The organism is Streptomyces sp. NPDC029152 (assembly GCF_055564355.1).
This window is the reverse complement of record NZ_JBVHWR010000006.1, coordinates 56720-114390: the sequence shown is the minus strand read 5'-3', so window position 1 is coordinate 114390 and position 57671 is coordinate 56720. Positions and strand designations below refer to the sequence as shown.

The window sequence follows — 57671 nt, the reverse complement described above, 5'->3', positions numbered from 1 at the left end:
CGGCTGCGGATGCGACCTCCCTCAACCCTGACGAGCCGGAAACTCAGAAAAGAGACACAGACAGTGGCGAACCAGTCCCGCCCCAAGGTCAAGAAGTCGCGTGCCCTCGGCATCGCGCTGACGCCGAAGGCCGTCAAGTACTTCGAGGCCCGCCCCTACCCGCCGGGCGAGCACGGCCGCGGCCGCAAGCAGAACTCGGACTACAAGGTCCGTCTGCTCGAGAAGCAGCGTCTGCGCGCGCAGTACGACCTCAGCGAGCGCCAGCTCGTCCGCGCCTACGAGCGTGCCTCCAAGACCAACATGAAGACCGGCGAGGCCCTGGTCATCGAGCTCGAGCGCCGTCTCGACGCGCTGGTCCTGCGTTCGGGCATCGCCCGCACGATCTACCAGGCCCGCCAGATGGTCGTCCACGGCCACATCCAGGTCAACGGCCAGAAGGTCGACAAGCCGTCCTTCCGCGTCCGTCCGGACGACGTCGTCCAGGTGCGCGAGCGCTCCAAGGACAAGACGCTCTTCACGATCGCCCGTGAGGGCGGCTTCGCCCCCGAGGGCGAGACCCCGCGCTACCTCCAGGTGAACCTCAAGGCCCTGGCGTTCCGCCTGGACCGCGAGCCGAACCGCAAAGAGATCCCGGTGATCTGCGACGAGCAGCTCGTCGTCGAGTACTACGCCCGCTGATCCAGCCGGACGTCAGTACCCCCGCGGTACCTCAGCCCGTCGTCTCCCCGCCCCTCCGGGTGGGCGAGGCGGCGGGCTTCGCGCTGTGCGCGCCCACCGGCGCGGGCCGGCCCGCCCGGCGCGGCGCCGGCAGCGCCGCCGCTGCCGGCCGCCGCAGCGCCCGCGTCACCGCCTCCGCACGGCCGAGCCGTGCCCCGTGCCGCACGTGCTCCTCGTACCGCTCGTCGCCCAGCTGCTCCCGCGCCATCGCCTCGCACAGCTCGTGCGGCGCGTTGTAGTGCGCCGACCCGAACAGCGGCAGCCCCACCGACGGCCACATCCGTCCCGCCGCGCCCTGGAGCACCGCGGCCTCCGCCGCGTCGCCCTCCGTCACCGTGACCACGGCCAGCAACTCCAGTGCCAGCACCGAACCCAGCTGGTCCCGGAAGCGGTGGGCGCCGGCCAGACAGTCGGTCAGCAGCTCGCGGGCGCGCACCGGATCGCCCTCGCTCCAGGCCGCGTACGCCAGCACGTACAGGGCGTACCCGCGGGCCCAGCGCTCGCCGTGGTCCTCGCACACCTGGCGCACGTCCTCGCACAACCGCACCGCGTCCGGCAGATCGCCCTGGAACGCCCGCGCCATCGCCAGCTCGACCTGGCCCATCAGCACGTTGGTGTTGAGCTCGCCGATCTGCCGGTAACGGCGCAGCGCCGACCGCAGCAGCGCCTCCGCGCGCGGCATGTCGTCCGTGACCAGCGCCAGACAGCCGGTGCGGTGCTCCGCGTACGCCATCGCCGTGGGGTTCTGCGACCGCTCGGCCTCCTGGCGGCACTCGTGGAGCGCCGCCAGCGCGGACACCGTGTCGCCCTGCAGGATCGTCACGTGCCCGAGCACCCACAGCGCCTTCAGCCGGGACTGCCCGCCCGCCGACCCCTCCACGTCCAGCCGCACCGCCTGCTCCAGCCAGTGCCGCCCCTCCGAGAGCCGTCCGCAGCCGACCCAGTGGAACCACAGGGCGCCCGCGAGGTACTGGCCCAGGTGCGCCTCGTCCGGCTCGGCCAGGCAGTACTCCAGGGCGCCGCGCAGATTCGGCAGCTCCGCCTCCACCCGCGCGGCCACCTCACGCTGGCGCGGCGAGAACCACTCCAGCTCGCACCAGGTCGCCAGCCCCACGTACCAGTCCCGGTGGCGGCGCCGCAGCCGCGCCGCGTCACCCGTCGCCTCCAGCCAGTCGGCACCGTACGCCCGCACCGTGTCGAGCATCCGGTACCGGACGCCGGCCGGCGTCTCCTCGCGCGTCAGCACGGACTGCGCCAGCAGCGCGCAGACCACGTCCAGCACGTCGTCGGCGGGCAGCCCGCCGCCGCTGCACACGTACTCGGCGGCCTCCAGGTCGAACGACCCCGTGAACACCGACAGCCGGGCCCACAGCAGCCGCTCCTGCGGCGTGCACAGCTCGTGGCTCCAGCCGATCGCGGTGCGCAGCGTCCGGTGCCGGGGCGGCGCGGCGCGGTCCCCGCCGGTCAGCAGCCGGAAGCGGTCGTCCAGCCGCCGCAGCATCTGCCCCGGCGACAGCGCGTCCAGCCGCCCGGCGGCCAGCTCGATCGCCAGCGGGATCCCGTCCAGCCGCCGGCACAGCTCCCGCAGCACTCCCTCGACGTCGGCGTCCACGGCGTCCCCGCACACGAGACCGCGCTGCGCCGCCCGGACGGCCAGCAGCTCCACCGCCTCCTCCGCGCTCAGCGGCGCCAGCGGCACCAGCCGCTCCCCGGCCACGCCCAGCGGCCTGCGCCCCACCGCCAGCACCCGCAGCCCCGGTACGCGGCCCAGCAGGGCGGCCGCCAGCGCGCCGCAGGCGTCCACCAGGTGCTCGACCCCGTCCAGGACCAGCAGCAGCTCCCGCTCGGCCAGGTGCGCGAGCAGCGTCTCGCGGGGCAGGCGCGTGGTGTGGTCGGTCAGGCCGAGCGCCTCCACGACCGCGTAGTCGACGAACTCCGGATCGCGCACCGGCGCCAGGTCCACCCGCCAAGCCCCGTCCCGGGGCGCGCACCGTGCCGCCGCCCGCGCCGCCAGGCGGGACTTCCCGACCCCGCCCGCCCCGGTCACCGTCACCAGCCGGGCGGCGTCGAGGGCCCGGGCCAGCCCGGCGAGCTCCGCCGCGCGCCCGACGAAGACGTCGGGCTCCAGCGGGAGGTTGCCGTGGGAGGAGCTGCCGTCGCGCCGATGGTCTCGCATGGAACACGGAGCGTACTGGCCCGTATTCACTCCGTACAATCGCTTCCCCCGTCTTCGCCGTACGCCGACGGTAATCCGGTACGGAGCCCGCTGCCCGGCGCGATAGGCTCGGTGCACGACTTTCTCGATGTTCTCGATGTTCAGGCACGTTTCAGGGAGCGGGTGCGCAGTGTCCGGTGGTGAGGTGGCCGGGATCCTGGTGGCCGTCTTCTGGGCGATCCTGGTCTCCTTCCTCGCCGTCGCACTGGCGAGGCTGGCCCAGACGCTCAGGGCGACCACCAAGCTGGTGGCGGACGTGACCGACCAGGCCGTCCCGCTGCTGGCCGACGCCTCCTCGGCGGTGCGCTCCGCGCAGACCCAGATCGACCGGGTCGACGCGATCGCCTCCGACGTCCAGGAGGTCACGTCGAACGCCTCGGCGCTGTCGACCACCGTGGCCTCCACCTTCGGCGGTCCGCTGGTCAAGGTCGCGGCGTTCGGCTACGGCGTGCGCAGGGCACTCGGCGGTCGCAAGGAGGACGTGCCCGCGGGCCCGGCCAAGGAGCCGCGGCGCACCGTGATCGTCGGCCGTACGATCCCGGAAGCGCGGCGGACGAAGCGGAAGAAGGACTGATCCAGCGATGTTCCGCCGTACGTTCTGGTTCGGCACCGGCGTCGCCGCCGGTGTGTGGGCCACCACCAAGGTCAACCGGAAGCTCAAGCAGCTGACCCCCGACAGCCTCGCCGCGACCGCGGCGAACAAGGCGATCGACGCGGGCACCCGGATCAAGGACCGCGCGGTGGGCTTCGCCCTCGACGTCCGCGACAACATGGCCCAGCGGGAGGCCGAACTGGACGACGCGCTCGGGCTGAACGCCCCCGTCGACCGAGAACTGCCCGCGGCCAGGCGGTACACCGCCATCGAGAACGGCAACGACCTGAGGTACGTCGACAGGACGACGTACTCGTACAACCGGAATGAGGACCACTGATGGAGTCGGCCGAGATCCGCCGCCGCTGGTTGAGCTTCTTCGAGGAGCGCGGGCACACCGTCGTCCCTTCGGCGTCGCTCATCGCGGACGACCCGACTCTGCTGCTGGTCAACGCCGGCATGGTGCCCTTCAAGCCGTACTTCCTCGGCGAGGTCAAGCCGTCGTTCGACCGCGCCACCAGCGTCCAGAAGTGCGTGCGCACACCGGACATCGAAGAGGTCGGCAAGACCACCCGGCACGGCACGTTCTTCCAGATGTGCGGCAACTTCTCCTTCGGCGACTACTTCAAGGAAGGCGCCGTCAAGCTCGCCTGGGAGCTGCTCACCAGCCCCCAGGACAAGGGCGGTTACGGCCTCGACCCCGAGCGCCTGTGGATCACCGTCTACGAGGACGACGACGAGGCCGAGCAGATCTGGCGCGACGTCGTCGGCGTCCCCGCCGAGCGCATCCAGCGCCTGGGCAAGAAGGACAACTTCTGGTCCATGGGCGTGCCCGGCCCCTGCGGCCCCTGCTCCGAGATCAACTACGACCGCGGTCCCGAGTTCGGCGTCGAGGGCGGCCCCGCCGTCAACGACGAGCGGTACGTGGAGATCTGGAACCTCGTCTTCATGCAGTACGAGCGGGGCGAGGGCACCGGCAAGGAGGACTTCGAGATCCTCGGTGACCTGCCGAGCAAGAACATCGACACCGGGCTCGGCCTGGAACGCCTCGCCATGATTCTGCAGGGCGTGCAGAACATGTACGAGATCGACACCTCCATGGCCGTCATCGACAAGGCCACCGAGCTGACCGGCGTGGCCTACGGCGACGCCCACGCCTCGGACGTCTCCCTGCGCGTGGTCACCGACCACATCCGCACCGCCGTGATGCTCATCGGCGACGGCGTCACCCCCGGCAACGAGGGCCGCGGCTACGTGCTGCGCCGCATCATGCGCCGCGCCATCCGCAACATGCGCCTGCTCGGCGCCACCGGACCGGTCGTCAAGGACCTGATCGACGTCGTGATCGGCATGATGGGGCAGCAGTACCCCGAGCTGATCACCGACCGCGAGCGGATCGAGAAGGTCGCCCTCGCCGAGGAGAACGCCTTCCTCAAGACGCTGAAGGCCGGCACCAACATCCTCGACACCGCCGTGAGTGAGACCAAGGCCTCCGGCGGCACCGTGCTCGCCGGCGACAAGGCCTTCCTGCTCCACGACACCTGGGGCTTCCCGATCGACCTCACCCTGGAGATGGCCGCCGAGCAGGGGCTGTCCGTGGACGAGGACGGCTTCCGGCGCCTGATGAAGGAGCAGCGGGAGCGCGCCAAGGCCGACGCCCAGGCCAAGAAGACCGGCCACGCCGACCTCGGCGCCTACCGCGAGATCGCCGACCGCGCCGGTGCCACCGACTTCATCGGCTACACCGACACCGAGGGCGAGTCCACGATCGTCGGCATCCTCGTCGACGGCGTCTCCTCCCCGGCCGCCACCGAGGGCGACGAGGTCGAGATCGTCCTCGACCGCACCCCCTTCTACGCCGAGGGCGGCGGCCAGATCGGCGACACCGGCCGCATCAAGGCCGACTCCGGCGCCGTCATCGAGGTCCGCGACTGCCAGAAGCCGGTCCCGGGCGTCTACGTCCACAAGGGCGTCGTCCAGGTCGGCGAGATCACCGTCGGGGCCAAGGCCCACGCCTCCATCGACGACCGGCGCCGCAAGGCCATCGCCCGCGCCCACTCGGCCACCCACCTCACCCACCAGGCCCTGCGCGACGCCCTTGGCCCGACGGCCGCCCAGGCAGGCTCCGAGAACCAGCCCGGCCGCTTCCGCTTCGACTTCGGCTCCCCGTCCGCCGTGCCGACGGCCGTGATGACCGACGTCGAGCAGAAGATCAACGAGGTGCTCGCCCGCGACCTCGACGTCCGCGCCGACGTCATGGGCATCGACGAGGCCAAGAAGCAGGGTGCCATCGCCGAGTTCGGCGAGAAGTACGGCGAGCGCGTCCGCGTCGTGACCATCGGCGACTTCTCCAAGGAGCTGTGCGGCGGCACCCACGTGCACAACACCGCCCAGCTCGGCCTGGTCAAGCTGCTCGGCGAGTCGTCCATCGGCTCCGGGGTGCGCCGCATCGAGGCCCTGGTCGGCGTGGACGCCTACAACTTCCTCGCCCGTGAGCACACGGTCGTCGCCCAGCTCCAGGAGCTGATCAAGGGCCGTCCGGAGGAGCTCCCGGAGAAGGTCTCCGCCATGCTCGGCAAGCTCAAGGACGCCGAGAAGGAGATCGAGAAGTTCCGCGCCGAGAAGGTCCTCCAGGCCGCCGGCTCGCTCGCCGACTCCGCCAAGGACGTGCGCGGCGTCGCCCTGGTGACCGGTCAGGTCCCCGACGGCACCACCGCCGACGACCTGCGCAAGCTGGTCCTCGACGTGCGCGGCCGCATCCAGGGCGGCCGGGCCGCGGTGGTCGCCCTCTTCACGACGGCCAACGGCAAGCCGCTCACCGTGATCGCCACCAACGAGGCGGCCCGCGAGCGCGGCCTGAAGGCCGGCGACCTGGTGCGCACCGCCGCCAAGACCCTCGGCGGCGGCGGTGGCGGCAAGCCGGACGTCGCCCAGGGCGGCGGCCAGAACCCGGCCGCCATCGGTGACGCCGTCGACGCCGTCGAGCGCCTCGTCGCCGAGACCGCGAAGTAGGGCGGGCGATGCGCAGAGGCCGCCGTCTCGCGATCGACGTCGGGGACGCCCGTATCGGGGTCGCCTCGTGCGACCCCGACGGGATCCTCGCCACCCCGGTGGAGACCGTCCCCGGGCGCGACGTCCCGGCGGCACACCGCCGCCTGCGCCAACTGGTCGAGGAGTACGAGCCCATCGAGGTCGTCGTCGGTCTCCCTCGCTCCCTCAAGGGGGGCGAGGGCCCGGCCGCGGCCAAGGTCAGGGGCTTCGCCCAGGAACTGGCCGAGGGCATCGCGCCCGTCCCCGTACGGCTGGTCGACGAGCGGATGACGACCGTGACGGCGAGCCAGGGGCTGCGCGCCTCGGGCGTGAAGTCCAAGAAGGGGAGATCGGTCATCGACCAGGCCGCCGCCGTGATCATCCTCCAGCAGGCGCTGGAATCCGAACGGGTGTCAGGCAATGCACCCGGCGAGGGCGTCGAAGTGGTCATCTGATCGCGATACGGTAACGTTCCGCGCGATGCGGCGGCGTTCGAACAGCCCCCGCACAGCAAGAGGCGGAGCGGAAGCCGGCCCCCATGGCAGGCCGCGCGGACCGCCGCCTCGCGGCTCTAGGGGATCGATGACTGAGTATGGCCGGGGCCCAGGCTCCGAACCGTGGCATCCGGAGGACCCGTTGTACGGGGACGGCGGATGGGGCGGGCAGCAGGCCCAGGCGGGTCAGCAGCCCCCCTACGGCGGCCAGCTGCAGCATTATCCGCAGCAGCAGCAGCAGCCGCAGTACGGCGACTGGGGCGGTGACGGCGGCCAGGGCGCGTACGGTCAGCCGCAGTACGACCAGTACGGTCAGCAGCCTCCCGAGCCGCAGTACGACCAGTACGGTCAGCAGCCTCCCGAGCCGCAGTACGACCAGTACGGTCAGCAGCCCCCCGAGCCGCAGTACGACCAGTACGGTCAGCCGCAGTACGACCAGCAGTACGCGGCCCAGGCGCATTCTCAGCAGGGCCAGGGCCAGGGCCACGACGGCGGCGGCTGGGGGACCGGCGAGCACCCTCACGCGCAGTACCCGGGCGACCCGTCGGACCCCTACGGCCAGCAGAACGCCGTCTACGGCGCGGAGCAGCCCGACTTCTACGGCACCCCGGAGGCGTACCCGCCGCCGGAGCCGCCCGGCCGCCGGCGCACCGATCCCGAACCGCGGAGCACCGACCAGGACCCCGGTTCCGACGAGGGCGAGCAGGCACCCGTCGCCGACGGGGACGCCAGTGACCCCGACGGCGGCCGGGGTGGCCGCGGTGAGCGCAGGGGCCGGGGCGGCAAGCCCAAGAAGGGCCGCAGCGGCCTCGCCTGTCTCGTGGTCTGCCTGGTGCTCGGCGGCGGCGTCGCGGGCGTCGGCTACTTCGGCCTGCAGTTCTACCAGGATCGTTTCGGCGCGGCCCCGGACTACGCGGGCAACGGCAACGGCGAGAAGGTGACCGTCACCATCCCCAAGGGGGCGGGCGGAGCGACGATCGGCCAGGAGCTCAAGCGCCAGGGCGTGGTGAAGAGCGTCGACGCCTTCATCAGCGCCCAGCAGAGCAATCCCGAGGGCAAGAGCATCCAGGACGGCGTGTACACGCTGCAGAAGGAGATGTCGGCCGCGGCCGCGGTGGAACTCCTGCTCAGCCCCGCCAGCCGCAGCAACCTGATCATCGCCGAGGGCTGGCGCAACGTGCAGGTCTACGCGAAGGTCGACGAGCAGCTCGGGGTGAAGAAGGGCACCACGGCGAAGGTCGCCGAGGCCCAGTGGAAGAACCTCGGCCTGCCCGACTGGGCGTTGAACCACCGCAACACCAAGGACCCGCTGGAAGGGTTCCTCTTCCCGTCCAGCTACCCGGCGGCCAAGGGCCAGAAGCCCGAGGACGTGCTCAAGCAGATGGTGGCGCGGGCCAACGAGCGGTACACGGAGCTCGGCCTGGAGTCGAAGGCGGAGAGCCTCGGTCTGGACGGCCCCTGGGAACTGCTCACCGTGGCCAGCATGGTGCAGGCCGAGGGCAAGACCCACGAGGACTTCCGCAAGATGTCCGAGGTCATCTACAACCGGCTCAAGCCCGACAACACCGAGACCAACCGGCTGCTCCAGTTCGACTCGAGCTACAACTACGCCAAGGGCCAGAGCAACATCCACATCGGCGAGTCCGAGATCAACCGCGACAAGGACCCGTACAACACCTACACCAACACGGGTCTGCCGCCGGGACCCATCAGCAACCCCGGTGACGAGGCGCTCCAGGCGTCGGTGGACCCCACGAACGACGGCTGGATCTACTTCGTGGCCACCGACGGCATGGACAAGACCGAATTCGCGAAGAACCACGACGATTTCCTGAAGCTGAAGGAAAAGTTCAATGCCAGTTAGGGCCGGGGCGCAGAGGGCGGCCGTGCTCGGCTCGCCGATCGCCCACTCCCTCTCCCCGGTGCTGCACCGCACCGCCTACGCGGAGCTGGGCCTGGAGGGCTGGACGTACGACCGCTTCGACGTCGACGAGGAGGCGCTCCCGGGCTTCTTCGAGGAGCTCGGCCCGGAATGGGCGGGACTGTCGCTGACCATGCCGCTCAAGCGGGCGGTGATCCCGCTGCTCGACGAGATCAGCGAGACGGCGGCCTCGGTGGACGCCGTGAACACCGTCGTCCTCACCGAGGACGGCCGCAGGACCGGCGACAACACCGACATTCCCGGCATGGTCGCCGCCCTGCGCGAGCACGGCATCGAGAAGGTCGACACCGCCGCCGTCCTCGGCGCCGGCGCCACCGCCTCCTCCGCGCTGGCCGCCCTGGCCCGGGTCTGCACGGGCGAGGTCACCGTGTACGTGCGCAGCGAGGCACGCGCCGCCGAGATGCGGGGCTGGGCCGAGCGGCTGGACGTCGACGTGCGCATCGCCGACTGGGCGCACGCCGGGCAGGCGCTGCACGCCCCGCTGGTCGTGGCCACCACGCCGGCCGGCACCACCGACGCGCTGGCCTCCGCCGTGCCGGAGATGCCCGGCACCCTCTTCGACGTGCTGTACGACCCCTGGCCGACCGCCCTCGCGGCCCGCTGGTCGGCGTACGGCGGTGCCGTGGTCAGCGGCCTCGACCTGCTGCTGCACCAGGCGGTGCTCCAGGTCGAGCAGATGACGGGCCGGGCCCCGGCCCCGCTGGCCGCCATGCGGGAGGCAGGCGAGCGCGCCCTCGCGGAACGCTAGGATCCGCCCGGTTGCGCGGGGGCGGAACCGGGAGGGGAAGACGGTCCTTGCCCACGGGCGTGCCCCTCGCATCCGCCGAGTCCCGGACAGACGAGGCCGTGCCGGGCTTCCTGCCCGACCGGGTGCGGCTCACGGCGCTCGCCCTGGGCGCCCGGCCGTCGTCGCGTCCTGCCCGACCGGGCTGAAGCACCGGACCGGCCGCCGGCGCGCGGCGCGAAGCGGTGCGCCGACCGGGGCGGCTTCGGCGGCCCCGGCCGTGCCGCGAAGCCGGCCACCTCGGTCCTGCGCGCCGCCGCGGGCATCGCCCCGGCCGCAGCCGAACGGTGCCAATCTCCTCGGTCCCCGCGCTCCCCGGCGCCGTCGGGGCGGCGGCTCCGCCCGAGCCCGCCCGTCCGTCAGATGGACCGACGGGCGGTTCCGGTGGCCGGACGTGGGAGGATCGGAGGTGGCGGGCCGGCTCCGCGCACCCGGTCGCGCCGTCGCCGTACGCGAGGAGACGTGTACGCAGGGCAGTACCGGGCGCGAGCACTGAGGAGCACCGTTGAGCAGGTTGCGCTGGCTGACCGCGGGGGAGTCCCACGGTCCCGCACTCGTCGCGACGCTGGAGGGACTGCCCGCCGGCGTGCCGATCACCACGGACATGGTGGCGGACCACCTGGCGAGGCGGCGGCTCGGCTACGGTCGCGGTGCGCGGATGAAGTTCGAGCGGGACGAGGTCACCTTCCTCGGCGGTGTCCGGCACGGCCTCACCCTCGGCTCCCCGGTCGCGATCATGGTGGGCAACACCGAGTGGCCGAAGTGGGAACAGGTCATGGCGGCCGACCCGGTCGACCCCGAGGTGCTGGCGGGCCTGGCCCGCAACGCCCCGCTGACCCGCCCCCGGCCCGGCCACGCCGACCTCGCGGGCATGCAGAAGTACGGCTTCGACGAGGCCCGGCCGATCCTGGAGCGCGCCTCCGCGCGGGAGACGGCCGCCCGGGTGGCCCTGGGCGCCGTGGCGCGGTCGTACCTGAAGGAGACGGCCGGCATCGAGATCGTCAGCCACGTCACCGAGCTGTGCTCCGTGAAGGCCCCGCAGGGCGTGTACCCCACCCCGGCGGACGTCGAGAGGCTGGACGCCGACCCGCTGCGCTGCCTGGACGCGGACACCTCCAAGGCGATGGTCGCGGAGATCGACCAGGCCCACAAGGACGGCGACACGCTCGGCGGTGTGGTCGAGGTGCTGGCGTACGGCGTCCCGGTCGGCCTCGGCTCGCACGTGCACTGGGACCGCAAGCTGGACGCCCGGCTGGCCGGCGCCCTGATGGGCATCCAGGCCATCAAGGGCGTCGAGATCGGCGACGGCTTCGAGCTGGCCCGGGTGCCCGGTTCCAAGGCGCACGACGAGATCGTCGGCACGCCCGAGGGCATCCGCCGCGTCTCCGGACGCGCCGGCGGCACCGAGGGCGGCCTCTCCACCGGTGAGCTGCTGCGGGTCCGCGCCGCGATGAAGCCGATCGCGACCGTGCCGCGCGCCCTGAGGACCGTGGACGTGACCACCGGCGAGGCCGCGCAGGCCCACCACCAGCGCTCCGACGTCTCCGCGGTCCCGGCGGCCGGCATCGTCGCCGAGGCGATGGTCGCCCTGGTCCTCGCGGACGCGGTGGCGGAGAAGTTCGGCGGCGACAGCGTCACCGAGACCCGCCGCAACGTCACCTCGTACCTCGACAACCTGGCCGTCCGATGAGCACCCCGCTGATCGTCCTGGTCGGACCGATGGGCGTCGGCAAGTCCACCGTCGGGCAACTGCTCGCCGAGCGCCTCGGCGCCGCGTACCGGGACACCGACGAGGACATCGTCTCCGCCCAGGGACGGACCATCGCCGAGATCTTCGTGGACGAGGGCGAGGCCGCCTTCCGGGCCCTGGAGAAGCAGGCCGTGCGCACGGCCCTCGCCGCTCACGACGGCGTCCTCGCCCTCGGCGGCGGCGCGGTCCTCGACGCGGACACCCGCGGCCTGCTCGCCGGGCAGCGCGTCGTCTACCTGTCGATGGACGTCGAGGAGGCGGTCAGGCGCACCGGCCTGAACGCCGCGCGCCCCCTGCTGGCGGTCAACCCGCGCAAGCAGTGGCGCGAGCTGATGGAGGCCCGCCGCCACCTCTACGAGGAGGTCGCGACGGCCGTCGTCGCCACCGACGGACGCACGCCCGAAGAAGTCACGCAAGCGGTCCTGGACGCACTGGAGTTGAAAGAAGCATGAGCGAGGAAGTCACCCGGATCCAGGTCGGGGGGACCGCGGGTTCCGAGCCCTACGAGGTCCTGGTGGGCCGTCAGCTCCTGGGCGAGCTGGCCGGGCTGATCGGCCCCAAGGCCAAACGGGTCGCGGTGATCCACCCCGAGGCGCTCGCCGAGACCGGTGACGCGCTGCGTGCCGACCTCGCCGAGCAGGGCTACGAGGCGATCGCCGTCCAGGTGCCCAACGCCGAGGAGGCCAAGACCGCCGAGGTCGCCGCCTACTGCTGGAAGGCGCTCGGCCAGTCCGGGTTCACCCGCACCGACGTCATCGTCGGCGTCGGCGGCGGCGCCAGCACCGACCTCGCCGGCTTCGTGGCCGCGACCTGGCTGCGCGGCGTGCGCTGGATCGCCGTCCCGACCACCGTGCTGGCCATGGTCGACGCGGCCGTCGGCGGCAAGACCGGCATCAACACCGCCGAGGGCAAGAACCTCGTCGGCGCCTTCCACCCGCCGGCCGGTGTCCTGTGCGACCTGGCCGCCCTGGACTCCCTCCCGGTCAACGACTACGTCTCGGGCCTCGCCGAGGTCATCAAGGCCGGCTTCATCGCCGACCCGGCGATCCTGGACCTGATCGAGTCCGACCCCCAGGCCGCGCGCACCCCGGCCGGACCGCACACCGCCGAGCTGATCGTGCGCTCCATCAAGGTCAAGGCCGAGGTCGTCTCCTCCGACCTGAAGGAGGCGGGCCTGCGGGAGATCCTGAACTACGGTCACACCCTGGGCCACGCCATCGAGAAGAACGAGCGCTACAAGTGGCGCCACGGCGCCGCCGTCTCCGTCGGCATGCACTTCGCCGCCGAACTGGGCCGCCTCGCGGGCCGGCTGGACGACGCCACCGCCGACCGCCACCGCAGCATCCTCGAAGCGGTCGGCCTGCCGCTCCACTACCGCTACGACCAGTGGCCCAAGCTGGTGGAGAACATGAAGGTCGACAAGAAGTCCCGCGGCGACCTGCTGCGCTTCATCGTCCTGGACGGCCTGGCCAAGCCCACCGTCCTGGAGGGCCCCGACCCGGCCGTCCTCCTCGCCGCCTACGGCGAGGTGGGCCAGTAGGTCCCCCCTCGTACCTTCCGTCCGGTCCATCGCGCGGGGCGGGCACTTCGGGCCGCCCCCGGCCGTTCACCCGAGGACGGCCGGGGACGGTACCGTTCGGGTGGGGCCCCTCCCACGCCCTTTAGGCTGTGGGGGAGAGCGGGTACCCCTCCCGCTGTCAGCGCCCATCGCCTGTACGAGACGGAGTGGCACCGGATGCAGCACGCAGTGGGTTCTCCGCTGCCGCCGCCCCCTCAGCCGGGGCACGGACCGGCCGTCGGCTGGTCCCCGGCCGCACACCACCCGGGCCCGCACCAGGGTCCCGCCCCCGTGCCCCCGCCCGTGGCGCCGGGACACCCCGTGCGGACCCCGCACCCCGGGGCCCCGCACCAGGCCCCGGCGCCGCAGCCCGTGCCGGACACCACCGGACACGTCCCGCTGCCCCCCGGCGGTCCCGTCGCCGCGCCTGGCGTGCCGCCCGCCGCGGCCGCCGTGCCCGACCCGGCCACCACCACCCTCGCGGTGCTGCTCATCGGCCCCGCCGGCGCGGGCAAGACCAGCGTCGCCAAGTACTGGGCGGACCACCGCAGGGTCCCCACCGCCCACATCAGCCTCGACGACGTGCGCGAATGGGTCCGCTCGGGCTTCGCCGACCCCCAGTCCGGGTGGAACGAGAACTCCGAGGCCCAGTACCGCCTCGCCCGCCGCACCTGCGGCTTCTCCGCGCGCAACTTCCTCGCCAACGGCATCTCGTGCATCCTCGACGACGCCGTCTTCCCGGACCGCCCGGTCGTCGGGCTCGGCGGCTGGAAGCGGCACGTCGGCCCCGGCCTGCTCCCGGTCGTCCTCCTGCCCGGACTGGACGTCGTCCTGGAGCGCAACGCCGAGCGCAGCGGCAACCGGCGGCTCACCGACGAGGAGGTCGCCCGCATCCACGGCCGCATGGCCGGCTGGTACGGCTCGGGCCTTCCGATCATCGACAACTCCCAGCTCGACGTCCCGGAGACGGCCCAGGTCCTGGACGAGGTCCTGTCCCGCTCGATAGCCAGCCCACCGAGCTGGTGACGCAGGGGGCGGAGGGGCGCCCCGAAGCGGCGCGGGGAACCGCGCGACGAGCCCCCGCCGGCCGTCGGCCGCCGGACGACGCCCGTCCCCACCCCGACCGCGCACCCTGCGTACCCAAGCGCACCGCCCACTCGGCCCTCCCGAGCGGCGCCCCCCGGGCGGCGCTCTTAGGCTCGGGTCATGTCAGAGGTGTACGCGGCCCGCCGGACGCGTCTACGAGAACGCTGCAACGCGGGCGGCAGCGCGGCGGCGCTCGTCTCCCGGCCCGCCAACGTGCGCTATCTCGCGGGAGCCGCCCCGCACGGCGCCGTGCTGCTGCTGGGCAAGACCGAGGACCTCCTGGTGTGCTCCGGCCCGCCGGACGAGCGGCCCACCGAGGGCAGGCCCGACGAGGCTCTGCCGCTGCGCTCCCTGCCCGGCCCCGGCGGTGACCCCGCCGTCGCCGCCGCCGGTCTCGCCGCGGCCCAGGGCGCCGAGTCCCTCGCCACCGAGGACCACCACCTCACCGTCGCCCGGCAGCGGGCCATGCGCTCGGCCGCGCCCGGGCTGCGCCTGACGGACCTCGGCCAAGCGGTCGAGCAGCTCCGGGTGGTCAAGGACGAGGAGGAGATCTCCTGCCTGCGGATCGGCGCCGAGATCGCCGACCAGGCCCTCGGCGAGCTGCTGGAGTCCATCCTCGTCGGCCGCACCGAACGGCACCTCGCCCTGGAACTGGAACGCCGCCTCGTCGACCACGGCGCCGACGGCCCCGCCTTCCCGACCTCCGTCGGCACGGGCCCGAACTCCGGGCGCCGCGGCCACCGGCCCACCGACCGGCGCGTGGAGGAGGGCGACTTCCTCTCCGTCTGCCTGGGCGCGACGTACCGCGGTTACCGGTGCGAGATCGGCCGTACGTTCGTCATCGGCACCTCGCCGGCCGACTGGCAGATCGAGCTGTACGACCTCGTCTTCTCCGCGCAGCGGGCCGGCCGGGAGGCCCTCGTACCCGGCGCCGCCTGCCGTGATGTGGACCGCGCCGCCCGCCAGACACTGGACTCCGCGGGGTACGCGGAGAACCTTCCGGCCCTCATCGGTCACGGTGTGGGACTCGAAATCGACGAGGACCCGCAGTTGGCCCCGGCGGCCATGGGTAAACTGGACGCTTGTGTGCCGGTCACCGTCGAACCGGGGGTCCACCTCCCGGGCCGGGGCGGTGTCCGGATCGATGACACGCTCGTCGTGCGCCCCGAGGCGGACGGCGGACCCGAGCTACTCACCATCACGACCAAGGAGCTGCTCGCGCTCTAGCCTCGCGCTGTGCGCATGCCGGCACCGGGGTCGTCCACGTCAGTCCAGGAGATTCCGCAACCGTGGCTTCCACGAACGACCTCAAGAACGGCATGGTGCTCAAGCTCGAAGGCGGCCAGCTCTGGTCCGTCGTCGAGTTCCAGCACGTCAAGCCCGGCAAGGGCCCGGCCTTCGTGCGCACCAAGCTCAAGAACGTGCTTTCCGGCAAGGTCGTCGACAAGACCTTCAACGCCGGCGTCAAGGTCGAGACGGCCACTGTCGACAAGCGTGACATGCAGTTCTCGTACATGGACGGCGACTACTTCGTCTTCATGGACATGGAGACCTACGACCAGCTCATGGTCGACCGCAAGGCCGTCGGCGACGCCGCCAACTTCCTTGTCGAGGGCTTCACCGCCACCGTCGCCCAGCACGAGGGCGAGGTGCTCTTCGTCGAGCTGCCGGCCGCCGTCGAGCTGACCGTCCAGGAGACCGAGCCGGGCGTCCAGGGCGACCGCTCCACCGGCGGCACCAAGCCCGCCACGCTGGAGACCGGCCACCAGATCCAGGTCCCGCTCTTCATCACCACCGGTGAGAAGATCAAGGTCGACACCCGTACGAGCGACTACCTCGGCCGGGTGAACAGCTAACCGTGGCTGCTCGCAACACGGCCCGCAAACGCGCCTTCCAGATCCTCTTCGAGGGCGATCAGCGCGGCGCCGACGTCCTGACGGTCCTCGCGGACTGGGTCCGGCACTCCCGGTCCGACACCCGGCAGCCGCCGGTGAGCGAGTACACGATGGAGCTCGTCGAGGGTTACGCCGAGCGCGCGAAGCGCATCGACGAGCTCATCGCCCAGTACTCGGTCGGCTGGACGCTCGACCGCATGCCGGTCGTCGACCGCAACATCCTGCGCCTCGGTGCGTACGAGCTGATCTGGGTCGACGCGACCCCGGACGCCGTCGTCCTCGACGAGATGGTGCAGCTGGCGAAGGAGTTCTCCACGGACGAGTCGCCGGCGTTCGTCAACGGTCTGCTCGGCCGGCTGAAGGAACTGAAGCCTTCGCTGCGCCGTGACGAGGCCTGACGGAGACGGACACAGACGCCGGGGGCCTGCGGCGACCGACGACGGTCGCCGCAGGCCCCCGGCGTCTGTTCGTGCTCGCCGTTCCTTCGGCAGTCGCATACGCCGCCGGGGTGGCCGGAAGCCTCAGGCTTCCGGCCACCCCGGCGGCACGTTTCTGCTGGCGCTCAGGCGTCCTCGTGGGACGCCACCGCGCGGCGCGCGTCCGCGTCCAGGACGCCCCAGCTGATCAGCTGCTCGGTGAGGACCGAGGGCGACTGGTCGTAGATGACGGCGAGTGTGCGCAGGTCGTCCTGGCGGATCGAGAGCACCTTGCCGTTGTAGTCGCCGCGCTGCGACTGGATCGTGGCCGCGTACCGCTGCAGCGGACCCGCCTTCTCGGCCGGCACCGTGGCCAGCCGCTCCAGGTCCAGGACCAGCTTCGGCGGCGGCTCGGCGGCGCCACCGGGGGTGGTGCCGGGCAGCAGCTCCTGCACGGGAACGCCGTAGAAGTCCGCCAGCTCGGCGAGGCGCTGCACGGTCACGGCACGGTCACCGCGCTCGTACGACCCGACCACGACCGCCTTCCAGCGGCCCTGGGACTTCTCCTCGACACCGTGGAGGGAAAGGCCCTGCTGGGTGCGGATGGCCCGGAGCTTGGCCCCGAGCTGTTTGGCGTATTCGCTGGACATATGGCTCCCCGGACAAGGTGTCGACGCGGCCGGCTGTGTTGTCTGCCGCGCGGCTGGTAACTCACTGTGAGGTTACGCAGCGTTACTCTTCTGCGTCAAGCCGAACGGTCCGCACCGACCCTTCCGTGCCACCCGCGGGCCGTTGCTGCGAACGGGTGACGCGGACGTGGCGCGGGAGTGACGGGGGAGTGTCGGGGCCCGATCGGGGCGGTCCCGCGGGCCTGATACCGTAGGTGGCGCAAATCCGACGTCCTTTAAGGTCCGTCCCGTGAGGCGGAGAAGGAGGTCCGTTTCGTATGGACAAGCAGGACAGCAGGCAGCAGGGCGCGCAGTCCGACGCCCGGCCCGTTCTCGAAGGGCCCGACATCGCGCGGGTGCTGACCCGTATCGCCCACGAGATCGTCGAACGCGCCAAGGGCGCCGACGACGTGGTGCTCCTCGGCATCCCGACCCGGGGCGTCTTCCTCGCCCGGCGGCTCGCCGACAAGCTGGAGCGGATCACCGAGCGCACGGTGCCGGTCGGCTCGCTCGACATCACCATGTACCGCGACGACCTGCGCATGCAGCCCCCGCGCGCACTGGCCCGCACCGAGATCCCCGGTGACGGCATCGACGGCCGTCTGGTCGTCCTCGTCGACGACGTCCTCTTCTCCGGCCGCACCATCCGCGCCGCCCTGGACGCCCTGAACGACATCGGCCGCCCGCGCGCGGTGCAGCTCGCGGTCCTCGTCGACCGCGGCCACCGCGAACTGCCCATCCGGGCCGACTACGTCGGCAAGAACCTCCCCACGTCGCTGCGGGAGACGGTCAAGGTCCAGCTCGCCGAGGAGGACGGTCGCGACACCGTGCTGCTCGGTGCCAAGCCGGACACCCCGGGCGCCCACCCGTAGCCCCGGCGTACGCCCTCACCGGTGCCGTACGCCCGCTCGGTGTGCCCCCGCGCGCACCCGGCCGCCCGAATTATCCCGCTCTTCCGCATGAATCGCCTTACGGAGCCTGACAGATGCAGCGTCATCTCATCTCGGCCGCCGACCTCACCCGCGACGACGCCGTCCTGATCCTCGACACCGCCGAGGAGATGGCCCGGGTCGCGGACCGGCCGATCAAGAAACTGCCCACCCTGCGCGGCCGGACCGTCGTCAACCTCTTCTTCGAGGACTCCACCCGGACCCGGATCTCCTTCGAGGCCGCCGAGAAGCGCCTGTCCGCGGACGTCATCAACTTCACCGCCAAGGGCTCCAGCGTCTCCAAGGGCGAGTCCCTGAAGGACACCGCCCAGACCCTGGAGGCGATGGGCGTCGACGCCGTCGTCATCCGTCACGGCGCCTCCGGCGCCCCGTACCGCCTGGCCACCTCCGGCTGGATCGACGCCCACGTCATCAACGCCGGCGACGGCACCCACCAGCACCCCACCCAGGCCCTGCTGGACGCCTTCACCATGCGCCGCCGCCTGGTCGGCCGCGACACCGGTCTCGGCAAGGACCTCGACGGCCGCCGCGTCACCCTGGTCGGCGACGTCCTGCACAGCCGCGTCGCCCGCTCCAACGTCGACCTGCTGCACACCCTCGGCGCCGAGGTCACCCTCGTGGCCCCGCCGACCCTGCTGCCGGTCGGCGTCGAGACCTGGCCCTGCGAGGTCTCCTACGACCTCGACTCCACCCTGCCGAAGTCCGACGCGGTGATGATGCTGCGCGTGCAGCGCGAGCGCATGAACGCCGCGTTCTTCCCGACCGAGCGCGAGTACTCCCGCCGGTACGGCCTCGACGGCGACCGCATGGCGAAGATGCCCGGACACGCCATCGTGATGCACCCCGGCCCGATGGTCCGCGGCATGGAGATCACCGCCGAGGTCGCCGACTCCGACCGCTGCACCGTCGTCGAGCAGGTGGCCAACGGCGTCTCCATCCGGATGGCCGTCCTCTACCTGCTGCTCGGCGGCGCCGAGTTCGGTGCGAAGACCGAGCCCGCCGTCATCCACGCCCGCACCTCCGAGGAGAAGTAAGAAGATGAGCAAGACCCTGATCCGTGGTGCGAAGGTGCTCGGCGGCGAGCCGCAGGACGTGCTGATCGACGGCGGCGTCATCGCCGGGGTGGGCACGGGACTGAGCACCGAGGGCGCCGAGGTCGTCGAGGCCGCCGGCCAGGTGCTGCTGCCCGGCCTGGTCGACCTGCACACCCACCTGCGCGAGCCCGGCCGGGAGGACTCCGAGACCGTCCTCACCGGCACCCGCGCGGCGGCGAGCGGCGGCTACACCAGCGTCTTCGCCATGGCCAACACCTTCCCGGTCGCCGACACCGCGGGCGTCGTCGAGCAGGTCTGGCGGCTCGGCCAGGAGTCCGGCTACTGCGACGTGCAGCCCATCGGCGCCGTCACCGTCGGCCTGGAGGGCGCCAAGCTCGCCGAGCTGGGCGCCATGCACGAGTCCGCGGCCGGCGTCACCGTCTTCTCCGACGACGGCAAGTGCGTCCACGACGCCGTGATCATGCGCCGCGCCCTGGAGTACGTGAAGGCCTTCGGCGGCGTCGTCGCCCAGCACGCGCAGGAGCCCCGGCTCACCGAGGGCGCCCAGATGAACGAGGGCGTCGTCTCCGCCGAGCTGGGCCTCGGCGGCTGGCCCGCCGTCGCCGAGGAGTCGATCATCGCCCGCGACGTGCTGCTCGCCGAGCACGTCGGCTCCCGCGTCCACATCTGCCACCTGTCGACCGCCGGCAGCGTCGAGATCGTCCGCTGGGCCAAGTCCCGCGGCATCGACGTCACCGCCGAGGTCACCCCGCACCACCTGCTCCTCACCGACGAGCTGGTGCGGTCGTACAACCCGGTCTACAAGGTCAACCCGCCGCTGCGCACCGAGCGGGACGTGCACGCCCTGCGCGAGGCGCTGGCGGACGGCACGATCGACATCGTCGCCACCGACCACGCCCCGCACCCGCACGAGGACAAGGACTGCGAGTGGGCCGCCGCCGCCATGGGCATGGTCGGCCTGGAGACCGCGCTGTCGGTGGTCCAGGAGACCATGGTGGACACGGGCCTGCTCGACTGGGCCGGCGTCGCCGACCGGATGTCCTTCACGCCGGCGCGGATCGGACGGGCCGCCGGACACGGCCGTCCCGTCTCGGCTGGTGAGCCCGCCAACCTCACCCTCGTCGACACGGCATACCGTGGCCGGGTGGACCCCGCGGGCTTCGCCTCGCGCAGTCGCAACACCCCGTACGAGGGGCGTGAGCTGCCGGGCCGTGTGACGCACACGTGGCTGCGGGGCAAGGCCACGCTCGTCGACGGGAAGCTCACGTGACACCTGTAATCCTGCTGGCCGCCGAGAAGGAATCGGCGGAAGTGACCGACTGGGCCGCCCGCCTCGGCTGGGTCGTCGGCCTCGGCCTGTTCGTCGCGCTCGTCTACTGGCTGATGCGCGAGGGCTGGAAGTGGCGCAGCACCCTCCAGGGCGACCTGCCCGACCTGCCCACCGTGCCGGACGAGCCGGGCCCGGCGAGACTGACGATGAGCGGCCGCTACCACGGCTCCACCACCGCCGGTCAGTGGCTCGACCGCATCGTGGCGCAGGGCCTGGGCACCCGGAGCCGGGCCGAGCTCACGCTGACGGACGCGGGACTGGACGTCGTACGCCCCGGCGCGACCGACTTCTTCGTCCCCGTCGCCGCGCTGCGCGGGGCCCGGCTGGACAAAGGCATCGCCGGCAAGGTGCTCACGGAAGGCGGTCTGCTGATCGTCACCTGGGCGCACGGCGACAAACTGATCGACTCCGGTTTCCGCTCCGACCACGCGGCCGGGCACAACGAGTGGGTCGACACCCTGAACGACATGATCAACAAGACGGAAACGGAAGGCGCACGATGACGACCTCCACCAGGGGAGCCCACAGGACTCCCGCCGTACTCGTCCTGGAGGACGGCCGGGTCTTCCGCGGCCGCGCCTACGGGGCCGTGGGGGCGACCTTCGGCGAAGCCGTGTTCTCCACCGGCATGACCGGCTACCAGGAGACCCTCACCGACCCGTCGTACCACCGTCAGGTCGTCGTGATGACCGCCCCGCACGTCGGGAACACGGGCGTCAACGACGAGGACATGGAGTCCAGGAAGATCTGGGTCTCCGGGTACGTGGTCCGTGACCCCGCCCGCGTGCCCTCCAGCTGGCGCTCGACGCGCACGCTGGACGAGGAGCTCGCCGCCCAGGGCGTCGTCGGCATCTCCGGCATCGACACCCGCGCCCTCACCCGCCACCTGCGGGAGCGCGGCGCCATGCGCGTCGGCATCTTCTCCGGCAACGCGCTGCCCGACGAGGGCACCATGCTCGCCGAGGTCCGCCAGGCCCCCGAGATGAGCGGCGCCGACCTCTCCGCCGAGGTCGCCACCACCGAGCCGTACGTCGTCCCGGCGATCGGCGAGAAGAAGTTCACTGTCGCCGCCGTCGACCTCGGCATCAAGGGCATGACCCCGCACCGCATGGCCGAGCGCGGCATCGAGGTGCACGTCCTGCCCGCCACGGCCACCGTCGAGGACGTCTACGCCGTCGACCCGGACGGCGTGTTCTTCTCCAACGGCCCCGGCGACCCGGCCACCGCCGACCACCCGGTCTCGGTCATGCAGGGCGTCCTGGAGCGCGGCACCCCGCTGTTCGGCATCTGCTTCGGCAACCAGATCCTGGGCCGCGCCCTCGGCTTCGGCACCTTCAAGCTGAAGTACGGCCACCGCGGCATCAACCAGCCGGTGCAGGACCGTACGACCGGCAAGGTCGAGGTCACCGCGCACAACCACGGCTTCGCCGTCGACGCCCCGCTCGACAAGGTCTCCGACACCCCCTACGGCCGCGCCGAGGTCTCCCACGTCTGCCTCAACGACAACGTGGTGGAGGGCCTCCAGCTCCTCGACAGGCCGGCCTTCAGCGTCCAGTACCACCCCGAAGCGGCAGCCGGTCCGCACGACGCCGCATACCTGTTCGATCGCTTCGTTTCCCTGATGGAGGGCCAGCGTGCCTAAGCGCACCGATATCCAGTCCGTCCTGGTCATCGGCTCCGGCCCGATCGTCATCGGCCAGGCCGCCGAGTTCGACTACTCCGGCACCCAGGCGTGCCGCGTGCTCAAGGCCGAGGGCCTGCGCGTCGTCCTGGTGAACTCCAACCCGGCGACGATCATGACCGACCCGGAGATCGCCGACGCCACCTACGTCGAGCCGATCACCCCCGAGTTCGTCGAGAAGATCATCGCCAAGGAGCGGCCCGACGCGCTGCTGCCCACCCTGGGCGGCCAGACGGCGCTCAACACCGCGATCTCGCTGCACGAGAACGGTGTCCTGGAGAAGTACGGCGTCGAGCTGATCGGCGCCAACGTGGAGGCGATCCACAAGGGCGAGGACCGCGACCTGTTCAAGGAGGTCGTGGAGGAGGTCCGCAAGAAGATCGGGCACGGCGAGTCCGCCCGCTCGGTCATCTGCCACTCCATGGACGACGTCCTCGCCGGCGTCGAGACGCTCGGCGGCTACCCGGTCGTCGTCCGCCCCTCCTTCACCATGGGCGGCGCCGGCTCCGGCTTCGCGCACGACGAGGAGGAGCTGCGCCGCATCGCCGGACAGGGCCTCACCCTCTCGCCGACCACCGAGGTGCTCCTGGAGGAGTCCATCCTCGGCTGGAAGGAGTACGAGCTGGAGCTGATGCGCGACAAGAACGACAACGTCGTGGTCGTCTGCTCCATCGAGAACTTCGACCCCATGGGCGTGCACACGGGCGACTCGATCACCGTCGCGCCCGCGATGACGCTGACCGACCGCGAGTACCAGATCCTCCGCGACGTCGGCATCGCGATCATCCGCGAGGTCGGCGTCGACACCGGCGGCTGCAACATCCAGTTCGCGGTGAACCCGGCCGACGGCCGCGTCATCGTCATCGAGATGAACCCGCGTGTGTCGCGTTCGTCCGCCCTCGCCTCCAAGGCCACCGGCTTCCCGATCGCGAAGATCGCCGCCAAGCTGGCCGTCGGCTACACGCTGGACGAGATCCCGAACGACATCACGCAGGAGACCCCGGCCTCCTTCGAGCCGACGCTCGACTACGTGGTCGTGAAGGCCCCGCGGTTCGCCTTCGAGAAGTTCCCCTCGGCGGACTCGACGCTGACGACCACCATGAAGTCCGTCGGCGAGGCCATGGCCATCGGCCGCAACTTCACCGAGGCCTTCCAGAAGGCGCTGCGCTCGCTGGAGAAGAAGGGCAGCCAGTTCACCTTCGTCGGCGAGCCCGGCGACAAGACGGCCCTGCTCGAAGAGGCCGTCCGGCCCACCGACGGCCGGATCAACGCCGTCATGCAGGCCATCCGCGCCGGTGCCACGCCCGAGGAGGTCTTCGCGTACACGAAGATCGACCCCTGGTTCGTCGACCAGCTCTTCCTCATCAAGGAGCTCGCCGACGAGCTCGCCGAGGCGCCCGAGCTGACCGCCGACCTGCTCGGCGAGGCCAAGCGGCACGGGTTCTCCGACCAGCAGATCGGTGAGATCCGCGGCCTGCGCGAGGACGTCGTCCGCGAGGTGCGGCACGCGCTCGGCATCCGCCCGGTCTACAAGACGGTCGACACCTGCGCCGCCGAGTTCGCCGCGAAGACCCCGTACTTCTACTCGTCCTACGACGAGGAGACCGAGGTCGCGCCGCGCGAGAAGCCCGCGGTGATCATCCTGGGCTCCGGCCCGAACCGCATCGGCCAGGGCATCGAGTTCGACTACTCCTGCGTCCACGCCTCCTTCGCGCTGAGCGACGCCGGGTACGAGACCGTGATGGTCAACTGCAACCCGGAGACCGTCTCCACCGACTACGACACCTCCGACCGGCTGTACTTCGAGCCGCTCACCCTGGAGGACGTCCTGGAGATCGTCCACGCGGAGGCGCAGGCCGGCCCGATCGCGGGCGTCGTCGTCCAGCTCGGCGGCCAGACCCCGCTGGGCCTGGCGCAGGCGCTCAAGGACAACGGCGTGCCGGTGGTGGGCACCCCCCCGGAGGCCATCCACGCCGCCGAGGACCGCGGCGCCTTCGGCCAGGTCCTGGCGCAGGCCGGTCTGCCCGCCCCCAAGCACGGCACCGCCACCACCTTCGCCGGGGCCAAGGCCATCGCCGACGAGATCGGCTACCCGGTCCTCGTCCGTCCGTCCTACGTGCTCGGCGGACGCGGCATGGAGATCGTCTACGACGAGACCCGCCTCGAGGCGTACATCGCCGAGTCGACCGAGATCAGCCCGTCCCGCCCGGTCCTGGTCGACCGGTTCCTGGACGACGCGATCGAGATCGACGTCGACGCCCTGTACGACGGCGAGGAGCTGTACCTCGGCGGCGTCATGGAGCACATCGAGGAGGCCGGCATCCACTCCGGCGACTCGGCGTGCGCCCTGCCCCCCATCACGCTCGGCGGCTTCGACATCAAGCGGCTGCGCGCCTCCACCGAGGGCATCGCCAAGGGCGTCGGCGTGCGCGGCCTGATCAACATCCAGTTCGCGCTGGCCGGGGACATCCTCTACGTCCTGGAGGCCAACCCGCGCGCCTCGCGTACCGTCCCCTTCACCTCGAAGGCGACCGCGGTGCCGCTGGCCAAGGCCGCCGCCCGCATCTCGCTCGGCGCGACCATCGCCGAGCTGCGCGCCGAGGGCCTGCTGCCCAAGCACGGCGACGGCGGCGAGCTGCCGCTGGACGCGCCGATCTCCGTCAAGGAGGCCGTGATGCCGTGGTCCCGCTTCCGGGACATCCACGGACGCGGCGTCGACACGGTGCTCGGCCCGGAGATGCGCTCCACCGGCGAGGTCATGGGCATCGACTCCGTCTTCGGCACGGCGTACGCCAAGTCGCAGGCGGGCGCCTACGGGCCGCTGCCGACCAAGGGACGGGCGTTCATCTCGGTCGCCAACCGCGACAAGCGCTCGATGATCTTCCCGGCCCGTGAGCTGGTCGCCCACGGCTTCGAACTGCTCGCCACCTCCGGCACCGCCGAGGTCCTGCGGCGCAACGGCATCAACGCCACGGTGGTCCGCAAGCAGTCCGAGGGCACCGGCCCGAACGGCGAGAAGACCATCGTCCAGCTCATCCACGACGGCGAGGTCGACCTCATCGTCAACACCCCGTACGGCACCGGCGGCCGCCTCGACGGCTACGACATCCGCACGGCGGCCGTGGCGCGGTCCGTGCCGTGCCTGACGACGGTCCAGGCGCTCGCCGCGGCGGTCCAGGGCATCGACGCCCTCAACCGCGGGGACGTGGGAGTGCGCTCACTGCAGGAACACGCCGAGTTCCTGACCGCGGCCCGCGACTAGCGGCCCCGAGGGGGACACCGGAAACGGTGTCCCCCTCTTCATGAGCCCTTCTCTTCAAGAGCCCCGAGGGGCTCTTCGTGAGGCTTCACGAGGACACATGTACAAGATCTTCTTCAAGCTCTTCTTCTCCCGGACGGACCCGGAGCAGGCACACCACCTGGCCTTCCGCTGGATCCGTCTCGCCGCCCGCGTCCCCGTGCTGCGCACCTTCGCCGCCGCCGCGCTCGCGCCGCGCCACGAGGAGCTGCGCACCGAGGCCCTGGGCCTGCGGATGCACGGCCCCTTCGGGCTCGCCGCGGGCTTCGACAAGAACGCGGTCGCCATCGACGGCATGGCCATGCTCGGCTTCGACCACGTCGAGATCGGCACGGTGACGGGGGAGCCGCAGCCCGGCAACCCCAAGAAGCGGCTGTTCCGCCTGGTCGAGGACCGGGCGCTGATCAACCGCATGGGCTTCAACAACGACGGTTCACGGGCCGTCGCCGCCCGCCTGGCCTCCCGCAACCCCGTCTTCCGGACCGTCGTCGGCGTCAACATCGGCAAGACCAAGGTCGTACCGGAGGCGGAGGCCGTCGGCGACTACGTGAAGTCGGCCGAGCGGCTGGCGCCGTACGCCGACTACCTGGTGGTGAACGTCTCCTCCCCGAACACGCCCGGCCTGCGCAACCTCCAGGCCACCGAGGCGCTGCGCCCCCTGCTGAGCGCCGTCCGCGAGGCCGCCGACCGGGCGGTGCCCGCGCGGCGCGTGCCCCTGCTGGTCAAGATCGCGCCGGACCTCGCCGACGAGGACGTCGACGCGGTCGCCGACCTGGCCGTCGAACTCGGGCTGGACGGCATCATCGCCACCAACACCACCATCGCGCGCGAAGGACTCGGCCTGCGGTCCGCGCCCTCCCTGGTCGAGGAGACCGGCGGCCTCTCCGGCGCTCCCCTCAAGGCGCGCTCCCTGGAGGTGCTGCGCCGCCTGTACGCGCGCGTGGGCGACCGGATCACCCTGGTGGGCGTCGGAGGCATCGAGACCGCCGAGGACGCCTGGCAGCGCATCCTGGCCGGGGCCACGCTGGTCCAGGGCTACAGCGCCTTCATCTACGAGGGGCCGTTCTACGCTCGCGCCATCCACAAGGGTCTCGCCGCCCGACTGCGGCAGAGCCCGTACGCCACCCTCGCCGACGCGGTCGGCGCCGACGTGAGGAACTCCCGATGACCGGCACGACGGCACCCGAACCCTTCGGCGCCCGGCTGCGCCGCGCGATGGACGAACGCGGCCCGCTGTGCGTCGGCATCGACCCGCACGCCTCCCTGCTCGCCGAGTGGGGCCTGGACGACGACGTGGCGGGCCTGGAGCGCTTCAGCCGCACCGTCGTCGAGGCGGTGGCCGAGCGGGCCGCCGTCCTCAAGCCGCAGAGCGCGTTCTTCGAGCGCTTCGGCTCGCGCGGCGTCGCCGTCCTGGAGAAGTCGGTCCAGGAGGCCCGGGAGGCCGGCGCGCTGGTCGTCATGGACGCCAAGCGCGGCGACATCGGCTCGACCATGACCGCGTACGCCGAGTCCTTCCTGCGCGAGGGCGCCCCGCTGTTCTCGGACGCGCTGACGGTCTCCCCGTACCTCGGCTACGGCTCGCTGAAGCCCGCCGTCGACCTGGCGCGGGCCAACGGCGCGGGGCTGTTCGTGCTGGCGCTGACCTCCAACCCGGAGGGCGGCGAGGTCCAGCACGCCACGCGCGCCGACGGACGGAACGTCGGGGCGACCATGCTGGCGCACCTGGCGGCCGAGAACGCGGGGGAGCGGCCCCTCGGCTCCTTCGGCGCGGTGGTCGGCGCCACGCTCGGCGACCTCTCCTCGTACGACCTGGACATCGGCGGCCCGCTCCTGGCACCCGGGATCGGCGCCCAGGGAGCCACGCCGGCGGACCTGCCGCGGGTCTTCGGCGCCGCGGTGCGCAACGTCGTTCCCAACGTCAGCCGGGGTGTTCTGCGCCACGGTCCCGATGTGGCCGCGCTGCGGAGTGCCACGGACCGCTTCGCGGAGGAGATCGGCGAGGCGGTCAACGCGGCCTGACCCTGGATACATCCCCGAATCCGAGGCAGTATGTCCTAAATATCCGTCCTGGCGGAGGCTGACCAGGACTTTTCCGCTGTTCTCGCTGACTCTGGCGGACTTGACCGCTAGTCTCCGTCGAGAGTCAACGGGCGAGCGTGTTGCTCGTGGCTCACCAGGTGTGGGGCGACTAGGTTCCTCACCGGTCCGTATCCGACAGTTCGACATCCGAGGTGACGTAGGCGTGGCTCTTCCGCCCCTTACCCCTGAACAGCGCGCAGCCGCGCTCGAAAAGGCCGCCGCGGCTCGCCGGGAGCGGGCCGAGGTCAAGAATCGACTCAAGCACTCCGGCGCCTCCCTCCACGAGGTCATCAAGCAGGGTCAGGAGAACGACGTCATCGGCAAGATGAAGGTCTCCGCCCTCCTCGAGTCCCTGCCGGGCGTGGGCAAGGTCCGCGCCAAGCAGATCATGGAGCGGCTCGGCATCTCCGAGAGCCGCCGCGTGCGGGGTCTCGGTTCCAACCAGATCGCATCCCTGGAGCGTGAGTTCGGCAGCACGGGCTCCTGAGTCCCGGGCACCGCGCGATTGCTGGAATAATCGCTGCATGGCTGCAACACCCCGGGGGACGTCCCCCGTACCCCCGGACGCTCGTCCGCGGCTGACCGTGCTCTCCGGCCCTTCGGGGGTCGGCAAGAGCACGGTCGTCGCCCATATGCGCAAGGAACACCCCGAGGTCTGGCTCTCGGTGTCGGCGACGACCCGCAAGCCCCGGCCCGGGGAACAGCACGGCGTCCACTACTTCTTCGTCACCGACGAGGAGATGGACAAGCTGATCGCCAACGGCGAGCTGCTGGAGTGGGCCGAGTTCGCGGGCAACCGCTACGGCACGCCCCGCACCGCCGTGCTGGAGCGCCTGGAGGCCGGTGAGCCGGTGCTGCTCGAGATCGACCTCCAGGGCGCGCGGCAGGTCCGCGCGTCCATGCCGGAGGCCCAGCTGGTGTTCCTGGCCCCGCCCTCCTGGGAGGAGCTGGTGCGCAGGCTCACCGGCCGGGGCACCGAACCGCCGGAGGTGATCGAGCGTCGCCTCGACGCGGCCAAGGTCGAGCTGGCGGCCGAGCCGGAGTTCGACGAGACCCTGGTGAACACCTCCGTCGAGGACGTGGCGCGCGAGCTGCTAGCCTTGACGAACGTCGTGTGATCGCGACAGGTCCACCGACCCCGGCCGATCAGCCGACTGAATCTTTCCCATCCATCGGAAGGTAGAGCGTGTCCTCTTCCATCTCCGCGCCCGAGGGCATCATCAACCCGCCGATCGACGAGCTCCTCGAGGCCACGGACTCGAAGTACAGCCTCGTGATCTACGCGGCCAAGCGGGCCCGTCAGATCAACGCGTACTACTCGCAGCTCGGCGAGGGCCTCCTCGAGTACGTCGGTCCGCTCGTCGACACCCACGTCCACGAGAAGCCGCTCTCGATCGCCCTGCGCGAGATCAACGCGGGCCTGCTGACGTCCGAGGCCATCGAGGGCCCGGCGCAGTAGTACCGGCAGTAGTATTTTCAGCCTCAAGCTGACTTTTCCACAGGCCCGGCAGTCCGACTGCCGGGCCTGTGGTGTGTGATGGGGGCATACGCATTCCGAGGTCCGGGAGAGATGGTGGACAAGCCCAAGGTCGTTCTGGGGGTCAGCGGCGGCATCGCCGCCTACAAGGCCTGTGAGCTGCTGCGCAGGCTCACGGAGTCGGGACACGACGTGCGCGTCGTCCCCACCGCCTCCGCGCTGCACTTCGTCGGCGCCGCCACCTGGTCCGCCCTGTCCGGCAACCCCGTCTCCACCGAGGTGTGGGACGACGTCCACGAGGTCCCGCACGTGCGCATCGGCCAGCACGCCGACCTCGTCGTCGTCGCCCCGGCCACCGCGGACATGCTCGCCAAGGCCGCCCACGGCCTCGCCGACGACCTCCTGACCAACACCCTGCTCACGGCCCGCTGCCCGGTCGTCTTCGCGCCCGCCATGCACACGGAGATGTGGGAGCACCCGGCCACCCAGGAGAACGTGGCGACGCTGCGCCGCCGCGGTGCCGTCGTGATCGAGCCGGCCGTCGGCCGCCTCACCGGCGTCGACACCGGCAAGGGCCGCTTCCCCGACCCGGTCGAGATCTTCGAGCTGTGCCGCCGCGTCCTCGCCCGGGGCGTGACCGGGCCCGACCTGGCCGGACGGCACGTCGTCGTCAGCGCCGGCGGCACCCGCGAGCCCCTCGACCCCGTCCGCTTCCTCGGCAACCGCTCCTCGGGCAAGCAGGGCTACGCCCTCGCCCGCACCGCCGCCGCCCGGGGCGCCCGCGTCACGCTGATCGCGGCGAACGCGTCCCTGCCGGACCCGGCCGGCGTGGACGTCGTCCCGGTGGGCACCGCCGTGGAGCTGCGCGAGGCCGTGCTGCGCGCGGCGGCGGACGCCGACGCCGTCGTCATGGCCGCCGCGGTCGCGGACTTCCGCCCGGCGGTCTACGCCGCCGGAAAGATCAAGAAGAAGGACGACCGGGAACCGGACGCGATCGCGCTGGTGCGCAATCCGGACGTCCTCGCGGAGATCTCCGCCGACCGGGCCCGCCCCGGGCAGGTCGTCGTCGGCTTCGCCGCCGAGACGGACGACGTCCTCGCCAACGGCCGGACCAAGCTGAAGCGCAAGGGCTGCGACCTCCTCGTGGTGAACGAGGTCGGGGAGCGCAAGACCTTCGGGTCGGAGGAGAACGAGGCCGTGGTCCTCGGTGCCGACGGCAGCGAGACCCCGGTGGCGCGCGGCCCGAAGGAGGCCCTGGCCGACACGGTGTGGGACCTCGTGGCGGAACGGCTCGGCTGAATGACCCATTCGTTCACCGGTGCTCGCGGACCCCGCGCATTCGGGCGTGGCGAGCCTGGCCAACGGCCCTCCGCATTGTGCAGAATGCCCGTGCCGCAGGTCACAGCCCTTCCGAGAGCTGAGACGGGTGAGTCCGCGGCCGAGTGCGACCGATAAACTGTTCTCGGACGTCGCCGGGTGCAGCTCCTCGCGCCGTCCGCCAATGATCAGCCAGCAGCCGCTGCAACCCCAGGGAGCGTTGTGTCCCGTCGCCTGTTCACCTCGGAATCCGTGACCGAGGGTCACCCCGACAAGATCGCTGACCAGATCAGCGACACCATTCTCGACGCGCTTCTGCGCGAGGACCCGACGTCCCGGGTCGCCGTCGAAACGCTGATCACCACCGGCCTGGTGCACGTGGCCGGCGAAGTCACGACCAAGGCCTACGCGGACATCGCCACGCTGGTGCGCGGCAAGATCCTGGAGATCGGCTACGACTCCTCGAAGAAGGGCTTCGACGGCGCCTCCTGCGGCGTGTCCGTGTCGATCGGCGCGCAGTCCCCGGACATCGCGCAGGGCGTCGACACCGCGTACGAGTCCCGGGTCGAGGGCGACGAGGACGAGCTGGACCGGCAGGGCGCGGGCGACCAGGGCCTGATGTTCGGCTACGCGTCCGACGAGACGCCGACGCTGATGCCGCTGCCGGTCTTCCTGGCGCACCGCCTGTCCAAGCGCCTGTCCGAGGTCCGCAAGAACGGCACGATCCCCTACCTGCGCCCCGACGGCAAGACGCAGGTCACCATCGAGTACGACGGCGACAAGGCCGTCCGCCTCGACACGGTCGTCGTCTCCTCGCAGCACGCCAGCGACATCGACCTGGAGTCGCTGCTGGCTCCGGACATCAAGGAGTTCGTGGTCGAGCCGGAGCTGAAGGCGCTGCTCGACGACGGCATCAAGCTCGACACCGAGAACTACCGGCTCCTGGTCAACCCGACCGGACGCTTCGAGATCGGCGGCCCGATGGGCGACGCCGGCCTGACCGGCCGCAAGATCATCATCGACACCTACGGCGGCATGGCCCGCCACGGCGGCGGTGCCTTCTCCGGCAAGGACCCGTCCAAGGTGGACCGCTCGGCGGCGTACGCGATGCGCTGGGTCGCCAAGAACGTGGTCGCGGCGGGCCTCGCCTCCCGCTGCGAGGTCCAGGTGGCCTACGCCATCGGCAAGGCCGAGCCGGTCGGTCTGTTCGTGGAGACCTTCGGCACCGCCAAGATCGACGCGGAGAAGATCGAGAAGGCGATCGACGAGGTCTTCGACCTCCGCCCGGCCGCCATCATCCGCGACCTCGACCTGCTCCGCCCGATCTACGCCCAGACCGCCGCCTACGGCCACTTCGGCCGTGAGCTGCCCGACTTCACCTGGGAGCGCACCGACCGCGTCGAGGCGCTGCGCGAGGCGGCGGGGCTGTAACAGCGACTCCGTTCCAAGGCACGTCACGAGGCCCGGTGTCCCCGGTGGGGGCGCCGGGCCTCGGCGCGTCCGGAACCGGGCGGTGAGGACCGGGGCGCCGTCGGTTGTCAGTGCTCTTTGGTAAGAATGCAGGCGTGAGCAGCGAGAACGAACCGGCGGGCGGTGGCGCCGACGACGCGCCCCCCGAGCAGCTCGCGCTCATCCGGGAGAGCGTGCGCAGGGCGAAGGCGCCGCGGGCCAAGCCGCGGACCTGGCGCGGTGCCGCGCTCGCCGAGGAGCTGCCCGTCGCCCGGGTGCTGGTCGACAAGGGCGTGCTCCACCTCGACCGGTACTTCGACTACGCCGTGCCGGAGGAACTCGACGCCGACGCCCAGCCGGGCGTGCGGGTGCGGGTGCGGTTCGGGGCCGGACGGCACCGGGTGCGGGACGGGCGGCGCGAGGGCGGAGGTCTCATCGACGGCTTCCTGGTGGAGCGGCTCGCGGAGTCCGACTACTCGGGACCGCTGGCAGCGCTGGCCCAGGTCGTCTCGCCCGAGCGGGTGCTCGACGCGGAGCTGCTCGGTCTCGCCCGGGCCGTCGCCGACCGCTACGCCGGCAGCCTCGCCGACGTGCTGCAGCTCGCCGTACCGCCCCGCAACGCGCGCGCCGAGAAGCGGACGTCGCCCGACCCGCTGCCCCCGCCGCCGGTGCCCGGGCCGGGGTCCTGGGCGCGGTACGAGCAGGGTGCCGCGTTCGTCGCGGCCCTCGCGTCGGGCGGCGCGCCGCGCGCGGTGTGGAACGCGCTGCCCGGCCCCGGGTGGAGCGAGGAACTGGCGCGGGCCGTGGCGGCGACGCTGGCCTCCGGCCGGGGCGCGCTCGTCGTCCTCCCGGACGGGCGGGCGGTCGCCCGGGCCGACGCCGCGCTGACCGCCCTGCTCGGCGAGGGCCGGCACGCGGTGCTCACCGCCGACGCCGGCCCCGAGAAGCGGTACGCGCAGTGGCTCGCGGTGCGCCGAGGGGCCGTACGGGCCGTCGTCGGGACCCGGGCCGCCATGTTCGCACCGGTGCGGGACCTCGGACTGGTCGCCCTGTGGGACGACGGCGACGGCAGCCACGGCGAGCCGCACGCCCCGCAGCCGCACGCCCGCGAGGTGCTGCTGCTGCGCGCGGCCCAGGACAGGTGCGCCTTCCTGCTGGGCGGCTGGAACTGCACGGTGGAGGCCGCCCAGCTCGTCGAGACCGGCTGGGCCCGGCCGCTGGTCGCGGCCCGGGAGCAGGTGCGGGCCACCGCCCCGCTGGTCCGGACCGTGGGGGACGGCGACCTGGCCCGCGACGAGGCCGCCCGGGCCGCGCGGCTGCCCACCCTCGCCTGGCAGGCCGTCAGGGACGGGCTGCGGCAGGGACCGGTGCTCGTGCAGGTGCCCCGGCGGGGATACGTCCCGCGGATGGCGTGCGCCGCCTGCCGGACGCCCGCGCGGTGCCGGCACTGCTCGGGGCCGCTGGAGGGGCAGGAATCCGGGCCGGCGCTGCGGTGCGGGTGGTGCGGGCGCGAGGAGGGCGGCTGGCACTGCCCGGAGTGCGGGGGCTTCCGGCTGCGCGCGCAGATCGTGGGGGCGCGCCGCACCGCCGAGGAGCTGGGGCGTGCCTTCCCGGCGGTGCCGGTGCGCACCTCGGGGCGCGAGCAGGTGCTGGACACCGTGCCGCAGAGTCCGGCCCTGGTCGTGAGCACCCCCGGCGCCGAACCCGTCGCCGAGGGCGGCTACGCGGCGGCCCTGCTGCTCGACGGCTGGGCCATGCTCGGGCGGCCCGACCTGCGCGCCGGCGAGGACGCGCTGCGGCGCTGGCTCGCGGCCGCAGCACTGGTGCGCCCGCAGTCCGCCGGCGGGACCGTGGTCGTGGTCGCCGAGCCGACCCTGCGGCCGGTGCAGGCGCTGGTGCGCTGGGACCCCGTCGGCCATGCGGTGCGTGAGCTGGCCGAGCGGGCCGAGCTGGGGTTTCCGCCGGTGTCGCGGATGGCGTCCGTCGCGGGGCCCGCGGAGGCGGTGGCCGGCTTCCTCGGAGCGGTGGAGCTGCCGCGCGAGGCGGAGGTCCTGGGGCCCGTGCCGCTCCCCGTCACGGCGCCGGGGCGCCCGCGCCGGGCGGGCGGGCCGCCGCCGGGGGAGCGGTGGGAGAGGGCCTTGATCCGGGTGCCGCCGGGGAGCGGGGCGGCGCTGGCCGGTGCGCTGAAGGCGGCGCAGGCGGCGCGGACGGCACGAGGGAGCGACGCGGCGGTGTGGGTACGGATCGACCCGCCCGACATCGGGTGAGGACGCCGGCACCGGAGGGGTGCCGACGGCACCGGTGGCGGGCTTCGGCCGAGGGGGACGTCCGCCCGGGCCGGTGGGGAGCGCCGGCCGGGGCCGGCCGGCGCTCCCGGAGCGTGCCGGGAGGGCGGGGGCGGGTCAGCCGTTGCGCGGGCCGGGGAAGGCCGTCGGCCTGACCTCGTCGCGCAGGGACGGGCTGCCCGCCGTCGGCTGGGTCGGCATGGAGCGGGCCGCGGGAACGGTGGGCACGGCCGGCAGACCGGTGCCCACGGCGACCGGGCGGGCGCCCGTCGGCTCCGGCGCGGGCTCGGAGGCCTCGGCCGCCGCCCGGGCCGCGGCGCGGCGGGAGCCGTAACGGCGGTGCACCGCCTGCTTGGTGACGCCGAGCGCGGAGCCCACCGCGTCCCACGAGAAGCCGAGCGAGCGGTCGAAGTCCACGGCGGCCGTGACCAGGGTCTCGACGCTGTCCCGCAGCTCCTGGGCGAGACGGACCGTCGGTGCGGGAGCGCGGCCGTAGACGACGAAGCCCGCGGACGGGCCGGAACGGCGCGGTCGGTAGACGTTGCCCAGCTGGGCGGTGAGGGTGCGCAGTGCGTCCACCTGCCGGCGGACCCGCTCGATGTCCCGCACCAGCAAGTGCAGGCTGGCCCGAGCCTGGGCGTCGTGGGTTGCGTGGTCGGCCATGAACAAGCCTCTCGAACCGGCGTTGAAAGGAATCGGGCCGCGCGGGCGGCCCTGTGGTCAACTCTTCCTTGACAACGCGTGGGCGCTCCGCCGGTCACGGGGTGGGGGCGTGGCGGCATATGCGCGCGCCTTCCCGACGGGGCGTGCGCCTCGGCCTCCGCCCTTCGTCCCCCACCCGCGCACCACCCGTCACCGGTCGGCCGGGAAGCCGGGCCTCCCCGCGTCGGCGGGCGCTGCGCCGTCGGCGGCCTTCCGCCGGATCACGGCTCGTAGACTGGGGCGTCGCCCCGCATCCGCCCTGTCGAGAGGCCCGTCCCACCCATGAAGCTGGTCTTCGCCGGTACCCCCGAGGTCGCCGTTCCCGCCCTGGACGCCCTGATCGCCTCCGGGCGGCACGAGGTGGCCGCCGTCGTCACGCGGCCCGACGCGCCGGCCGGTCGTGGGCGCCGGCTGGTCGCCTCTCCCGTGGCCGAGCGGGCCGAGGAGGCCGGGATCGAGGTGCTCAAGCCCGCGAAGCCCCGGGACCCGGAGTTCCTCGAGCGGCTGCGCGGGATCGCGCCCGACTGCTGCCCCGTCGTCGCCTACGGCGCCCTGCTGCCCCGCGTGGCCCTGGACGTGCCCGCCCGGGGCTGGGTCAACCTGCACTTCTCCCTGCTGCCCGCCTGGCGCGGTGCCGCACCCGTGCAGCACGCGCTGATGGCGGGGGACGAGATCACCGGGGCGTCCACGTTCCTCATCGAGGAGGGCCTCGACTCCGGGCCCGTCTACGGGACGGTCACCGAAACCATCCGCCCCACCGACACCAGCGGCGACCTGCTGACCCGGCTCGCCTTCGCCGGCGCCGGACTGCTCGCGGCCACCATGGACGGCATCGAGGACGGCAGCCTGAAGGCCGTGCCGCAGCCCGCCGAGGGCGTCACCCTCGCACCGAAGATCACGGTCGAGGACGCCCGGGTCGACTGGTCGGCCCCGGCACTGCGCGTCGACCGCGTGGTGCGCGGCTGCACCCCGGCGCCCGGCGCCTGGACCACGTTCCGCGGCGAGCGGCTCAAACTGGTCCAGGCCGTCCCCGTGCCCGACCGCACCGACCTCGCCCCGGGGCAGCTCGCGGCCGGCAAGAACGACGTGCACGTCGGCACCGGCTCGTACGCCGTCGAGCTGCTGTGGGTGCAGGCGCAGGGCAAGAAGCCGATGCGGGCGGCGGACTGGGCGCGCGGGGCGCGGATCGCCGAGGGCGAGCTGCTCGGCGGCTGACCTGCGCCTCCGCATCACCGCTCACCGGCCCGGCGTACGCTGGTGAGCGCACTTCACCCCACACCCGGAGCACCTTTTTCGTGAGCGAGCAGTCTCGTCGTCCCCGCAAGCCCGGCAAGCCGTACCGCAGGCCCCAGAAGGACCCCGTCCGCATCCTCGCCTTCGAGGCGCTCAGGGCCGTGGACGAGCGGGACGCCTACGCCAACCTCGTCCTGCCGCCGCTGCTGCGCAGGGCGCGGGAGAACGACGAGAAGTTCGACGCCCGGGACGCGGCCCTCGCGACCGAGCTGGTGTACGGGACGCTGCGCCGGCAGGGGACGTACGACGCGATCATCGCCGCCTGCGTGGACCGGCCGCTGCGGGAGGTGGACCCGCCGGTGCTGGACGTGCTCAGCCTGGGCGTGCACCAGCTGCTCGGGACGCGCATCCCGACCCACGCGGCCGTGTCCGCCTCCGTCGAGCTGGCGCGCGTGGTGCTGGGCGACGGGCGGGCCAAGTTCGTCAACGCCGTGCTGCGCAAGGTCGCCCAGGACGGCTTCGACGGCTGGCTCGAGCGGGTCGCGCCGCCCTACGACGAGGACCCCGAGGACCACCTCGCCGTCGTCCACTCGCACCCGCGCTGGGTCGTCTCCGCGCTGTGGGACTCGCTGGGCGGGGGCCGGGCCGGCATCGAGGAGCTGCTGGCCGCCGACAACGAGCGGCCCGAGGTGACGCTGGTCGCCCGCCCCGGCCGGTCGACGCCGGAGGAACTGCTCGGCGAGGAAGCGGCCGTCGCGGGGCGCTGGTCGCCGTACGCGGTGCGGCTGAGCGAGGGCGGCGAACCCGGGGCCGTGGCGGCCGTACGGGAGAACCGGGCGGGCGTGCAGGACGAGGGCAGCCAGCTCGTCGCGCTCGCCCTGGCGGGCGCGCCCCTGGACGGGCCCGACCGGCGCTGGCTGGACGGCTGCGCGGGACCCGGCGGCAAGGCGGCGCTCCTGGGCGCCCTGGCCGCGGAGCGAGGCGCCTTCCTGCTGGCCTCCGAGAAGCAGCCGCACCGGGCGGGGCTGGTGGCCAAGGCGCTGGACGGCAACCCGGGGCCGTACCAGGTGATCGCCGCCGACGGGACGCGCCCGCCGTGGCGGCCCGGCAGCTTCGACCGCGTCCTGGTCGACGTGCCGTGCACCGGCCTCGGCGCCCTGCGCCGCCGCCCCGAGGCGCGCTGGCGGCGCCGCCCCGAGGACCTGGACGGATTCGCCCCGCTCCAGCGCGGGCTGCTGCACAGTGCCCTGCAGGCCGTGCGGGTCGGTGGGGTCGTCGGCTACGCGACCTGCTCGCCCCACCTCGCCGAGACCCGTGCCGTCGTCGCCGACGTGCTCAAGCAGCACCCCGGCACCGAGCTCGTCGACGCCCGCCCCCTCCTCCCCGGCGTCCCCGGCCTGGGCGAGGGCCCCGACATCCAGCTCTGGCCCCACCTGCACGGCACGGACGCGATGTACCTCGCCCTGGTCCGCCGCACCGCGTAGCGCGCCCCGGGGGACGCGGGGAACCGCGCGACCGGCCCCACCGGACCGCGGCCGGCGGACGAACCGCGTCCACCCGGGGACCGATGCCCCCCACCCCCGGAGGGCATGGCAGGCTTGGGGACATGGCCGCGCAGATCAACCCCAGCATCCTGTCCGCCGACTTCGCCCGCCTCGCGGACGAGGCCAAGGCGGTCGAGGGAGCCGACTGGCTCCACGTCGACGTCATGGACAACCACTTCGTCCCCAACCTCACGCTCGGCGTGCCGGTCGTCGAGTCCCTGGCCCGCGCGACGGACACCCCGCTGGACTGCCACCTCATGATCGAGGCCCCCGACCGCTGGGCGCCTCAGTACGTGGAGGCCGGAGCCGGTTCCGTCACCTTCCACGTCGAGGCCGCCGCCGCACCGGTCCGCCTCGCCCGCGAGATCCGGGCCAAGGGCGCCCGCGCCTCCATGGCGCTGCGGCCCGCGACGCCGATCGAGCCGTACGAGGACCTGCTCCCCGAGCTCGACATGCTGCTGATCATGACGGTCGAACCGGGCTTCGGCGGCCAGGCGTTCCTCGACATCATGCTGCCGAAGATCCGCCGCACCCGTGAACTGATCAAGAAGCACGGTCTGGAGCTGTGGCTGCAGGTCGACGGCGGTGTCTCGGCGTCCACGATCGAGCAGTGCGCCGACGCCGGCGCCGACGTCTTCGTCGCGGGTTCCGCCGTGTACGGGGCGTCCGACCCGGCCGAGGCGGTACGCGCACTGCGCAGCCGGGCCGAGGCGGCGACGGCCGAGGCGTCCTGGACGTGCGACCACTGAGGAACAGAACGTGAACGGCTCCCATCAGGGCTGATCGAATGCGCCGAATCTGCAAGGATGAACGGCGAATCCAGAGTGTGAACAGCAGTGAGGAGATCGCCGTGTCGGGTATGTCGGCGGGCCGTTCAGCCATGCGGATGGGACCCGCTGAGCTGGTCCAGGCGGCGGCCATGGCCCGCCGCTTCTACCTCGAGGGCAAGTCCAAGATCCAGATCGCGGAGGAGTTCGGCGTCAGCCGCTTCAAGGTGGCCCGGGTCCTCGAGACCGCCCTCGAGCGGGACCTTGTACGAATCGAGATCCGGGTACCCGCCGAGCTGGACGCGGAGCGCTCGGACGCCCTGCGGGCCCGCTACGGCCTCAGGCACGCCGTCGTGGTGGAGTCCCCGGCCGAGGCAGAGGAGACACCCGACCCCGAGAACCTGGGCGAGGTGGCCGCCGACCTGCTCGGCGAGCTGGTCAACGAGGGCGACGTGCTCGGCCTCGCCTGGGGCCGCTCCACGATCCACATGGCGGCCGCGCTCGACCGGCTGCCGCCGTGCACGGTGGTGCAGCTGACGGGCGTGTACGACGCCGGGACCGCCGAGCGCGGCTCGGTCGAGGCCGTCCGCCGCGCCGCCCAGGTGTCGGGCGGCGACGCCCACCCCATCTACGCGCCGATGCTGCTGCCGGACGCGGCCACCGCGGCGGCACTGCGCCACCAGACCGGGATCGCCCGGGCCTTCGAGTACTTCGACAAGGTCACGGTCGCCTGCGTCTCCATCGGCTCCTGGGAGCCGGGGATCTCGACGGTGCACGACATGCTCAGCGACGAGGAGCGCGCGCACTACGCCTCCCTGGGCGTCGCCGCCGAGATGTCCGCGCACCTCTTCGACGCCGAGGGGCGCCGGGTCGGACGGGACCTGGGGGAGCGGTGCATCACGGTCACGGCCGACCAGCTCCGCCGCATCCCCGAGGTCGTCGCGATCGCGGGCGGGCAGCGCAAGGCGGCGGCCATCGACGCGGTGCTGCGGTCCGGACTGGTCACCAGCCTGGTGACGGACACGTCGGCCGCCGACTACCTGCTGACGGCGGGCACGGCGCCGAAGCCGACGCTCAACCGCTCGGACCCGGACGGCGTCTGACGGACGTCCGGAGGAAGGGCACGACATGACGGAGGACCCCGCGGGCCGGCTCGTGGTCACGCTGGACCTCGACGGGGTCACGGACGAGGCGGGCCTGATGGACCGCTGCGCCCGTGTCCTGGGCCTGCCCGCGGGGTTCGGCCGCGACTGGGACGCGCTCGCCGACTCCCTGGCCGACCCGTCCCTCTGGCCGGGGGAGGCGGCGGAGCGGGGTCTGGTGCTCCTCGTGCGGGGCTGGCGCGCGTACGCCGGGGCGCGGCCGGAGGAGTGGGCCGTCGCCGAGGAGGTCTTCGCCGAGGCCACCGACCGCGGCCCGGGGCTCTTCGTGACCCTGGGCCCTGGAGGTTCCTCCAAGGGGGCCGCTGACCAGCCTGGATGATCTGCCCGGGGATAACCGGACACCGGTCATGGGAGAATGAAGTACGTGCTCTTTCCCCCTGGCTGACCTGTCCGGGGGCCACCTCTGATCGACTGGGATGTGCAGCACGTGCGTTTCCTCAACGACATCCAGCCCTCGTACGACCTGACGTACGACGACGTCTTCATGGTGCCGAGCCGCTCCGCCGTCGGCTCCCGGCAGGGCGTGGACCTCAGCTCCCCGGACGGCACGGGCACCACGATCCCGCTGGTCGTCGCCAACATGACCGCCATCGCCGGCCGCCGCATGGCCGAGACGGTGGCCAGGCGCGGCGGCCTGGTGGTCATCCCGCAGGACATCCCGATCGAGGTCGTCACCGAGGTCGTCTCCTGGGTGAAGAGCCGCCACCTCGTCCTGGACACCCCGATCGTGCTGGCCCCGCACCAGACCGTCGCCGACGCGCTCTCCCTGCTGCCCAAGCGCGCGCACAACGCCGGTGTCGTCGTCGACGAGGACCACAGGCCGATCGGCGTGGTCACCGACTCCGACCTGACCGGTGTGGACCGCTTCACCCAGCTCGAAGAGGTCATGTCCAAGGACCTGATCCTGATCGACGCGGACATGGACCCGCGCGAGGCCTTCAACACCCTCGACGCCGCCAACCGCCGCTACGCTCCGGCCGTCGACGGGGAAGGCCGCCTGGCCGGCATCCTCACCCGCAAGGGCGCCCTGCGCGCCACGCTGTACACCCCGGCCACCGACGCGAACGGCAGGCTCCGCATCGCCGCCGCCGTCGGCATCAACGGCGACGTGGCGGGCAAGGCCGAGCAGCTCCTGGACGCGGGCGTGGACACCCTCGTCATCGACACCGCGCACGGCCACCAGGAGTCGATGATCAGCGCCGTCAAGCTGGTGCGCGACCTCGACCCGCGGGTGCCGATCGTGGCCGGCAACATCGTCTCCGCCGAGGGCGTGCGCGACCTGATCGAGGCGGGCGCGGACATCATCAAGGTCGGTGTCGGCCCCGGCGCCATGTGCACCACCCGCATGATGACCGGCGTCGGCCGGCCGCAGTTCTCCGCCGTCCTGGAGTGCGCCGCCGAGGCGAAGAAGTACGGCAAGCACGTCTGGGCCGACGGCGGCGTCCGTCACCCGCGCGACGTGGCGATGGCCCTCGCGGCCGGCGCGTCCAACGTGATGGTCGGCTCCTGGTTCGCCGGGACCTACGAGTCCCCGGGCGACCTCCAGCACGACGCCGACGGCCGCCCCTACAAGGAGTCGTTCGGCATGGCCTCCGCGCGCGCGGTGCGCAACCGCACCTCGGAGGAGTCGGCGTACGACCGGGCCCGCAAGGCGCTGTTCGAGGAGGGCATCTCCACTTCCCGCATGTTCCTCGACCCGACCCGTCCGGGCGTCGAGGACCTGATCGACTCGATCATCGCGGGCGTCCGTTCCTCCTGCACCTACGCCGGTGCCGCCTCCCTGGAGGAGTTCGCCGAGAAGGCCATCGTCGGCGTCCAGAGCGCCGCCGGTTACGCCGAGGGCAAGCCGCTGCACGCCAGCTGGAACTGACCCGCGCGGCCGTTCCGCACGGCCCCCGCTCCTCCCGTCGCCCGGGAGGAGCGGGGGCCGTGCGCCGTTCCCGGCGGGACCCCGGCCGGCGAAACCGGGCCCGGCGCGGCGGACGACGCCGGGGCGTGGGCCCTCGCGCGCGGTCCGGACGGTCGCCGGCCGGGCCGGACCCCCGCCGCTCCGTCTGCGCTCCGCCTCCCCCGGCAGCCGCCCGGCGCAACGACTCGGCGGCCCCGCGCAACGAACACGCGCCTGGCCCCGGCGAACGCAACGATCGTGCGAAGACGCGCAAGGTTGCTGCATTACCAGGGGGAACCCGACACTCGTAGGGTTCTTCGCTGTACGTGGCGTGGCGAGGACCCCGCTCGGTGGGTTCCCGCTCCCGCGAGGGACGCCGCCGGTCCCCGCCGCTCCAGAAGCCCGCCGCGAGAAGGCCCGCTCGACACCGGGCGGCGCGACCGGCAGCGACAAAGGAGTCCATGCGTGCTCGACCACGGCGCACCCCCGCACCACGACACATCGGCCACCCCCGCGTCCCCGGGGCCGGTCGCGAGCCTCATGCGCCGCAAGCCCGTGGAACGGCTGGTCGCCGAGGGCGGCCAGGGCGAGGGAGGCAGCCTGCGCCGCTCCCTCGGCCTGTGGCAGCTCACGATGATCAGCATCGGCGCCACCCTCGGCACCGGCATCTTCGTCGTCCTCGGCGAGGCCGTCCCCAAGGCCGGACCGGCGGTCACCCTCTCCTTCGTCATCGCCGGCCTGACGGCGCTCTTCTCGGCCCTGTCCTACGCCGAACTGGCCGGCACCATCCCCGTCGCCGGTTCCTCGTACTCGTACGCCTACGCGACCATGGGCGAGCTGGTCGCCTGGATCTGCGGCTGGTGCCTGGTCCTGGAGTACGGCGTCTCCGTCGCCGCCGTCGCCGTCGGCTGGGGCGAGTACCTGAACGAACTCCTCGACGGCACCATCGGCGTCACCATCCCGGCCGCCCTGTCGGCGCCGCCCGGCGACGGCGGGATCTTCAACCTGCCCGCGCTGATCGTGGTGCTGCTCGCCATGACCTTCCTGCTGGGCGGCGCCCGCGAGTCCGCCCGCGCCAACACGATCATGGTCGTCGTCAAGATCGCCGCCCTGGTGCTCTTCTGCGCCGTCGGCGTCCAGGGCTTCCGCTCCGGCAACTACGAGCACTTCATGCCGCTCGGCATGGCCGGCGTCAGCGCGGCCGGCGCGACGCTGTTCTTCTCGTACATCGGCTTCGACGCCGCGTCCACGGCCGGTGAGGAGGCGAAGAACGCCCAGCGAGACCTGCCCCGCGCGATCATGCTCTCCCTCGTCATCGTCACCCTGCTCTACGTCCTCGTCGCCGCCGTCGCCGTCGGCGCGAGGCCCTGGAAGGGCTTCAGCGACTCCGAGGCCGCCCTCGCCCAGATCATGACCGACGTCACCGGGCAGAGCTTCTGGGGCACCCTCCTGGCGTTCTGCGCGGTCGTCGCCATCGCCAGCGTCGTGCTGACCGTCCTCTACGGCCAGACCCGCGTCCTGTTCGCCATGTCCCGCGACGGACTGGTGCCCAAGGTGTTCTCCAAGGTCCACCCCAAGACCGGCGCGCCCCGTGCCAACACGCTGATCGTCTCCCTGTTCTGCGGGGTCCTGGCCGCGGCCGTCCCGCTCGGGCAGCTCGCCGACGCCACCAGCATCGGCACCCTCTTCGCCTTCGCGCTCGTCAACGTGGCCGTCGTGCTGCTGCGCCGGACCCGCCCGGACATGCCGCGCACCTTCCGGGTGCCGCTGTCCCCGGTGCTGCCCGCCCTGGGCTTCGGCCTCTGCGTCTGGATGATGGGCAGCCTGTCCACCGTCACCTGGGTGGTCTTCGGTGTCTGGATGGCCGCCGGGCTCGTGTTCTACTTCGTGTACGGCCATCGCCGTTCCCGACTCGCCACGCCGGACGCCTCCCAGGTCCGGACGCACCAGAAGTGAAGTGAACGACCCGCAGTGCTGAACGATCTCGACGAACGCATCGTGCACGCCCTCGCCGAGGACGCCCGCCGCTCCTACGCGGACATCGGGCAGTCGGTCGGCCTGTCCGCGCCCGCCGTGAAACGGCGCGTGGACCGGCTGCGCGCCACCGGAGCCATCACCGGCTTCACCGTGCGGGTCGACCCCGCCGCGCTCGGCTGGGAGACCGAGGGGTTCGTCGAGATCCACTGCCGCCGCAACACCTCGCCGGAGACCATCCAGCGGGGCCTGGAGCGGTACCAGGAGGTCGTGGCCGCGTCCACCGTCACCGGGGACGCGGACGCGATCGCCCAGGTCTTCGCCGCCGACATGCGGCACTTCGAACGGGTCCTGGAGCGGATCGCCGGGGAGCCGTTCGTCGAGCGCACCAAGTCGGTGCTGGTGCTCTCGCCGCTGCTGCGGCGCTTCTCGTCGGGGTCGCCCGCATAAACGCTGCGCCCGGGGCACCCTCCCGTCTACCATCGGTGCCGTGACCTGGCGACATTGATCCACCTGCCGTGCCCGTCCCCGAGGACCGCCTCGGACGCCGTACCTCCGGTGTCCGATCCGCTCCCTCGGGAAGGCCTCATGACCCACACACCCGCACGTGTGCCGACCGCCGGCCACCGGCGTCTGGCGGCCACGCTGTACGGCTACGCGTTCCTCGACGACTTCGTCCTGCTCTACCCGGTGTACGCGCTGCTCTTCAGCGACGCCGGTCTGTCCGTCGGGCAGATCTCCTCCCTCTTCGCCCTGTGGTCGGTCACCGGCGTCCTGCTGGAGGTGCCCTCCGGCGCCTGGGCCGACGCCGTCTCCCGGCGGCTGCTGCTGGGGCTCGGCCCGCTGCTCACCGCCGCCGGCTTCGCCCTGTGGGTGCTCGTCCCGTCCTACGGCGCCTTCGCGCTCGGCTTCGTGCTGTGGGGCGCCGGGGGAGCGCTCGGGTCCGGCGCGCTGGAGGCGCTGGTCCACGACGAACTGGACCGGCTCGGCGCCGCCGGCCGGTACGCCCGCGTCATGGGCCGGGCCCGCTCGGCCGGACTGGTGGCCGTGATGGCCACGATGGGCCTGGCCGGGCCGGTGTTCGCCCGCGGCGGCTACCCGGCCGTTGGGGCGGCGAGCATCCTGGTCTGCCTGCTGGCGGCGGCGCTGGCGACCCGGTTCCCGGAGCACCGCACGCCCGTGAGGGACCGCGAGGGATGGGCCACGGCCCTGCGGTCCGGGCTCGCCGAGGCCCGCGCCGACCGGTCCGTGCGCGGTGCGCTGCTGCTCGTGCCGGCCGTGAGCGCCGTGTGGGGCGCCCTCGACGAGTACACGCCCCTGCTGGTGCGCGACACCGGCGTGGCCCGGACGACCGTGCCGTGGCTGCTCCTGCTGATCTGGGCCGGCGCCACGGCCGGGGGCCTGCTGGCCGGGCCCGCGGAACGGCTCGGCGACGCCGGGTTCGGCGGGCTGCTCGCCGGTGCCGCGCTCGCCCTGGCCGTGGGCGCCGGCGCGGGCACGCCGGCGGGGCTGGCGCTGGTCGCCGTCGCCTTCGGCGGCTTCCAGCTGGCGCACGTGCTCGCCGACGCCCGCCTCCAGCGGCGCATCGGCGCGGCCGGCCGGGCGACCCTGACCTCGGTGGCCGGGCTCGGCACCGAGCTGGCCACGGTCGCGGTGTACGGGGCGTACGCGGTGATCGCGACGGGGACGGGCCACGGCACCGCGTTCGCGGTCTTCGCGCTGCCGTACCTGCTGACGGCGGTGGCGCTGGTGGCCGCCCGGGGCCGGACCGCGGCTTCGGACTCCAGGGCACGGCCCTGAAGCCGCCCGTGCCCTTCTTCGCCTTCTCGGACGGCGCCGCCCCCACGCACCGGGGCGGACGTCCGTCCCGGCGGGCGAGCCGGTCGCGGCCCGGGCGGTCGTGGCGGCCGAGGCAGTGGGCCCTGAGGCCGGCCCGCCCGCGGCGCCGGGCAGGCCGGAGGAGGCGACGGCACCGGACACGACGGCCACGTCGCCCCGGTCGGCAGGCAGCCGACGTCCGCCTTCGCACGGCCCCCCGCCGTTCAACCAGGGAGCGGAACTCCAGGGTCCCGGTGGCCCTGAGCGGGTCGTCCTCGCCCTCGGCCGCCGGAGGGGCGTCGAAGGCGGAGGCGATGCCGTCCCCGGCCGGCCGGTACGGCTTCGCGGTGCCGGTGAGCGCGGCCGCCACCCTTCCGGCGCGTTCCTCCCGCCGCGTCGCGCCCGAGGCGGCACCGCTCTTTGCCGCGCGGAGGGGGAGGCCGGGCGGGGACGCGCCCGCGGGACGGGGGAGGGGCGGACGAGGGACGGGCGAAGGAACGCGGGCCCGGACGGGAAGGGCCAGGGCTCCTCCCGCGTCGCGGAGGGAGCAGCCGGTCCCGGGACCCGACCGTGCGGGCCGCACGCGGCCGGGGCGGCCGGGGCGGACGGGCGCGCAACGAATCGCCGCCGGGCGCCCGGCGGACGCAACGATCCGCTCACCGGCGCGCAACGGCTCCTTCTTGTCCGGCCGAGTCCGCCGACCGTACCGTCTATCTGGCCCCCCGACCCCCTCCCCCCGGCGAGGAACACGCATGCGCACCGCCCTGCTCCAGAGCTCCGGCCGCCCCGGCTCCACCGCCGAGAACCTCGAGGTCCTCGACGAGGCCGCGGGCCGCGCCGCCGCCGCGGGGGCCGGGCTGCTCGTCACCTCCGAGCTGTTCCTGACCGGGTACGCGATCGGCGAAGGCATCGGCCGCCTCGCCGAGACCGCCGACGGCGAGGCCGCCGACGCGGTCGCGGAGACCGCCGCGCGCCACGGCGTCGCCGTCGCGTACGGCTACCCCGAGCGGGCCGGCGAGAGCGTCTTCAACTCCGTCCAGCTGATCTCCGCCGACGGCACCCGCCTGGCCAACTACCGCAAGACCCACCTCTTCGGCTGCTTCGAGCGGGAGCACTTCGTCCCCGGCGACCAGCCGGTCGTCCAGGCCCGGCTGAACGGTCTCACCGTCGGCCTGATGATCTGCTACGACGTGGAGTTCCCGGAGAACGTGCGCGCCCACGCCCTGGCCGGCACCGACCTGCTGCTCGTCCCGACCGCGCAGATGCACCCGTTCCAGTTCGTCGCCGAGTCGGTCGTGCCCGTGCGGGCCTTCGAGAACCAGATGTACGTGGCGTACGTCAACCGGGTCGGCCGGGAGGGCGAGTTCGAGTTCGTCGGACTGTCCGTGCTCGCCGGACCCGACGGCATCGCCCGCACCCGTGCCGGGCGAGCCGAGGAACTGGTCGTCGCCGACGCCGACCCGGCCTTCCTCGCCGCCTCCCGCGAGGCCAACCCGTATCTGGAGGACCGCCGCCCCGGCCTCTACGGGTCCCTCGCCTGAACCACCGTCGCCTCCCCCGTTCCACCTGTGCAAGGAGTCCGTACCCCATGACGTCCACGGTGCCCAACGCGATCGAGCACGCAGACGAGCGGCAGCCGCCGATCACCATGTTCGGCCCGGACTTCCCGTACGCGTACGACGACTTCCTCGCCCACCCGGCGGGCCTCGGCCAGATACCCGCGACCGAGCACGGCACCGAGGTCGCCGTCATCGGCGGCGGCCTGTCCGGCATCGTCGCCGCCTACGAGCTGATGAAGATGGGCCTCAAGCCCGTCGTCTACGAGGCCGACCGGATCGGCGGCCGGCTGCGGACCGTCGGCTTCGACGGCTGCGACCCCTCGCTGACGGCCGAGATGGGCGCGATGCGCTTCCCGCCGTCCTCCACCGCCCTCCAGCACTACATCGACCTGGTGGGGCTCCGGACCCGTCCCTTCCCCAACCCCCTCGCCGAGGCGACGCCCTCGACCGTCGTCGACCTCAAGGGCGAGTCGCACTACGCCGAGACGCTGGACGACCTCCCGCAGGTCTACCGGGACGTCGCCGACGCCTGGGGCAGGTGCCTGGAGGAGGGCGCCGACTTCTCCGACATGAACCGCGCCCTGCGGACGCGCGACGTGCCGCGCATCCGCGAGATCTGGGCGAAGCTGGTCGAGAAGCTCGACAACCAGACCTTCTACGGCTTCCTCTGCGAGTCCGAGGCCTTCAAGTCCTTCCGGCACCGCGAGATCTTCGGCCAGGTCGGCTTCGGCACCGGCGGCTGGGACACCGACTTCCCCAACTCCATCCTGGAGATCCTCCGCGTCGTCTACACCGAGGCCGACGACCACCACCGCGGCATCGTCGGCGGCTCCCAGCAGCTGCCGCTGCGCCTGTGGGAGCGCGAGCCGGAGAAGATAGTCCACTGGCCCCACGGCACCTCGCTGAAGTCCCTGCACGTGGACGGCGAGCCCCGCCCGGCCGTGACCAGGCTGAACCGCACGGCCGGCAACCGGATCACCGTGACCGACGCCGACGGCGACATCCGCACCTACCGGGCGGCGATCTTCACCGCCCAGTCCTGGATGCTGCTCTCCAAGATCGCCTGTGACGACTCGCTGTTCCCGATCGACCACTGGACGGCGATCGAGCGCACCCACTACATGGAGTCCTCGAAGCTGTTCGTGCCCGTCGACCGGCCGTTCTGGCTGGACAAGGACGAGGAGACGGGCCGGGACGTCATGTCGATGACGCTCACCGACCGCATGACCCGCGGCACTTACCTGCTCGACGACGGCCCCGACAAGCCCGCCGTCATCTGCCTCTCCTACACCTGGTGCGACGACAGCCTGAAGTGGCTGCCGCTGTCCGCGAACGAGCGGATGGAGGTCATGCTGAAGTCGCTCGGCGAGATCTACCCGAAGGTCGACATCAGGAAGCACATCATCGGCAACCCGGTGACGGTCTCCTGGGAGAACGAGCCCTACTTCATGGGCGCCTTCAAGGCCAACCTGCCGGGCCACTACCGCTACCAGCGGCGTCTGTTCACGCACTTCATGCAGGACGGACTGCCCGAGGACAAGCGGGGCATCTTCCTCGCGGGCGACGACATCTCCTGGACGGCCGGCTGGGCCGAGGGCGCCGTCCAGACCGCGCTGAACGCGGTCTGGGGCGTCATGCACCACTTCGGCGGGGAGACCGACGCGACCAACCCGGGCCCGGGCGACGTCTACGACGACATCGCGCCGGTGGAGCTCCCCGAGGACTGACCCGGCTACACGCCGGCCGCCCGCGCCTTCTCGTACACCTCGGCGGCGACGTCCTTGAGCTCCTCGGCGTCCCGCGGGGAGCCCTGGAGGTCGATGAGGATCTCGTCGAGCCCGATCTCGGCGTGGGCGGCCAGGTCCTCCACGATCTGGTCCACGCTGCCGTCGAAGGGGCGGCGGCCGGCGTCCGTCCGGCCGTCCGCCCGGTAGTGGGCGTTGGCCCGCAGCACGGTCCGGACCGGTTCGGTACGGCCGCGTTCCTCGGCCAGTTCGCGCAGCAGGCGCCACTGCTCGGCGACGGTTTCGACGCCCATGCCGGTCGGCAGCCAGCCGTCGGCGTGGTCGACCAGCCGGCGCCGGGCCCGGCCGCTGCCCGCCGCCAGCATGATCGGGATCGGCCGGGCGGGCTTCGGGCCGACCACCGCGGAGGCGATCTTCGTGACGTCTCCGTCGTACACCACCGGGTCCGGGCCCCACACCGCCCGGCACACCTCGATCAGCTCGTCCAGGGCGGCGCCGCGTTCGGCGAACGGCCGTACGGACGCCGCCGCGTACTCGTCGTGGGACCAGCCGGTGCCGAAGCCCGCGACCACCCGGCCGCCGCTCGCCGCGTCCAGCGTGGCCAGCGCCTTGGCCAGCTGGAACGGCACGTGCAGCGGGGCGACCAGCACGCTGGTGCCCAGCCGGGCCCTCTCGGTGACCGCGGCGGCGAGGGTCAGGGTGACCAGGGGCTCGGCCACACTCCGGTAGGCGTCGGGCCAGGGCAGGCCCTCGATGCCGTACAGCCCCTGAGTGGCGGGCTCGGGGAACAGGGCCCTCTCGAAGACCCACAGGCTCTCGTAGCCCATCCGTTCCGCCGCGCGTGCCACGTCCGGGACGTCCTTGCCGATGTCGTACTGACGCATCTGGGGGAGGCCGAGTCCGAGCGGGGTCGTCATGCCGGGGTGCTCCTTCGCAGTCGGGGTGCGATGCTGCCCGAGGGGCCAACGTACAGGGGACGCACGGGAGTTCCGGGAGGGTCAGCCGGGTCGGTCCGGCAGCGGCGTGAGCAGCATGCGGCCCGCGAAGCCCACCGCCGCGTCCAGCCGCTCGGTGAACTCCCCGGCCACGTCCGGCATCCGGCGCAGCGCCCACAGCGCCCGGGCCGCGGCCCAGGCGGCGTCACGGGCGCGCTCCAGACTCCAGGAACCGAGCAGATGGGTCAGCGGGTCGGCGACCTGGAGGAGGTCGGGGCCCGGCATCAGCTCGTCGCGGACACGCTCCTCCAGCGACACGAGGAGGCCGCCCACCCGGTCGAACTCGTCCTCCAGGTCGACGGGTTCGCAGCCGAGCGTACGACAGGTGTCCACCACGGCCAGCGCGAGGTCGTGCCCGATGTGCGCATTGATGCCCGCCAGCGCGAACTGCAGCGGCCGTACGCCGGGATGGCGGCGGAGCTGGAACAGGGGCCGCCAGCACGCGGGCGGCCGGCGCCCGCCCTCCAGGGCGTCGACGGCCTCCAGATAGCGCTCCGCGAACCGCACGTCCAGCGCGATCGCGGCCCGGACGTCCGGGAACAGGCCGTGGTCGATGTGCCGGTCGACCGCCTCCGTGACGGCCAGGTAGACGCCGTTGAAGACGGCGACCCCGTCCCGCGGGGGCAGCGCGGAGCCGAGGGCGCGCATCCGGGACAGGACCGTGTCCACCGTCCGGACGGCCGCCGGGACTTGCTCGCAGTGCGCCATGGCGGCAGCGTCGCAGCTTTAGGGTGGGAGCGGTGCCGGCGGGCCCGACGCTTCCCCAGAACGGGGGAACGCGCCCGCCGTGCGGGGGAGGGGGAACGCACGTGTCAGGCCTTCGTGCCCGGCGTCTGGCCGCTCGCAGGTCCGAGCGCAGGCGTGCCGTCCGGCGCAGTGCGATGGTCGCGGCGGCGTCCGTCGTCGTCGCGGTCGGCACCGCGACCGGCATGCTGACCGCGTTCGGCGACGACGGCGGCGGTGGCGCGGACGAGGCGAGTACACGGGTGACGCGGTCGCCGCGGCCGGTCCCCCCGCCCGCCACGCCGTCCCCGTCCGCCTCCGCGACGCCCCCGGTCTCCGCCTCACCCTCCCCCTCGCCTCCGGAGAGGACGAGCCCCAGCCCCTTGCCGAAGAAGACCGAACGGAAGGAGCCCCGGACCACCGCGGCCCCCGCCGGGCTCTACCGCCACCCCGGCTCCCAGGTCCTCGAGTGGGTCCGGGCCCACCCCGACGACCCGCGCCAGGACGTCATCGCCTCCCGCATAGCCGACCACCCGGCCGCCGTGTGGTTCGCCGACTTCACGCCGGAGGACATCACCTCCCGGGTCCGCGCGGTCACCTCGGGCGCAGCCGCCCAGGGCCGGGTGCCGGTGGTCGTGCCGTACGTGATACCCGGCCGCGACTGCGGCGGGTACTCGGAGGGCGGGGCGCCGGACCTCGACGCCTACGACGACTGGATCGACCGCTTCGCCGCGGGGCTGGGCTCCGGCGAGGTCATCGTCGTCCTGGAGCCCGACTCGGTGGCCCAGGCCGAGTGCCTGTCCGCCGGTGAGCGGGCCGACCGCTTCGCCTCCCTGGCCCGGGCCGGCCGGGTCGTGAAGGACGCCGACCCGAAGGCGCGCGTCTACTTCGACGCGGGCCACTCCGGCTGGCACGCGCCCGCCAAGCAGGCGGAGTGGCTCAAGCAGGCCGGTGCCGCCTCGGCCGACTCCTCGGACGGCGTCTTCAGCAACGTCTCCAACTTCCACACCACCGCCGACGAGATCACCCACGACCGCGCGGTCCTCGACGCCCTCGGCGGCCCGGCGAGCCTGGGCGCCGTCATCGACACCAGCCGCAACGGCAACGGCGCCCCGCCCGAAGGCGAGTGGTGCGACCCCGACGGCCGCAAGATCGGCCGCGCGCCGACCCTGAGCACCGGCATGGGCCGCATCGACGCCTACCTGTGGGTGAAGCTGCCGGGGGAGTCGGACGGCTGCAAGGGGACGCCGGGCACGTTCACCCCGTCGTACGCCTACGACTTGGCCCGCTGAGAACCCTCGCCCCCCGTCTCCTCGTCGTACGACGAGGTCCCCTCGTCCAGCAGCGGCCGCTGCGTCTTGAGGTGGGCCGGGGCGAAGGCGCGCAGCGCGTGGTAGCCGGTGATGACGACCAGGGTGCCCAGCGCGATGCCGCTGAGGGAGAAGGTGTCGGTGAACTTCATGCTGACGTTGCCGACGCCGATGATGATGCCCGCCGCGGCCGGCACCAGGTTCAGCGGGTTGCGCAGGTCCACCCCGGCGTTGATCCAGATCTGCGCGCCGAGCAGGCCGATCATGCCGTACAGGATGACCGTGATGCCGCCGAGGACGCCCCCGGGGATCGCGGCGACGACCGCGCCGAACTTCGGGCAGAGGCCGAACAGGAGCGCGAAGCCCGCGGCGGCCCAGTAGGCGGCCGTCGAGTAGACCCGGGTCGCGGCCATCACGCCGATGTTCTCGGAGTAGGTGGTGTTGGGCGGCCCGCCGAGCGCGGTGGACAGCATCGAGCCGACGCCGTCCGCGGAGATCGCCGTGCCCAGCTTGTCGTCGAGGGAGTCGCCGGTCATCTCGCCGACCGCCTTGACGTGCCCGGCGTTCTCCGCGATCAGCGCGATGACGACCGGGAGGGCGACCAGGATCGCCGACCACTCGAAGCTCGGCCCGTGGAAGGACGGCAGCCCGATCCAGTCGGCCTGTCCGACGGCGGAGAAGTCCAGCCGCCAGTGGTCGGTGAGCTTGCCGCTGCCGTCCACCGAGTGGATCTTCCCGAAGATCCGGTCCAGGGCCCAGGACAGGGCGTAGCCGAAGACCAGCCCCAGGAAGATCGCGATCCGGGACCAGAAACCGCGCAGGCAGACCACGGCCAGACCGGTGAACAGCATCACCAGCAGGGCCGTCCACTGGTCCTGCGGCCAGTACGTGGAGGCGGTGACCGGGGCCAGGTTGAAGCCGATCAGCATGACCACGGCGCCGGTGACGATCGGCGGCATCGCGGCGTGGATGATCCGCGCCCCGAACCGCTGCACCGCGAGGCCCACCAGGAACAGCGCGGCGCCGACGACGAACACCGCGCCGGTCACCGTGGCGCTGGTGCCGCCCTGCGCCCGGATCACGGCGGCGACGCCGACGAAGGAGAGCGAGCAGCCGAGGTAGCTGGGCACGCGGCCGCGGGTGGCGAGGAGGAAGATGACGGTCGCCACGCCCGACATCATGATCGCGAGGTTGGGGTCCAGGCCCATCAGGACCGGAGCCACGAAGGACGCCCCGAACATGGCCACCACGTGCTGGGCGCCGAGCCCGGCCGTGCGGGGCCACGAGAGCCGTTCGTCGGGGCGGACGACCGCTCCGGGTGCGGGCGTGCGCCCGTCACCGTGCAGCTTCCAGCGCACGCCGAGGTCCATGGTGAGGTTTCGCTTTCTTCTGTACGTGAGGACTGTCCGCACCATTGTCGGGGGTGGCGGCGGGTCCCACGTCCCGCGCCCCCTGCTGACCAGCGCCTTCCCCGGGGCCGATGCCGCTGAGCGTCTGCTTAGGATGGAGGCGATCCGCCGTACGTGAGCACAGCCGAGCAAGACCAGGAGCCCCGCCCGTGACCGCCGAAGCCCCCGCCGCGCCCGCCCTGTCCCACGGCCGGCTCGTCCCCGTCACCGTCCACTTCGACGACCTGGACGCGCTCGGTCTGCTGCACAACGCCCGCTACCCCGTGATGGTCGAGCGGGCCTGGGCCGAGCTGTGGACCGAGCACGGTTTCCGCTTCGAGGGCGACTGGGCGGCGGCCGACGACGCCTGCAACGCGGTCAAGGAGCTGACGATCACCTACGAGGCGCCGGTCACCAGGCCGGGCGCGTACGCCGTCCACCTCTGGCTGGAGCGGCTCGGCACGACCGGGCTGACGTACGGCTTCCGGTTCTGCTCGGCGGACGGCGCGACCACGTACGCCCGCGGCACCCGGGTACTGGTCCGGCTGGACTCCGCGACGCTGCGCCCGGCGCCGTGGAGCGAGGCCTTCAGGGTCGCCGGTCGGGCACTGCTGCGCTCGGCGGACTGATCTTCGGCCGGTCGCGGTCGCCGACGCGCAGCACCTTCGCGAACACCACCAGGCAGCAGGCCAGCACGGTCACCAGTCCGAACGACACCATCAGGCTGGTCGCCTGCGCCAGGCCGCCGATCGCGCTCGGCGCCACCAGCCCTGACGTGTACGTGATGGTGGCGACGCCCGCGATGGCCAGGCTCGGGTTGGAACCGGCACGGCCGGCCGCCGCGAAGCAGAGCGGGACGACGATCGCGATGCCCAGACCCATCAGCGCGAAGCCGGTCATCGCCACCGCCGGGTGCCCGCCGGCGACCACGAGCAGGCCGCCGAGCGTGGCCAGCACGCCGCTCACCCGGACCGTGCGCACCGCGCCGAAGCGGTCCACCACCCTGTCCCCGACGAGCCGGACCACGGCCATGGTGAGCGTGAAGCCCGTCGTGCAGGCCGCCGCGAGACCGGCCGAGGTCCCCAGCTGGTCCCGCAGGTAGACCGCCGACCAGTCCAGGCTCGCGCCCTCCGCGAACACCGCGCAGAACCCGACCGCGCCGATCAGCAGCGCCGAGCGGGGCGGCAGCGCGAACCGCGGCGGCGGGTCCTCGTCCTCGGCGGGCTGGAGGTCCAGCACCCAGGCACAGGCCACCAGGCCCAGCACGGTCAGCACCGCCGCGACGAGGCCGTGGTGCAGCCGCGCGTCCGCGCCCAGGTGGGCGGCGAGGGTGCCGGCCGCCGAGCCGGTCAGCGCGCCCGCGCTCCACATGCCGTGCAGCCCGGACATGATCGACTTGTCGAGCCGGTTCTCCACCTCGACGCCGAGCGCGTTCATCGCCACGTCCGACATGCCGGCCGAGGCGCCGTAGGCGAACAGGGCCACGCACAGGGTGAGCAGGTTCGGGGCGAGGGAGGGCAGCACCAGCGCCAGCGTCCACAGGGCCAGCAGACCGCGCAGGGCGGTACGGGCGCCGAAGCGGTGGCTGACGCGGCCGGCCAGCGGCATGGCGACCGAGGCGCCGAGCGCGGGGAAGGCCAGCGCCAGCCCGAGCTGGCCCGGGCTCACCCCGGCGTGGTCCTGGATCCACGGCACCCGGGTCGCGAACGAGCCGGTGACCGCGCCGTGCACGGCGAACACGGCCGCCACGGCGTACCGGGCGCGCCTCACCTGACCGTGCGCGTAGACCACTGCGCTCATCCTCGACTCCTCCGTCGGGTCCGCTCCGCTTGCTGTGTCGCGCGGCGTAAACTATCAGGAAGCCTGCCTGATAGATAGTGGGTACCGGGCGCGACTCCACGCCCGCCGATCTGGAAGGATCCCGGCATGCCCGCATCCCCGAGCACCGCCCGGGCCATCAACGACCGGCTCGCCCTGCGTCTGCTCCAGCAGGAGGGCCCGTTGACGGCCGCCCAGTTGAAGCAGCTGACCGGCCTCTCCCGGCCCACCGTGGCCGACCTCGTCGAACGCCTCACCGCCTCCGGTCTGATCGAGGTGGCCGGGGAGTCGGGGGAGCAGCGCCGCGGGCCGAACGCCAAGCTGTACGGGATCGTCGCCGGCCGGGCCCACCTGGCCGCCCTCGACGTACGTACCGAGAGCGTCTCCGTCCTCGTGTCGGACCTGCTCGGCCGGGTGCTGGCCGAGGCGTCCGCACCGATCGGCGACGGCGCCGGCACGGGCCCCGCGGTGGAACAGGCGGTCACCCTGGTCGAGCACGCGGCGAAGGAGGCGGGGGCCGACCGGCTGCACACCGTCTGCGTGGGCGCCCCCGGCCTGATCGACCCGGCCAGCGGTGAACTCCGCGACTCCACCGGCCTGCCCGAGTGGCACCGCCGCCTGGTGGCCGCGCTGCGGGAGCGGCTGCCCGGGGCACGGGTCGGCGTCGAGAACGAGACCAACCTCGCCGCGCTGGCCGAGCAGCGCGACGGTGCGGCCCGCGACCGGGACACGTTCGTCCTGCTCTGGCTCGGCCTGGGTGTGGGCGGCGCGGTCGTCCTCGACGGCGCCCTGCGGCGCGGCGTCTCCGGCGGCGCGGGCGAGCTGGGGTTCCTGCCGGTGCCGGGCACGTCGGGTCTGCCCTCGGCCACCGACTGCGACGGCGGCTTCCACTCCATGACCGGTGCGGCGGCGGTGGCCGCCCTCGCGGCACGGCACGGCGTGACGGCGGACCGCGCCGCGGGGGAGCCGCACGCGGCCACGCTGGTGCGGGCGGCGGTACGCGCAGCCGGCGCCGACCCGTCGGCCGGGCGGTTCCTCGAGGTACTCGCCGACCGGATCGCGCTCGGGGCCGCCGCCGTCGTCTCCGTGCTGGACCCCGGCTGTGTCGTGCTGGCCGGCGAGACCGGCCGGGCCGGCGGCGGCACGCTCGCCGCCCGCGTGCAGGACCGCCTCGCCCGGATGTCACCGCTCGTCACCGAGGTGCGCGCCGGCGCCCTGGGGGGCGGCGCCGTCCTGCGCGGGGCCCTGCTGACCGCCCGGGACCGCGCCCAGGACGACCTGTTCGGCCCGCAGGAGCGCTAGGCCCTGTCGTCGGTCCCCCGCCTCCGCCCGGACGGCCGGGGACCGACGACAGGGGCCAGGGCATACGGGGGGCGACCGCCGGGCCGTGGAGCGCGGGCCGCCGGGCCCGGCCCCGCGCCGCGGTCACCCCCGGCCGCCCCCGGTCCCGTGTCCGAACCGTGCCGTCAGGTACTCCTCGAACGTGCCCTTGCCCAGCGCCCTGTCCGGCGCCAGGTGCCCGCCCGAGCGGAACGCCCGGTAGGTCCTCCCGGCGAGCGGCAGGTCCACCACGGCCCGCCTGCGTCCCGTGGCGGCCAGGTAGGCGCGGGCGAGCGACTCGAAGCTCCGCACCTCGGGACCGCCCAGGTCCGGGACCCGTCCGGCGGGCTCGCCGGCCGCCAGTTCGGCGAGCCGGTCCGCGACCTCCCGCACCTCGACCGGCTGGTCGGCGACCTGCGCCGGCACCAGCAGGACCGGCGGCTTGGCCAGGGCCTGCAACAGGCGCACCACCAGGTCGTGGAACTGCGTCGTCCGCAGCACCGTCCAGCCCAGCCCGGACTCCTCGACGAGCCGCTCGACGGCCAGCTTCGTGCGGTAGTAGCCGAGCGGCACGCGGTCGACGCCGACGATCGAGATGTAGACCACGTGCCCCGCCCCGGCCCGCCGGGCCGCCGCCAGCAGGTTCGTCGCCGCCCGCTCGTCCCCGCCGGTCTGCGTGGTCGCGCAGTGCACGACCGTGCCGACGCCGTCGAGCGCCGCGTCCAGGTCACGACCGCCCTTGCGCAGGTCGACGGCGTACGGCCGGGCGTGCCGGCTGAGCACCCGCACCTCGTGCCCGTCCGCGCGCAGCCGCTCGGTGACGAACCGGCCGAGCGTGCCGGTGCCGCCGGTCACCAGGATCGTGGTCATGCTGTTCAGCCCCTTCGCGCAGGCGGTGCTCCCGAGTGGAACACCCCGTCGTCGGCTTGGACGGATCAGCACGCCGGAGATGTGACACCGGACGGGGGCGACCCTTGCCGCGTTGGGTGGCCCGGCGGCGGGCAAGGGCCGTCGTCACCGCCGCCGGGCCGGTCCTGCGGGGGCTCAGCAGGCGCCGAGGTCCTGCCAGACGCCCCACTGGCCGGTGGTGCCGGGTTCCTCGCCCTTCGTCCACCACTTGGACTTCCAGGAGTGCCCCTTGTGGGACACCGTGGTGCCCCCGCCGTACGAGTCGGCCGCGCTCCAGGCCGGTGCGGCGCACGGACCGGTGCCGTCCGTCGGGCCGGGGCCCGGGGACCCGGTGCCCGTCGGCGTGGGCGTCGGGACCGGCGTACCGGGGTCCACCACGGTGGTTCCCCGGGCCAGGTCACCGGCCAGGGCGTACGACTTCCCGCCGAACGTCACCGTCCAGTTCGACGGCGTCGACACCGGCAGGTAGTACACGAAGTCCACCGTGGTGGAGGCGCCCGGCGCCAGCGACTGCCAGGCCGGCAGCTTCAGCGAGACGCGGTGGTGGTCGCCCTTCAGGCCGCCGGCGTTGGAGCCGGTGTGGTCGCTGCGGATCACCGTGGTGCCCCAGCCGGACTGGTCCTTGGCGTTGCCGGGCGCGGAGGTGCCGTAGTCGAACTGGAACTCCGTGCCGCCGGGCAGCGTCGTGCCCGTGTTGTTGGTGATCTTCAGCTTCGGGCCGATCGGGTAGTTGGAGTCGCCGAGCGG

51 protein-coding genes (1 of these 51 cut by a window edge) are annotated in these 57671 nt (G+C 73.0%); 42 read left to right on the top strand and 9 right to left on the bottom strand.

The features are described 5' to 3' along the window. The first annotated feature begins 63 nt into the window (after positions 1-63). Complete coding sequence (gene rpsD, locus ACZ4V6_RS14715) at positions 64-678, top strand: 30S ribosomal protein S4 (protein ID WP_077797756.1); 615 nt, start codon at positions 64-66, stop codon at positions 676-678. Positions 679-709: 31 nt separating this feature from the next. Here the strand turns inward: rpsD and ACZ4V6_RS14710 are convergent, their stop codons facing one another. Then, positions 710-2893, bottom strand: a complete 2184-nt coding sequence (locus tag ACZ4V6_RS14710; RefSeq protein ID WP_467826716.1) for an ATP-binding protein — start codon at positions 2891-2893, stop codon at positions 710-712. Positions 2894-3062: 169 nt separating this feature from the next. Here ACZ4V6_RS14710 and ACZ4V6_RS14705 point away from each other — a divergent pair, with 169 nt between their 5' ends. The 13 genes from ACZ4V6_RS14705 (at position 3063) to nusB (ending at position 16461) form a co-directional block, all read left to right on the top strand. Further along, a complete protein-coding gene (locus ACZ4V6_RS14705; protein ID WP_467826714.1) occupies positions 3063-3506 on the top strand; it encodes a DUF948 domain-containing protein in 444 nt (147 codons plus the stop codon). Positions 3507-3513: 7 nt separating this feature from the next. Further along, positions 3514-3864: a hypothetical protein gene (locus ACZ4V6_RS14700; RefSeq protein ID WP_467826712.1), complete on the top strand. Its 351-nt coding sequence runs from the start codon at positions 3514-3516 to the stop codon at positions 3862-3864. Further along, positions 3864-6536, top strand: coding sequence for an alanine--tRNA ligase (gene alaS / locus ACZ4V6_RS14695; protein ID WP_467826709.1), 2673 nt, complete (start codon positions 3864-3866; stop codon positions 6534-6536). Before ACZ4V6_RS14700 ends, alaS begins: the two co-directional genes overlap by 1 nt. A gap of 8 nt (positions 6537-6544) precedes the next feature. After that, the gene (gene ruvX, locus ACZ4V6_RS14690; RefSeq protein ID WP_467826707.1) at positions 6545-7009 is read left to right on the top strand and encodes a Holliday junction resolvase RuvX; all 465 of its coding nucleotides are present in this window, start codon (positions 6545-6547) and stop codon (positions 7007-7009) included. 127 nt (positions 7010-7136) lie between these two features. After that, positions 7137-8912 (top strand): endolytic transglycosylase MltG, encoded by a 1776-nt coding sequence (mltG, locus tag ACZ4V6_RS14685; RefSeq protein WP_467826705.1) that lies wholly within the window; start codon positions 7137-7139, stop codon positions 8910-8912. After that, entirely contained in the window at positions 8902-9738 is an 837-nt protein-coding gene (locus ACZ4V6_RS14680) for a shikimate dehydrogenase (protein ID WP_467826703.1), read from the top strand. The genes mltG and ACZ4V6_RS14680 overlap by 11 nt, the downstream gene beginning before the upstream one ends. Positions 9739-10279: 541 nt before the next feature. Beyond that, the gene (gene aroC / locus ACZ4V6_RS14675) at positions 10280-11464 is read left to right on the top strand and encodes a chorismate synthase (protein WP_467826701.1); all 1185 of its coding nucleotides are present in this window, start codon (positions 10280-10282) and stop codon (positions 11462-11464) included. Then, a complete protein-coding gene (locus ACZ4V6_RS14670; protein WP_467826698.1) occupies positions 11461-11976 on the top strand; it encodes a shikimate kinase in 516 nt (171 codons plus the stop codon). Before aroC ends, ACZ4V6_RS14670 begins: the two co-directional genes overlap by 4 nt. Next, positions 11973-13064: a 3-dehydroquinate synthase gene (aroB, locus tag ACZ4V6_RS14665; protein WP_467826695.1), complete on the top strand. Its 1092-nt coding sequence runs from the start codon at positions 11973-11975 to the stop codon at positions 13062-13064. Before ACZ4V6_RS14670 ends, aroB begins: the two co-directional genes overlap by 4 nt. A gap of 195 nt (positions 13065-13259) precedes the next feature. Beyond that, entirely contained in the window at positions 13260-14108 is an 849-nt protein-coding gene (locus ACZ4V6_RS14660) for a Pro-rich N-terminal domain-containing protein (protein ID WP_467826693.1), read from the top strand. A gap of 180 nt (positions 14109-14288) precedes the next feature. Then, positions 14289-15395, top strand: a complete 1107-nt coding sequence (locus ACZ4V6_RS14655; protein WP_467826691.1) for an aminopeptidase P family protein — start codon at positions 14289-14291, stop codon at positions 15393-15395. A 62-nt stretch (positions 15396-15457) separates the two neighbouring features. Continuing rightward, the gene (gene efp, locus ACZ4V6_RS14650; protein WP_059420847.1) at positions 15458-16024 is read left to right on the top strand and encodes an elongation factor P; all 567 of its coding nucleotides are present in this window, start codon (positions 15458-15460) and stop codon (positions 16022-16024) included. Positions 16025-16026: 2 nt separating this feature from the next. Continuing rightward, on the top strand, positions 16027-16461 hold the full coding sequence (gene nusB, locus ACZ4V6_RS14645; RefSeq protein ID WP_189230641.1) for a transcription antitermination factor NusB: 435 nt from the start codon (positions 16027-16029) through the stop codon (positions 16459-16461). 164 nt (positions 16462-16625) lie between these two features. On the opposite strand, the gene bldD is transcribed toward nusB, so the two are convergent. Further along, the gene (bldD, locus tag ACZ4V6_RS14640) at positions 16626-17129 is read right to left on the bottom strand and encodes a transcriptional regulator BldD (protein ID WP_006131213.1); all 504 of its coding nucleotides are present in this window, start codon (positions 17127-17129) and stop codon (positions 16626-16628) included. A gap of 296 nt (positions 17130-17425) precedes the next feature. Between bldD and pyrR the strand changes: the two genes are divergently transcribed. From pyrR to ACZ4V6_RS14570, 14 genes are all read left to right on the top strand, one after another. Continuing rightward, positions 17426-18019 (top strand): bifunctional pyr operon transcriptional regulator/uracil phosphoribosyltransferase PyrR, encoded by a 594-nt coding sequence (gene pyrR / locus ACZ4V6_RS14635; protein ID WP_467826687.1) that lies wholly within the window; start codon positions 17426-17428, stop codon positions 18017-18019. Between the two features lie 113 nt (positions 18020-18132). Continuing rightward, positions 18133-19131 (top strand): aspartate carbamoyltransferase catalytic subunit, encoded by a 999-nt coding sequence (locus ACZ4V6_RS14630; RefSeq protein ID WP_467826684.1) that lies wholly within the window; start codon positions 18133-18135, stop codon positions 19129-19131. 4 nt (positions 19132-19135) lie between these two features. Beyond that, entirely contained in the window at positions 19136-20422 is a 1287-nt protein-coding gene (locus ACZ4V6_RS14625; protein ID WP_467826681.1) for a dihydroorotase, read from the top strand. Continuing rightward, positions 20419-20985 carry a PH-like domain-containing protein gene (locus ACZ4V6_RS14620; RefSeq protein ID WP_467826679.1) on the top strand — a complete coding sequence of 189 codons (567 nt, stop codon included), beginning with the start codon at positions 20419-20421 and terminating at the stop codon, positions 20983-20985. The genes ACZ4V6_RS14625 and ACZ4V6_RS14620 overlap by 4 nt, the downstream gene beginning before the upstream one ends. Continuing rightward, on the top strand, positions 20982-22124 hold the full coding sequence (carA, locus tag ACZ4V6_RS14615) for a glutamine-hydrolyzing carbamoyl-phosphate synthase small subunit (RefSeq protein WP_467826677.1): 1143 nt from the start codon (positions 20982-20984) through the stop codon (positions 22122-22124). Before ACZ4V6_RS14620 ends, carA begins: the two co-directional genes overlap by 4 nt. Next, on the top strand, positions 22117-25425 hold the full coding sequence (gene carB / locus ACZ4V6_RS14610) for a carbamoyl-phosphate synthase large subunit (protein ID WP_467826675.1): 3309 nt from the start codon (positions 22117-22119) through the stop codon (positions 25423-25425). The genes carA and carB overlap by 8 nt, the downstream gene beginning before the upstream one ends. Before the next feature lie 97 nt (positions 25426-25522). Continuing rightward, positions 25523-26629: a quinone-dependent dihydroorotate dehydrogenase gene (locus tag ACZ4V6_RS14605; protein WP_467826672.1), complete on the top strand. Its 1107-nt coding sequence runs from the start codon at positions 25523-25525 to the stop codon at positions 26627-26629. Then, on the top strand, positions 26626-27480 hold the full coding sequence (gene pyrF, locus ACZ4V6_RS14600; RefSeq protein WP_467826670.1) for an orotidine-5'-phosphate decarboxylase: 855 nt from the start codon (positions 26626-26628) through the stop codon (positions 27478-27480). Before ACZ4V6_RS14605 ends, pyrF begins: the two co-directional genes overlap by 4 nt. Positions 27481-27703: 223 nt before the next feature. Continuing rightward, entirely contained in the window at positions 27704-28027 is a 324-nt protein-coding gene (locus ACZ4V6_RS14595) for an integration host factor (RefSeq protein ID WP_003977346.1), read from the top strand. 37 nt (positions 28028-28064) lie between these two features. Beyond that, entirely contained in the window at positions 28065-28658 is a 594-nt protein-coding gene (gmk, locus tag ACZ4V6_RS14590) for a guanylate kinase (protein WP_467826667.1), read from the top strand. Positions 28659-28726: 68 nt separating this feature from the next. Continuing rightward, the gene (gene rpoZ / locus ACZ4V6_RS14585) at positions 28727-28999 is read left to right on the top strand and encodes a DNA-directed RNA polymerase subunit omega (protein ID WP_003977348.1); all 273 of its coding nucleotides are present in this window, start codon (positions 28727-28729) and stop codon (positions 28997-28999) included. A gap of 114 nt (positions 29000-29113) precedes the next feature. Beyond that, positions 29114-30316 carry a bifunctional phosphopantothenoylcysteine decarboxylase/phosphopantothenate--cysteine ligase CoaBC gene (coaBC, locus tag ACZ4V6_RS14580; protein WP_467827370.1) on the top strand — a complete coding sequence of 401 codons (1203 nt, stop codon included), beginning with the start codon at positions 29114-29116 and terminating at the stop codon, positions 30314-30316. 240 nt (positions 30317-30556) lie between these two features. Beyond that, positions 30557-31765: a methionine adenosyltransferase gene (gene metK, locus ACZ4V6_RS14575; RefSeq protein ID WP_467826664.1), complete on the top strand. Its 1209-nt coding sequence runs from the start codon at positions 30557-30559 to the stop codon at positions 31763-31765. A 134-nt stretch (positions 31766-31899) separates the two neighbouring features. After that, positions 31900-34050, top strand: coding sequence for a primosomal protein N' (locus ACZ4V6_RS14570; RefSeq protein WP_467826662.1), 2151 nt, complete (start codon positions 31900-31902; stop codon positions 34048-34050). 135 nt (positions 34051-34185) lie between these two features. On the opposite strand, the gene ACZ4V6_RS14565 is transcribed toward ACZ4V6_RS14570, so the two are convergent. Beyond that, positions 34186-34731, bottom strand: coding sequence for a hypothetical protein (locus ACZ4V6_RS14565; protein WP_467826659.1), 546 nt, complete (start codon positions 34729-34731; stop codon positions 34186-34188). Between the two features lie 321 nt (positions 34732-35052). On the opposite strand from ACZ4V6_RS14565, the gene fmt reads away from it, so the two are divergent. From fmt to ACZ4V6_RS14510, 11 genes are all read left to right on the top strand, one after another. Continuing rightward, positions 35053-35985, top strand: a complete 933-nt coding sequence (gene fmt, locus ACZ4V6_RS14560; protein ID WP_467826656.1) for a methionyl-tRNA formyltransferase — start codon at positions 35053-35055, stop codon at positions 35983-35985. 80 nt (positions 35986-36065) lie between these two features. After that, positions 36066-37487 (top strand): RsmB/NOP family class I SAM-dependent RNA methyltransferase, encoded by a 1422-nt coding sequence (locus ACZ4V6_RS14555; protein WP_467826654.1) that lies wholly within the window; start codon positions 36066-36068, stop codon positions 37485-37487. Positions 37488-37609: 122 nt separating this feature from the next. Further along, positions 37610-38296 (top strand): ribulose-phosphate 3-epimerase, encoded by a 687-nt coding sequence (gene rpe / locus ACZ4V6_RS14550; protein ID WP_467826651.1) that lies wholly within the window; start codon positions 37610-37612, stop codon positions 38294-38296. Between the two features lie 77 nt (positions 38297-38373). Next, positions 38374-39417: a sugar-binding transcriptional regulator gene (locus tag ACZ4V6_RS14545; protein ID WP_467826648.1), complete on the top strand. Its 1044-nt coding sequence runs from the start codon at positions 38374-38376 to the stop codon at positions 39415-39417. Between the two features lie 25 nt (positions 39418-39442). Beyond that, positions 39443-39796: a barstar family protein gene (locus tag ACZ4V6_RS14540; protein ID WP_467826645.1), complete on the top strand. Its 354-nt coding sequence runs from the start codon at positions 39443-39445 to the stop codon at positions 39794-39796. Positions 39797-39904: 108 nt separating this feature from the next. After that, positions 39905-41347: a GuaB1 family IMP dehydrogenase-related protein gene (locus tag ACZ4V6_RS14535; protein ID WP_467827368.1), complete on the top strand. Its 1443-nt coding sequence runs from the start codon at positions 39905-39907 to the stop codon at positions 41345-41347. A 483-nt stretch (positions 41348-41830) separates the two neighbouring features. Beyond that, positions 41831-43321: an amino acid permease gene (locus ACZ4V6_RS14530; RefSeq protein ID WP_467826643.1), complete on the top strand. Its 1491-nt coding sequence runs from the start codon at positions 41831-41833 to the stop codon at positions 43319-43321. 15 nt (positions 43322-43336) lie between these two features. Then, positions 43337-43789: an Lrp/AsnC family transcriptional regulator gene (locus tag ACZ4V6_RS14525; protein WP_351021238.1), complete on the top strand. Its 453-nt coding sequence runs from the start codon at positions 43337-43339 to the stop codon at positions 43787-43789. A gap of 138 nt (positions 43790-43927) precedes the next feature. Then, entirely contained in the window at positions 43928-45139 is a 1212-nt protein-coding gene (locus ACZ4V6_RS14520) for an MFS transporter (RefSeq protein ID WP_467826641.1), read from the top strand. Positions 45140-45909: 770 nt separating this feature from the next. Next, positions 45910-46698: a carbon-nitrogen hydrolase family protein gene (locus ACZ4V6_RS14515; RefSeq protein WP_467826638.1), complete on the top strand. Its 789-nt coding sequence runs from the start codon at positions 45910-45912 to the stop codon at positions 46696-46698. A 47-nt stretch (positions 46699-46745) separates the two neighbouring features. Further along, a complete protein-coding gene (locus ACZ4V6_RS14510; RefSeq protein ID WP_467826635.1) occupies positions 46746-48443 on the top strand; it encodes a flavin monoamine oxidase family protein in 1698 nt (565 codons plus the stop codon). 5 nt (positions 48444-48448) lie between these two features. Here the strand turns inward: ACZ4V6_RS14510 and ACZ4V6_RS14505 are convergent, their stop codons facing one another. Next, complete coding sequence (locus ACZ4V6_RS14505; protein ID WP_467826633.1) at positions 48449-49378, bottom strand: LLM class F420-dependent oxidoreductase; 930 nt, start codon at positions 49376-49378, stop codon at positions 48449-48451. 81 nt (positions 49379-49459) lie between these two features. Then, on the bottom strand, positions 49460-50164 hold the full coding sequence (locus ACZ4V6_RS14500) for a DUF5995 family protein (protein WP_467826631.1): 705 nt from the start codon (positions 50162-50164) through the stop codon (positions 49460-49462). A 173-nt stretch (positions 50165-50337) separates the two neighbouring features. Here ACZ4V6_RS14500 and ACZ4V6_RS14495 point away from each other — a divergent pair, with 173 nt between their 5' ends. Beyond that, a complete protein-coding gene (locus ACZ4V6_RS14495) occupies positions 50338-51471 on the top strand; it encodes a glycoside hydrolase family 6 protein (RefSeq protein ID WP_467827366.1) in 1134 nt (377 codons plus the stop codon). Here the strand turns inward: ACZ4V6_RS14495 and ACZ4V6_RS14490 are convergent. Then, complete coding sequence (locus ACZ4V6_RS14490) at positions 51453-52859, bottom strand: uracil-xanthine permease family protein (protein WP_467826628.1); 1407 nt, start codon at positions 52857-52859, stop codon at positions 51453-51455. The two genes, ACZ4V6_RS14495 and ACZ4V6_RS14490, sit on opposite strands and share 19 nt — an antisense overlap. 188 nt (positions 52860-53047) lie before the next feature. On the opposite strand from ACZ4V6_RS14490, the gene ACZ4V6_RS14485 reads away from it, so the two are divergent. Continuing rightward, positions 53048-53506, top strand: a complete 459-nt coding sequence (locus ACZ4V6_RS14485; protein ID WP_467826626.1) for an acyl-CoA thioesterase — start codon at positions 53048-53050, stop codon at positions 53504-53506. On the opposite strand, the gene ACZ4V6_RS14480 is transcribed toward ACZ4V6_RS14485, so the two are convergent. Next, positions 53466-54677 (bottom strand): MFS transporter, encoded by a 1212-nt coding sequence (locus tag ACZ4V6_RS14480; protein WP_467826623.1) that lies wholly within the window; start codon positions 54675-54677, stop codon positions 53466-53468. The genes ACZ4V6_RS14485 and ACZ4V6_RS14480 overlap by 41 nt on opposite strands. A gap of 126 nt (positions 54678-54803) precedes the next feature. Here ACZ4V6_RS14480 and ACZ4V6_RS14475 point away from each other — a divergent pair, with 126 nt between their 5' ends. Further along, a complete protein-coding gene (locus ACZ4V6_RS14475) occupies positions 54804-55997 on the top strand; it encodes an ROK family transcriptional regulator (protein ID WP_467826620.1) in 1194 nt (397 codons plus the stop codon). 123 nt (positions 55998-56120) lie between these two features. Here the strand turns inward: ACZ4V6_RS14475 and ACZ4V6_RS14470 are convergent, their stop codons facing one another. Both ACZ4V6_RS14470 and ACZ4V6_RS14465 read right to left on the bottom strand, forming a co-directional pair. Beyond that, positions 56121-56885, bottom strand: coding sequence for an SDR family oxidoreductase (locus ACZ4V6_RS14470; RefSeq protein WP_467826617.1), 765 nt, complete (start codon positions 56883-56885; stop codon positions 56121-56123). 174 nt (positions 56886-57059) lie between these two features. After that, positions 57060-57671, bottom strand: the final stretch of a protein-coding gene (locus tag ACZ4V6_RS14465; RefSeq protein ID WP_467826615.1) for a chitinase C-terminal domain-containing protein. The gene runs 1752 nt beyond the window's last position; only the last 612 of its 2364 coding nucleotides appear in the window; its start codon lies off the right edge, out of view; its stop codon occupies positions 57060-57062.

Coding starts and splice junctions, on each gene's coding strand:
- ruvX (WP_467826707.1), top strand. CDS start 6,545: ATGCGCAGAGGCCGCCGTCTCGCGATCGACGTCGGGGACGCCCGTATC.
- ACZ4V6_RS14670 (WP_467826698.1), top strand. CDS start 11,461: ATGAGCACCCCGCTGATCGTCCTGGTCGGACCGATGGGCGTCGGCAAG.
- ACZ4V6_RS14710 (WP_467826716.1), bottom strand. CDS start 2,893: ATGCGAGACCATCGGCGCGACGGCAGCTCCTCCCACGGCAACCTCCCG.
- pyrR (WP_467826687.1), top strand. CDS start 17,426: ATGGACAAGCAGGACAGCAGGCAGCAGGGCGCGCAGTCCGACGCCCGG.
- ACZ4V6_RS14480 (WP_467826623.1), bottom strand. CDS start 54,677: ATGAGCGCAGTGGTCTACGCGCACGGTCAGGTGAGGCGCGCCCGGTAC.
- ACZ4V6_RS14520 (WP_467826641.1), top strand. CDS start 43,928: ATGACCCACACACCCGCACGTGTGCCGACCGCCGGCCACCGGCGTCTG.
- ACZ4V6_RS14565 (WP_467826659.1), bottom strand. CDS start 34,731: ATGGCCGACCACGCAACCCACGACGCCCAGGCTCGGGCCAGCCTGCAC.
- ACZ4V6_RS14605 (WP_467826672.1), top strand. CDS start 25,523: ATGTACAAGATCTTCTTCAAGCTCTTCTTCTCCCGGACGGACCCGGAG.
- ACZ4V6_RS14490 (WP_467826628.1), bottom strand. CDS start 52,859: ATGGACCTCGGCGTGCGCTGGAAGCTGCACGGTGACGGGCGCACGCCC.
- ACZ4V6_RS14660 (WP_467826693.1), top strand. CDS start 13,260: ATGCAGCACGCAGTGGGTTCTCCGCTGCCGCCGCCCCCTCAGCCGGGG.
- aroB (WP_467826695.1), top strand. CDS start 11,973: ATGAGCGAGGAAGTCACCCGGATCCAGGTCGGGGGGACCGCGGGTTCC.
- ACZ4V6_RS14500 (WP_467826631.1), bottom strand. CDS start 50,164: ATGGCGCACTGCGAGCAAGTCCCGGCGGCCGTCCGGACGGTGGACACG.
- ACZ4V6_RS14470 (WP_467826617.1), bottom strand. CDS start 56,885: ATGACCACGATCCTGGTGACCGGCGGCACCGGCACGCTCGGCCGGTTC.
- ACZ4V6_RS14495 (WP_467827366.1), top strand. CDS start 50,338: ATGGTCGCGGCGGCGTCCGTCGTCGTCGCGGTCGGCACCGCGACCGGC.
- ACZ4V6_RS14630 (WP_467826684.1), top strand. CDS start 18,133: ATGCAGCGTCATCTCATCTCGGCCGCCGACCTCACCCGCGACGACGCC.
- fmt (WP_467826656.1), top strand. CDS start 35,053: ATGAAGCTGGTCTTCGCCGGTACCCCCGAGGTCGCCGTTCCCGCCCTG.
- carA (WP_467826677.1), top strand. CDS start 20,982: ATGACGACCTCCACCAGGGGAGCCCACAGGACTCCCGCCGTACTCGTC.
- gmk (WP_467826667.1), top strand. CDS start 28,065: ATGGCTGCAACACCCCGGGGGACGTCCCCCGTACCCCCGGACGCTCGT.
- ACZ4V6_RS14540 (WP_467826645.1), top strand. CDS start 39,443: ATGACGGAGGACCCCGCGGGCCGGCTCGTGGTCACGCTGGACCTCGAC.
- bldD (WP_006131213.1), bottom strand. CDS start 17,129: ATGTCCAGCGAATACGCCAAACAGCTCGGGGCCAAGCTCCGGGCCATC.
- ACZ4V6_RS14505 (WP_467826633.1), bottom strand. CDS start 49,378: ATGACGACCCCGCTCGGACTCGGCCTCCCCCAGATGCGTCAGTACGAC.
- mltG (WP_467826705.1), top strand. CDS start 7,137: ATGACTGAGTATGGCCGGGGCCCAGGCTCCGAACCGTGGCATCCGGAG.
- rpe (WP_467826651.1), top strand. CDS start 37,610: ATGGCCGCGCAGATCAACCCCAGCATCCTGTCCGCCGACTTCGCCCGC.
- ACZ4V6_RS14625 (WP_467826681.1), top strand. CDS start 19,136: ATGAGCAAGACCCTGATCCGTGGTGCGAAGGTGCTCGGCGGCGAGCCG.
- pyrF (WP_467826670.1), top strand. CDS start 26,626: ATGACCGGCACGACGGCACCCGAACCCTTCGGCGCCCGGCTGCGCCGC.
- alaS (WP_467826709.1), top strand. CDS start 3,864: ATGGAGTCGGCCGAGATCCGCCGCCGCTGGTTGAGCTTCTTCGAGGAG.
- ACZ4V6_RS14655 (WP_467826691.1), top strand. CDS start 14,289: ATGTCAGAGGTGTACGCGGCCCGCCGGACGCGTCTACGAGAACGCTGC.
- ACZ4V6_RS14700 (WP_467826712.1), top strand. CDS start 3,514: ATGTTCCGCCGTACGTTCTGGTTCGGCACCGGCGTCGCCGCCGGTGTG.
- ACZ4V6_RS14515 (WP_467826638.1), top strand. CDS start 45,910: ATGCGCACCGCCCTGCTCCAGAGCTCCGGCCGCCCCGGCTCCACCGCC.
- ACZ4V6_RS14510 (WP_467826635.1), top strand. CDS start 46,746: ATGACGTCCACGGTGCCCAACGCGATCGAGCACGCAGACGAGCGGCAG.
- ACZ4V6_RS14680 (WP_467826703.1), top strand. CDS start 8,902: ATGCCAGTTAGGGCCGGGGCGCAGAGGGCGGCCGTGCTCGGCTCGCCG.
- ACZ4V6_RS14475 (WP_467826620.1), top strand. CDS start 54,804: ATGCCCGCATCCCCGAGCACCGCCCGGGCCATCAACGACCGGCTCGCC.